Origin of the sequence: Nocardia sp. 852002-20019_SCH5090214 (assembly GCF_001665865.1) — a bacterium.
GTDB lineage: Bacteria > Actinomycetota > Actinomycetes > Mycobacteriales > Mycobacteriaceae > Nocardia > Nocardia nova.
In genome coordinates this window covers 1-42,738 of sequence record NZ_LZMK01000059.1, presented here as the reverse complement: position 1 = coordinate 42,738, position 42,738 = coordinate 1, and the positions used below count along the sequence as shown (strand labels likewise).

The window sequence follows — 42,738 nt, the reverse complement described above, 5'->3', positions numbered from 1 at the left end:
GATGCGCCGAGCGCCCGAGGCCCAGATCCAGCCGTCCCGGATACAGCGCGTCGATGGTGCCGAACGCCTCGACCACCGCCGCGGAGGTGTATTGACCGGCCTGCACGGCGGCCGAGCCGACGCGGATGCTGTCGGTGGCGGCCGCGATCAACGCGATGAGGGTGGTCGAGGCGTTCGGCACCATCGACGCGCTGTATCCGGGACGGCTGGATCTGGGCCTCGGGCGCTCGGCGCATCGGATCGCGGAGGTGCGCTCGGCGGGGGTGAAACCCGTACCCGCGCCCGACCGCCCTACCCGGGTGCGCGATGGTGTGGTGATCCCGCCGCCGTTCAGCCCCGGGCGGCTGCTGGATACGACCCGGCTGGCGGCGAGTTTCGAGGCGCTGCAACTGCCCGGGACGAAGCCACTGGACTACGGCCGTCAGGTCCGCGAGATCCGCGACCTGCTCTCCGGGAACTACCGCAGCTCCGAAGGTGTTGCCCTGCATGCCGTTCCGGGCGAGGGCGCCGAGGTTCAGCTGTGGCTGTTCGGAAGTTCCGGCGGTGAGAGCGCCCAGCTCGCGGGCCGGCTCGGACTGCCGTTCGCGGCGAACTACCACGTCTCCCCCGGCACGATCGCGGAGACGGTGGAGGCGTATCGCGCCGCCTTCCGGCCCTCGGCGGTTCTCGACCGGCCGTATCTGGTGGTGTCGGCGGACGTGGTGGTCGCCGACGACGACGCGACCGCCACCCATCTGGCCTCGACCTACGGCCATTGGGTCTACAGCATCCGCAGCGGCGCCGGCGCAGCCGAATACCTCGATCCCGATACCGCTCCCCCGCTGACCGAACAGCAGCAGCGCCTGGTGCACGATCGCGTCACCACTCAGTTCGTCGGCGCGCCGAATGTGGTGGCCGAACGACTCTCGGCGCTGCAGCAGCTGACCGGCGCCGACGAACTCGTGGTCACCAGCGTCACCTACCGGCACGAGGACAGGCTGCGCTCGCACGAACTGCTCGCCTCCGAATGGGGTCTACCGCAGCTCCGCGCGGCCTAGGGCGGCGCCGCCGCTGGTGAACCGACTCCCGGACCGATGAGTTTCGGCCGCGGGACGAGTCTCCTCAACAGACGCAACCGCAGAGGAGTCGCCATGTCGCGTCATGGTCAACGCTCGTCCGAGCATCTGGTCGCCGTCGGTGACATCGACCTGTGTGTGTCCACCTTCGGAGACCGGCGACGGCCCGCGGCGGTGCTGCCGTCCACGTCGGGGCTCTTCTGGGAGGACGAGTTCTGCGACCGGCTGGCCGCCGCCGGCCGCTATGTCCTGCGCTACGACATCCGTGACACCGGCCGGTCGACCGCCTACCCGACCGGCTCTCCCGGCTACACCCTGCGTGATTTGGCTTCCGACCTGGTGGGGCTGATGGATCTTTTCGAACTTCGGCGAGCCCATCTGGTGGGGTTCTCGGTGGCCGGATGGATCTGTCAGCTCGCCGCGCTCGATCACCACGACCGGGTGTCGGCCCTGACGTTGATCAACACCAGGCCGACGTCTCCCGGCCCCGCGGACCCCGATCTGCCCGACCACTCCGACCGGATCATGGGCTTCTTCGCCGCGACACCGCCTCCGGACTGGTCCGACCGGGCCGCGGTGATCGACTACCGCGTCGAACAAGCCCGGATGCTCTCGGGCGCATACGGTTTCGACGAACAGCAAGCGCGACGGCAGGCGCGGCGCACGGTCGATCGCACCACCGATATGGGCTCCAGCGTGCTCAACCTGGCCTTCGTCGATGCGGGCGAGCGCTGGCGGGAGCGGCTGGGCGAGCTCACCGTGCCGACCCTCGTCGTGCACGGCACCGACGACCCGTTCTTCCCGTACGGCAACGGCCAGGCCATGGCCCGGGAGATCCCGGGCGCCGATCTGCTCCCCCTGCCCGGCATCGGGCACGAGCTGCCGGCGTCCACATGGGATCAACTGCTCATCGCCATGCTGGCACTCGAGGACACATAGAATGGACTCGTGAGTCCATTGACGGCCAAGGGGGCGGCCACCCGGCAACGCATCATCGAGGGCGCCGCCGCCGAAATCCGTGACCGCGGAGTCACCGTCGCCACCCTCGACGACATCCGGGCCCGCACCCGTACATCGAAAAGCCAGCTCTTCCACTACTTTCCCGCCGGCAAAGAGGAATTGCTGCTGGCGGTCGCGCAGCACGAGGCCGATGTGGTGCTCGCCGACCAGCAGCCCTATCTCGGCGCGCTGGACTCCTGGGCGGCGTGGCAGCGCTGGCGCGACGTGGTGGTCGAACGGTACCGGGAGCAGGGCCGGTTCTGTCCCCTGTCGGTGCTGATGTCGGAGCTGGGTCGCACCTCTCCCGGCGCCCAGCAGGTGAGCGCCGCCCTGCTGCGCCGATGGCACGGCGACATCGAGCGCGGCATCCGCGGCATGCAGAGCCAGGGCGAGATCGCGGTGCGACTCGACGCGGGCCGCGCCGCGGCCGCCCTGCTGGCCGGAATCCAGGGTGGTGTCGGCATCCTGCTGGCGACCGGTGACATCGGTTTCCTGGAGGCCGCCCTCGACACCGGAATCGACGCCCTGCGAACCGCCGACGAAACCTGCTGAACTGCAAGGTTTTCGGGCTGCCTCCCGGAGGTTCCGAGACATTCGCCGGCCCGGTTCGCGCTGCGCCGGGCGGGTAGCCTGCCGTAAGCTTGGCGGCGCCCGCGAAGGGTGGCGAAACGAGGGGGCCATGAGTTGTTCGCAGTATCGAGGGCGACGACCCGATCGGCATGCTGTGCCCGATTGCCACGATCGTGCTGAGGTCGGTGTCCGCCATCGCTCGTCGGCTGCACGCCGAGCACGAAACGCACGCACGTATGCGGCCGTCGAATGCCCGCCGAGACCTCCCGTGGGGTACGGCGCCGCGCCGACCCCGGCCGGGCGGCACGGGCAGACTTCCGTGCCGGCCGTCGACGATCGCCGGGTGAATGCTCTCGGGCAGGTGGCGTATCCGCCGCTCGACTCGGGCGAGCTGTCCACTGTTCGGTCGAATCCGTCGGGAGCCGGGGTGCATGAGGGGTTGCGATCCGAATCCGTTGTGGCACTTCGTCTTGTCGTCACCCGGGATCGACCCGATATCGCAAACCGAATGCCCGGATTGCGGTACTCGCGTTAAACTGCTTGGGAGATAGGCGGTTTCGATGCATGTAACTGAGTTCTTCATGCCGTTCGATTCGGAGGGGGCCAATCCCGCCGAATCGGAGGCCGAGCAGGCCATGTGGGCCTGGCTCGAACGTTGTGATCTGGTTCCCTCGGAGCCGACCCGCCGGCGCATGCGCCGGACCCGGCCGGCTCGCATGTACGCGCTGTGGTGCCCGTATGCCGAGGCGGACGCGCTGGGATTGCTGAGCAGATTCACCGCATGGGCATTCATCGTCGACGATCAGTTCGACATCGAAATTCCCGACCCGGCACGGACATTGGCGACCATCACCGCACTGGAGGAGGTGTTCGAACCCGGCGCCCGACCGACAGGGGTCCTCGCGGTGGCCTTCGCCGAACTGTGGCGCGAACTGTGTGCGGGACGCTCGAGTCGGTGGCGTCACGCGGTGCGCACCGAACTCTCGGCATGGCTGTGGACCTACTACACGGAGAGCATCGGGCGGCTCACCGATCGCTATCCCGATCTGGACGACTACCGCGCCCACCGGCGGGACTCGGTGGCGCTGTACGTCTTTCTCGATATCAGCGAGATCGCCGAGGGCGTCGACCTGTGCGCGGGCGCGCGGGCGCTGCCGGCATTGCGCGCGATCCGGGAGGCATCCGTCGAACATATGGGCCTGTTCAACGACATTCTGTCCATCGATTCCGACGAGGCGTCGGATTATCTGTACAACTCGGTGCTGCTGGCCGAACGTCAGCTCGGTCTCGACCGGGATCGTGCGGTCGATGTGGTCGACCGCATGCTCACCGCATGCGTGCGCCGCATGCTCGCGGGCATCGACGCGCTGCCGGCCGAACTCGACGCGGCGGGACTGTCCGGCCGCGACCGCACCGATATCCTCACCATCGCGACCTGCTACACCCGATACGTCCGAGCCAACTTCGACTACCACTATCAGGCCGCGCGCTACACCAGCGCGCCGCGCGAGGCACTCGAGCACGGCGCTCCCCTGGCCTGACGACGAATCCGCGGGCGCAGGCGTTGCGCAAACGCAACCCGGGCCATCGCCCGGCCCGCGGGTTCCGGTGCGACGATGAATACTTCACGCACCGCCGACCGCGACGCGGAGCGGGCGCGGCGGCTGTGCCCTAGCGAGCGGGGCCGGTAATGCGAGCATCCAAACCCACCACTTACTCTCCGGCGCAACATCTTCCCACAGCGGACCGCAAGGACTGCGCGGTCGCCCGTGAACCCGGGCGCCGTCCACGCGCCACCACCGATGCCGCCCCGGGCGCGCGCACCGCGGCGACCCTGCTCGCCGATGCCCGCACGGCGATCGCGCCGGTCCTGCGGGCCGCCGTCGCCACCCTCGGCCACCCCCTCGACCGGATGGCCGGTTACCACTTCGGCTGGTGCGACGCCGAGGGCAACCTGCGCGCCGGCTCCCACGGCAAGGGGCTGCGCCCGGCACTGACTCTGGCCGCCGCGGCCGCCTGCGGCGCACCGGCCGCCGATGCCGTACACGCGGGCGCCGCGGTCGAACTGCTGCACAACTTCTCCCTCGTCCACGACGACGTGATGGACGCCGATCCACTGCGCCACGGCCGGCCCACGGTCTGGCGGGTGTGGGGCACCACCAATGCCACCTTGCTCGGTGACGCGTTGCAGGCCTTGGCATTCGCGGTGCTCTCCGACGGCGGAGTGCCGGAGGAGGCCGGCGCCGCCGCGGTGATCCGGCTGGCCCGCACCGCCGCGACCCTGTGCCACGGCCAATATCAAGACTGCGATTTCGAAACCCGCCCGGATGTGAGCGTCGAGGACTACCTGGCCATGGCGGCCGGCAAAACCGCTGTGCTGCTCGGCTGTTCCTGCGCCCTGGGCGCGTTGTGCGCGGGTGCGGATTCGCGAACGGTGGCCGCGTTCAACACCTTCGGCCGCAATCTCGGCCTGGCGTTCCAACTGGTCGACGACGCCATCGACATCTGGGGCGATCCGGCGGTGACCGGTAAACCTGCGCTCAGCGATCTGGCCGGCCGGAAGCGGTCGTTTCCGGTGGTGTGCGCGTTGGCCTCCGACACCGATGCGGGCCGCGAATTGGCCCGGCTGTACCGCGAGCCACGTCCGATGACCACGGCCGACGTTGCGCGCGCCGCCGAACTGGTCGCCGCCGCCGGTGGGCGTGAACTCACCCGCGAATACGCCGACCGGGCATTGCGTTCCGCGCTCGCCGGGCTGCCGTCAGGCGTCGCCCGGGGCGATCTCGAAACCCTGGCTCACGTGGTGGTCCGGCGGAACAGGTGAGCCGGTCCGTCATCACTCGCAAGCGATCACGGACCGGCCCTCGATTTCCGCCGGCTCCTCGGTAGCGGTGCCCTAGGGACGGGTGTCCTTGCGGCGGCTTCGTATCACCACCAGCGCGCCGAGCAGCAGTCCGAGGAGGACCACGCCGGCGATGACGGCCGCGACGACCGTCGGCGACACCCCGTCGCCGGATTCCGAGGCGGCCGACGCCCGCGATTGCCCGCCGTTGTTCGACGAGGACGAAGCCTCCGGTGTCTGCGTGGCATGCTCACCGAATATGCCGGCCGGCGTGGCGGATTCGTACCGCGGTCCGGGCTCGGCAGCCCCGCCGACGGTCACATCCAGGCGAATCGGGACGGGCGCACCGAGTCCTTCGACATTCGAGGCGCTGACCGAGACGGCGATGTAGTACCAACCGGCCAGGCTCTGTTCGGCGCTCTTGGCGTCCCCGGCCGTGCGATTGCTGTAGCGCACCGGCAACGTCGCCAGCGGACCACCGGCCGGCATCGTCGCCGATTCTCCGTTGTAGCTGCCGAAGTCGTGGTCGATCTCGGTGCGAATCGGCGAGTACAGCGTGGTCGTGACCCGCGACAGACCGTCGAGTCCGCGCTTGTCGGAATCGAGGAAATTCACCCGGTATGCGAGGCCCTGGCCCCATCCGAGCGCGACCCGATAGAAGACGAACTCGCCGCGCTGCAAGGTGTCGGAATAGCTACCGGAACCTTCCAATGTCGTTGCGGCATTGAACGATCCACTTCCCGAGACCGCGACGGCACTACCGGCCGGTGGCGTAAAGGCCGTCGGTGTGGCCGAGGCGGGCGGACCGGGGTCGCCGGCCGCGGGCTCGATTCCGAACAGCAACTCCATCGGCATCTGCTGCGGGCTGGTGTCGGCGACGCCGTGCCACTCGGGTGCGAAGTAGTAGCGACCGCCGCCGCGGCACGCGTTCGCGGCGCTGTCGGATCCGGAGTCGGTCTTCGTCGCGCCGTCCCACGCCTTCGTGACGGTCAGTGCCACGCCGTCACTGGTGTTCACCACCTGCTCGAACTCGAATACGTTGCAGTCCTTGCCATCCTCGCCGTAGACGCGCAGGTACAGAACGCTGTTGTCGTTGCCGGGCGGTTTCTGCCGGACGTGCGGGAAGGCCAGCGTCGCACTGAAGTAGGCCATCGCGCCCTGCGGCACGTCCAGTGCGTAGTACTTCGTCTCGTGCTGGGCGATCGTGTCCAGATATCGGCCCGGCCCGGCGACCGGCGCGTCCCGATAGGTCGTGGTGCCGGAAATCGGCGCGCCGACCGGCGTGTACGTGCGCAACGCCGCCTGACTCACCCGGGGCAGGACACGTTCGAGGGATGCGCCGTCGGCGGCGTCGGTGTACGTACCGCCGGTCTGCTGTGCGATGCACGTGAGCTGTTTGCGCGCGGGCCCGTCCACACCGAATCCGATGGCATGCACCACGATCGTGGCGCCCTGACGCTCGAGTTCCCGGGCGACTTCACACGGATCCGGTGGCGCGCAGGTGTCTTCGCCGTCGGAGACGAGGACGACCGACCGCGGGCCCTGCTTCGGAAGCGCGTCGGCGGCCGTGCGCAGCGCGGCGCCGATCGGCGTATATCCACTGGCCTCGACACCGTCGACGGCGGTATTCAGAGCCGCTCTGTCGATGATGTCGGCGCCGTGCAGCGTGCGCACGTCCGCACATCCGGCGGTCTTTTCCGCATCCGAGGATCCCGTTCCGGTCCCGTACACGGTCAGCCCCACCTTCGACCGGGCCGGGGCCGCGGCGACGAAACTGTGCACGGCGGCCTTGGCCGCATCCAGTTTCGTGCCGCCGGCGGGATCCGGAGCCCGCATGGATCCCGAGGCGTCCAGCACCAGCATGGTGGGGGCGTACTCGGGTTGCTGTTGCGCGTGCGCCGGAACCGCGGTGAGCGCAACCGCCGCTGCTGCCGCCCCGAGCGTCAACAGCTTCCTCAATATCGACATACTCTCCACTCCGATGACTTCCAAGATCAACAGACCCTACGTGCCGCCATCGGCCTCGTCGGCTATAACTGCTGCATGGGAAAGTTCGGCGAGGATGGTCGCAGCACGGACGCGGCGCCGTCGATGGCCCGGACTTCCCTGCTGCGGGAATTGCCGACCACCGAGCGCGGATTGCGTACCCGCTCGACGCTGATCGCCGCCGCGCGCCGCGTCTTCGAGACCAGCGGCTATCTCGACACCCGGCTGGTCGACATCACGACCGAGGCGCACTGCTCCTCCGGCACCTTCTACACCTACTTCTCCAGCAAGGAGGAGATTTTCGCGGCGGTCCTGGAGGTCGCCCAGGAGGACATGATGCACCCGGGGATGCCGCATGTTCCCGAGGCCGACGATCCGGCCGCCGTGGTGGCCGCGAGCAACCGCGCCTACTTCGAGGCCTATCAGCGCAACGCCAAACTGATGGGCCTGCTGGAACAGGTGGCCAATATCGACCCCGAATTCCGGGTGCTGCGCCAGCGCCGCGCCGAGGCATTCATCGATCGCAACGCTCGCAGTATCGAATCGCTGCAACGTCGCGGGCTGGCCGATCCCGAGCTGGATCCACTCCTCGCCTCGCGGGCGCTCTCCGGGATGGTCAGCCGCCTGGCCTTCGGGCATTTCGTGGCCGGTGACGACACCGATCGCCCGGTCGACCTGGACGAGCTCACCTATACCGCGACCCGCTTGTGGGTCAACGCGCTGCGTATTCCGGCCAAGTCCTGACTCGCCATTTCGCCCTCCGGCGCGGCGCAGACCTGCTACAACAGCGGAGTGCGGCGCCCGCGCACACCCGAAATTGAACTTGACGTCAACCTCAACTACGGTGGGGTGACATCACGGACACGGACAGGGGTACGGCAGTGCAGGTTGCGCAGAAGGTGGCCATCGTGACCGGCGGCGGAGGGGGCATCGGCGGCGCTCTCGCCGCCCGCCTCGCCGAAGCGGGCGCGCGAGTCGTCGTCGCCGATCTCGACGAGGCCGCCGCGAAGAGCGTCGCCGACGCCGTGGCCGCCGACCATCCCGGTGCCTGCGTGAGCGCGGGGGCCGACGTCAGCGATCCCGAGGCGATCGCCGGTCTGATCACGCTGGCGGAGAACACGTTCGGCCCGGTGGACCTGTACTTCGCGAACGCCGGCATCGCCGGTGCGGCCGGGCTCGACGTCGCCGAGGCCGACTGGGACCGGTCCTTCGACGTGAACGTGCGCGCGCACATCCGCGCCGCCACCCAGCTCGTACCCCGATGGCTCGAGCGCGGCGAAGGATATTTCGTCAGCACCGCGTCCGCGGCCGGACTTCTCACCCAGATCGGGTCGGCCACCTACTCGGTCACCAAGCACGCCGCTGTCGGCTTCGCCGAATGGTTGTCGGTCACCTACGGCGACCAGGGGATTCGGGTCAGCTGCCTGTGCCCCATGGGGGTCGACACGCCCCTGCTGTATGCCGGGCGCGACTCCGGCGACCGGCTCGGCGCGGCCTCCACCCGGGCGGTGACCGCCGCCGGGGAGGTGCTCGAACCCGCGCAGGTCGCCGACGCCGTGCTCGCCGCGATCGACGCCGAGCAGTTCTTGATCCTGCCGCATGCGAGTGTGCTCGAGATGTATCGGCGCAAGGGGGCCGACTACGACCGCTGGCTGGCCGGCATGCGCCGGTACCAGCGCAGCTTGCTCGACGAGAACTGAAGCGTCACAACAGATTGCACAACGATCAGGAGATCACATGTCGATGTTCGACATCTCCGAGCGGGCCGAGAAGTATCGGGCCCAGCTGCTGGAGTTCATGGATTCGCACGTCTACCCCGCCGAGGCCGTCTACGACGAGCAGATGCGCGCCGCCGGCGATCCGCATTTCCAGCCGCCGATCCTGGAAGAGCTCAAGGCCGAGGCGCAGCGGCGGGGCCTGTGGAATCTGTTCCACCCCTACCCGGAATGGGGTCCCGGTCTGACCAACCTCGAGTACGCGCCGCTGGCTGAGATCATGGGCCGCAGCCACCTGGCGCCGGAGGCGTGCAACTGCAATGCCCCGGATACGGGAAATATGGAAGTCTTCACGCTCTTCGGCACCGACGAGCACAAGGAGAAGTACCTGAAGCCGTTGCTGGCGGGCACGATCCGCTCGGCGTTCGCGATGACCGAGCCCGCGGTCGCCAGTTCCGACGCCACCAATGTGGAACTGTCGATGGTGCGTGACGGCGACGAGTACGTGCTCAACGGCCGTAAGTGGTTCGCCTCCAACGCCTTGCATCCGAACTGCACCGTGCTGATCGTGATGGGCAAGACCGATCCCGACGCCGCGCCGCACCGCCAGCAGTCGATGATGGTGGTCCCCATCGACGCACCGGGCGTGACCGTCATGCGCGGCCTGCCGGTCTTCGGCTATCAGGACCGCGAGGGGCATGCCGAGATCGATTTCGAGAATGTGCGCGTACCGCTGAAAGATGTGCTGAAGGGCGAGGGCGAGGGCTTCGCGATCAGCCAGGCCCGGCTCGGCCCCGGCCGCATTCACCACTGCATGCGGGCCATCGGAATGGCCGAACGCGCCCTGGAGCTGATGTGCCGGCGCGCGAGTACGCGCATCACCTTCGGCAAGCCGATCGCCGCCAACGCCAATATCCAGGACTGGATCGCCGAGGCGCGCATCGATATCGAGATGATCCGGCTGCTGACCCTGAAGGCCGCCTATCTGATGGACACCGTCGGCAACAAGGAGGCGCGCACCGAGATCGCCGCGATCAAGGTGGCCGCGCCGAATATCGCCCTGAAGATCGTCGACCGGGCCATTCAGGTCCACGGTGGCGCCGGTGTCACCGACGACTTCCCGCTCGCCATGGCGTGGGCGCATCTGCGCACGCTGCGGCTGGCCGACGGCCCCGACGAGGTGCACAAGCGCACACTGGCCCGGCAGGAACTGCGCAAGTATCGAGATGTGAAGGCGGACAACTGATATGCCGAACGCGGATCTGACCGGCCGCACCGCGATCGTCACCGGCGCCTCGCGCGGCATCGGCCTCGCGACCGCGCAGGCCCTCGCCGCGGCCGGGGCCAACGTGGTGCTGACCTCACGGGATCAGGAATCGGCAGACGCGGCGGCCGCACAGGTGGAGGGCAACGCGCTCGGCATCGCCGCGCACGCCGTCGACGAGGAGGCCGCGCGCAGCTGCATCGACCGCACCCTCGAGCGGTTCGGCAGCGTCGACATCCTGGTCAACAACGCGGGCACCAATCCGGCGTTCGGCCCGGTGATCGATCAGGACCACGGCCGGTTCGCCAAGATCTTCGACGTCAACCTGTGGGCGCCGATCCTGTGGACGTCGCTGGCGACCAAGGCCTGGATGGGTGAACACGGCGGCGCGGTCGTGAACACCGCCTCGATCGGCGGTATGGGTTTCGAGGCGAACCTCGGTCTCTACAACGCCTCCAAGGCGGCGCTCATCCACCTCACCAAGCAGATGGCGCTGGAACTGTCGCCGCGGGTCCGGGTCAACGCCGTCGCGCCCGGCGTGGTGCGGACCAAGCTCGCCGAGGCTCTGTGGCGCGAGCACGAGAATCTGGTGGCCGACGCAACCGCACTGGACCGGATCGGCGAACCCGACGATATCGGGTCGGCGATCGCGTTCCTGGTATCCGACGCCGCGCGCTGGATCACCGGTGAGGTGATGGTCGTCGACGGTGGGCAGCGACTCGGCCACCCGGCGGCATTCCGGGCGGCACCGTGACCGCCACGCCGGAGCAGGCCGGGGGCATCGACACCGCCGCCGTCACCCGGTGGATCGACGGTCTGGGGTTCGGGCTGACCGGCGCCCCGACCTTCACCCGGATCGGTCTCGGCCAGTCCAATCTCACCTATCTGGTGCGCGACGACGCCGGACACCGCTGGGTGCTGCGGCGGCCACCCCTCGGCCGGCTGCTGGCCTCCGCGCACGATGTGGTGCGCGAGTCGCGGATCATGTCCGCGCTGGCCGGAACCGATGTTCCGGTGCCGGAAATCCTTTCCGTCACAACGGATTCCGAGGTCTGCGACGCGCCGGTGGTGCTGATGGAATACGTCGACGGACAAGTCGTGGACACCATGGAGGTCGCGGAGTCGCTGACTCCGCAACGGCGCCTGGCCATCGCCCGGTCCCTGACCCACACGCTGGCGCGTATTCACGCGGTCGATCTCGAGGCGGTGGGGCTGGCGGATCTGGCCAGTCACAAACCGTATGCGCAGCGGCAGCTGAATCGATGGTCGCGGCAGTGGGAGCAGTCGCGCACCCGCGAGGTGCCCGAACTCGACGATCTCACCCGCCGGCTAGCCGGATCGATTCCGCCGCAACGGGAAACGACATTGGTGCACGGTGACTTCCACCTGCGCAACGTGATCACCTCGCGGGAGACCGGCGCGGTGGTGGCCGCGCTGGACTGGGAATTGTCCACCCTCGGCGATCCCCTCGCGGATATGGGGAGTCTGCTCGCCTACTGGGTCCAGCCCGGCGAGGACCTCGGCGGTGACTTCCCGGCGTCGGCACTGCCGGGTTTCCCGAACCGAGCCGAGATGGCGCGCGCCTACCTCGACGAAACCGGCCGTGACCGCGACGCCCTCACCTTCTGGCATGTGCTGGGCTTGTGGAAGCTCGCGATCATCGCCGAGGGCGTGATGCGGCGCGCAGCCGATACGCCGAGCAACAAGGCCGCCGCGGGGACGCCGACCGTCGAACGCATCGACGCGATCGTCGCCCACGCCCGCGAGATCGCGGCGGCCGCGGGGCTCTAGCCGCGGATCGCTCAGATCGCCACAGGGGTCGCGAGTACCTCGGTGACGGGTCGCCGCGGCGTCTGCGGCAGCGACGCCGCGCCGGCGGGCAACCAGCCCAGTCGCACTATCGTCTGCGGGTAGGCGCACTCCAACAGCACGCTTCGGCGAATGTGGGAGCGCAGGTCGGGCATGGCCAGCGGTTCGGACTGCAGACTGGATGACAGGCCCAGCGTGGTCGCCGACAACAGCAGCGCGCTGAGCGCTTCCCCCGCCCGCAGCCGAGAGAGCGGGTCATCGCCGGCCGTGCACATCACCAGCCATTCGGCGGCCTCGGGTTCGGTGGCCGGATCGGCCAGTTCCGGTGACTCGAACCGGCGCCTGGCGATCTCGTCATCGGCACGCGGGGCCGGCGTATTCGCGGCCGGGACACCGTCCGAGGTCCCGTGCCGACCGCTCCAGACCGCCAGCTCGTGCAGATATGCGGGATCGGCGGCGTGGCGCAGCGAGGCGACCCGGGCGGCTTCGGCCAATTCCGGGCGCAGCTCCCGCGGCACCTGCCGGGCGGCGGCGCCGTAGGACCGGGCGGCGGCGGACACCTCCCGCACGAACGCCTGCGGCACCGGTCGCGCGCTGTAGCGGCGGCGATCCGACTGCCGGTGGCCGATCGCCGCGGCGAGTTCGATATCGCGCGGCGACGGCCGGTACGGGCGCACGGTGATGGCCGCGAGGTGATCGGGATCGGCGTCGTCGGGAAGGTAGGTGACCCGCGCGGACCAGCCGCGCACGGCCAGCGCCACCCGCATGTGATGCAGTGCCGCCCCGCAGCTCAGGAGCAGTGCGCGCTGGGCCGGATCGGTCACGACCAACTGCCGCGACCGGTCGGCGTACAGGTGGGCGGCGTCCTCGCGCAGCGACCACCGCCACGGTTGGGTGTTGTGCACCGAGGGTGCGCGCACGGCCATATCGACAGCGTCGGCGAATACCGCGGTGACCGGATCGGCGAATGTCATGGTGCCGGTCCTTTCCTTTCGAGCGTCGCACGGACATCTGGGCGCGGTGCCCGGATCTCGGGCCCGCGTCGTTCCCATGTATCGATCAACCGCCGGCCCGGGCGCGGAGTTTCGTAATAGTTGACAAAATGTGGACGATTCTCCTTATTAATCGACGCACGAGCCCGGGTGACCGGAACACAGTTCCCGATAGCGCAATGCCCACCACACCTGCTGCATCACGTGCGGATCCTTCAGTGACGCACCCGTGAGCTCCTCGAACCGGGACAGCCGATAGCGGACCGTGTTGTGATGCAGATACAGCCGATGACCGGTCTCGCTGGCATTGCAGCCGGCCGCCAGATAGGCATCGACGGTCTCGAGGATCGCGTCGGCGTCGACGTCGACGAGCGGGTCGATGTAGCGGCGGACCATCGCGGCCCCGACATCGCTGTCGCCGACGACGGCCGGTAGGAGGCCGAGGTCGGTGAGCGTGTGGCGCCCCGGACGCCCGAACAGGCGCGCGGTCTCGGCGACCCGGCCGGCGATATGCAGCGAATGGGGAACCCGCTCGAGCGGACAGGCCGGGCCCACCCCGAGGAACACTCCGGCCGAGGGTGCGGAATCGTCGCGCGGATCGCAGATGCCGACCACATCGCGTTCCAGGATCGCCACCACCCCACCCGGCGGCCGGAATCCCGGCCGTTGCCGCAGCTCCCACTCAGTCTGTTCCGGCTCCGCGGTGATCGCGCGGAAGGCCGAATACGTCGCGTCCAGGCGGAGTCCTATGTGTTGGGCACGGCGGCGCAGCTCACCGGCGGGCAAAACGCCCTCGGTCAGCGCCCGCACCATATCGTCGCGCCGGGTATCGAGGCGGCGGGTGATCTGCGCTTCGGCTTCGCGGTGGGCGGAGGTGAATGCGACGGTGGCCGCGTCCGAGGCACGCAGCAGGGAACCGAGGACCGACAGCAGCGCCGAGCCGCGCCGGGTCGCCCAGTGTTCGGAGGTACTGATGCGTTCGATCACCTCTCCCACCACGATCTGCCATCCGCGCAGCATCGCGTCGAGCGGCACACCGAGTTCGGCCCGCAACGCGCCGTAGGCTCGGAATTCCGCGAGCTCCTGCTCGTCCAGTGGCCGATCGGCCGCGGTGGCGGTGATCAGACGATCGATTACGGAGGCGATCGACGGCGTCAGGCTGGCGGCGGCAATCCCCCGGTACGCCGGAATCTCCCGCTGCAGCCGGGTACAGATGTGGTCGGCCAGCTCGACGGAATCGCCGATCGCGGAGGGGGGCAATCGCAGGGGCGTCGAACCGTCGTCGTCGCTCACATCGATCGACAATACGGCGCGCGGGTGCGGGACCGAAGGTGTTCGCGGTCGGGCCGCCGAGTCGGAAGGAATCCGTTGTCGCAGTACCCCGGCCTTCGCGGCATCGAATCGGTGGCGCCGAGTCGATCCGGTATGGGTGTGGGCGTGGCGCGGATTCCGGAGCGGTCGGGTACGCCGCGGGAGCCGGGAGCATCGCCGGAATGCGCGGTTCGGACCGGCCACGGCGTTCGCCCGGCTGCGCTTCCGGCGGCCGTCTGCTTCCAGGCCGGTCGCGACGATTCACATTCCTCGCGAACAACAGGCAAACCCACTGTGCGCGAAGCGATTTCGGGAACCGCGAATCGGAAACCGAACACCGGCGCGCTATCTGGGTAAGAATGAGAACGGCCGAGATCCGGCCACAGGGGACATGTCGGCCCGGCCGGGCCGACGGAATGTGGGGAAAGATCATGAGAGCCAAGAAATTCGCCGCTACCGCGCTACTGGCCGTCGGTGCCACCACCGCGGCCGCCGGCGTCGCGCAGGCCGCACCGGCCACGGCCTCCGAGATCGCTGTGCGCGGGGTCGAACAGGGCGTCGGCTTCGTCACCGCGCCGACGGCCGACCACACCGGTCTGACGACCACCGTGGACGCCGGATCCTTCACCGTCACCGGTGATGCGGTCACTCTCACCGATGCCGCCGGCCGTGCCGTCGCGTCGGTGCCGCTCGGTCTGCGCACGGCGTCCGGAACGGTCGGCCTCACACCGCGCATCGACAATGCCGGCCGGACCCTCACACTGACGCCGCAGTCGGCCACCGATCGGACCGCACAGGCCATCGACGAGGCCTCCGACACGCTCGCTCGCAAGCAGTACAACGCGGGCGTCGGCGCCCTGGTCGGCGCCGGAATCGGTGCGGTGCTGGGCTTCTTCCTCGGTGGTGTCGGCGCCCTGGTCACCATTCCGATCGGCGCCGGGATCGGAGCCCTGATCGGCTACTCCACGCCGTAGCCTGCACCTCGCGCGGCCGTGCGGTCCCTCGCCCGGCGAACCCGCACGGCCCGCGACGGGCCGCCCGATCACCATATGCGGCGGCCACACTGGGACATGTCATGATCGTGTCGCCGCCGGGCCGGTGAACCCACCGGCATTCACGAATCCTGTTGGGAGCCGCCATGATCGGCGCGCCTGCGCGGCGCGCGCGGCAGTAGCCTCGTCGCATGGTGAAATCGTCGGCTCTCTCGCGGCGCAGGGCATTGGCGCTGGCGGCCGTCGGCGCGGGGGCGTTCGCCGTGGTCCGGTCGTCACCGGCTCACGCCGACGGGCCCGACAACGTCCGCTACGGCGGGTATTCCGCGCAGGACCGCGCCCAGCCCTATGCCCACTTCATGACCGAGCACACCGCCCCACCGCAACCGGCGGTCGCCGCCGCGTACGCGGGGCCACCCACCCCGGCGGAACGTATTCCGCCCTTCGCCGCGCTGACCGCGGAGCTGGGCCCGTCCGGCTACGCGCCGATCGAAACCGGATACGGGCACACCGATTCCGGAATTGTCTGGGTGGCGGTACGCACGGAGATGCCGCGCGTGACCGCCGCCATGTGGGATTGGTGGTTCGGGTGGCATCTGGTCGAATCCGCCCGGTACAAGCTGTGGCATCCGGATGCGCACATGTACGCGGAGGTCGCGGCCGACCGGACGGGCGGGGCGATGCCGGACCGGCAGCGGTATGTCGGCAACATCTCCTACGTCGATGAATACATCGGCCCGAAGTTGCAGCAGCTCGCCATCGCCTTCCACGATCCGGTCGCCTACGGGTTCACCGTCCCCGAGGACCACACCGTGGTGCTCGGACGGGTCGGCAGCAGCGTCGCGCCCGTCGACCTGGGCTGGCTGGCCCACCAGGTCCGCCCGGTCGCCGGTGGATGCGAGATGCGCAGCCGCTTCTATCTGCGCATCTACGGAGTCCACACCCTGGATCCGGTGCACACCGCGCGTGCGGTGCAGCGCGGTGCCGCCGCCGACGTCGACGACCTCGTACCGGGACTCGGCCTCGCTCGTGATCTGCTGTTGCACTGCGGGCAGGAGATGAACCATCTGGCTCGCTTCCTGCCCGAGCTGTACCACGAATTCGCCTGACGGATTCGGCAGTCACAATGGTGGAGTGCCGGATTCGCAGATCTCCCCCGCCGTCGCCGCGCTGATCCGCTGGCAGGACAGCGGTGGCATCTGGCGCGTGCTGGGCAGGCGCGGCACGCACGTGACCATCGGATTGTTCGAATGCACCGGCGGAGACGAGGTGGACCGCATCGTCTCCGCGGACCCGGCCCTGCGGGCGTTCATCGGGCAGCGCGGCAGCAGCGAGGACTGAACCCGCCGGTTCGGCGCCATTTTCCGGCCGCAGGGACTACGGTGTGCGCGGCAGCGCATCGATTCCCCCTACAGCTGCGGCGAAAGGCGGCGCGATGGCCGGTACCGGTGAGGCGAATCGCCCCCTGGCCGAGCGATATCCGGGCACCGAGCCGGTCGATTGGCGCGGTCTCACGGTCCATCCGATGTACTCGCAGCGCCTGGGAGCGGAACCGACGGTGGTGCGGTTGTCGCTGCGCGCCGCGGCGCCCCCGTCGGGATTGCTGGGCCTGGGCATCGGGTTGTCGGTGATCGACGGCTCTGTGATGGTGCGCGGAAGCAGGCTGGCGGGCGTCGATGTGTGGAGCGATGCCCTCGCCGAGGGGATCGATCTACGCCTGTCGGGAACCGGCCCGGCGGCCGCCTACACCCTCACCCCGGTGTGGATGACGGCCGCGGGCGCGGTCGAATCATGGACGGGCAACTACGGACTCGTCATCGAACGCGGCTCGGGTGCGACCATGGTGCTGCGCTGCAGTACCGGCGTCGGCGAACCCGATTTCGGCGAATTGGTGGTGGCGGTGACCGCCACCGTCGACGCCGCCGGCGATCAGGACCGGTTCCGGTCCGCGCTCTACCACCTCGGCGTGGAGGCGCACACTCGCGGCGACCTCGACCAGGCCCGGCGGCTGTGGCGGCAGGCGGCCGATCTCGGGCATACCGGAGCGGCCTACGATCTCGGCGTACTCGGTTATCGCACACGCGAATTCGACGAGGCGCAACGCTGGTGGCGTGTCGCGGCCGAGCAGGGCGACCCGCGCGCGATGGCCGGTCTCGCGGAAGTGCTCGAACGCCGGGGTGATTCGGATGCGGCCCGCCGGTGGCGTGCACAGGCTCAGGACGGCTGAATCCCCAGTAGCTGCCCCCCACCCAGCACCAGCGCCGCGAAAGTCAGCAGGCCGAACACGAGGACCCACAGCCGCGCGGGAATGCGGGTGAGCCAGGCCAGCTGATCGGCATCGGATCCGTCGCCGCGCACCGACACCTGCCACAGTTCGATCACCGCGCGCACGCCGCCGAACAGCAGGAACCACGTGACCACATAACCGAAGACACCCTGCCACACCGCGGTTCCGTACCAGGACACCGCGAAGGCGGCCCCGCCCACGCAGATCACGGCGAGGAAGCCGAACAGGTTGCGGATCACCACGATCAGCACCACCAGCGCCGCGATGAGGATCCACAGCATCATCGTCTGGCGTCCGGTGCCGAGCAGGATCGCGAATCCCAGCCCCACCGCCGAAGGGGCCGGATAACCGGCCAGAGTGGTCAGCACCATCCCGAAACCTCGTGGCTTGCCGCGAGATACGGTCACCCCCGAGGTGTCCGAATGCAGCCGGATACCGCTGAGGGTGCGGCCCGTGCAGATCGCCACCACCGCGTGGCCGATCTCGTGGGCGATCGTCACACAGGTCCGCAGCACTCGCCACACCGGCCGGTAGAGCACAACCACCAGCGCCGCCGCTGCCGTCGCCAGCACCACCCATACCGGCGGCTGCGGAGAGATCGTCGTCAATTTATCGGTTACCGACGACACCGCATCGGCCGTTCGAGACAGCTGCACCGCCGTAGGGTAGCGGTCCGTCCGATTCGGCCGGATACGACGGGGTATTCGGCCGGTGAACGCTTAGGCTTGCGGTCGAATTGCCGGGATCGGCCCGGCACGCGGCCTCGACGAGGAGACCAGATGACACCCAGGGCCCATCGCAGCATCGCCGCGCTGTTCGGCACCATCGCAGCGGCCGCGGTGACCGCGGGCCTGCTGAGTGGATGCTCGGACGTGCAGCGCGCGATCAACAAGGGTGGCGACACCCCGTGCAGCGACTACGTCAAACAGGACGCCGACACCAAGCGGGTCACGATCACCAAATTCGTGAAACAGCAGACGAACAACGATCACGAGCCCGCCGGCACCCAGGTCGACGCCACCATGGCGGCGGTGGACTTCCTGTGCGCCAACCAGCGCAACGCCGACACACCGATCAAGAACGCGAATCTGACCGGAATCTTCTTCAACCAGTAGGTGCGCGCCGGGTCGGCCACCGGGGGCTCCGGTGACCGACCCGGTGTCGCTCAGCGTCCCGGCAGGTAGCGGAAGCTGCGCGCGAGCGTCATCAGCAACGCCTGCCACTTCGACTGCGGAATCCCCAGCGGCGCATCCAGATTCATTCCGCGGGTGACGACCACCGTCTGCGGTTCGGTGAACTTCAGCAGGCCGTCGGGGCCGTGGCGCCGACCGACACCGGAGATGCCCATACCTCCCATCGGTGCGCCGGTGCTCCCCCACGCCGGTGCGTAACCTTCGTCGACACAGACGGTTCCGGTGCGCAGCCGGGCCGCGATGGCCTGCCCCTCGGACGCGCTGCTCGCCCATACGCTGGCGTTGAGCCCGTATTCGGTGTCGTTGGCGCGGGCGATCGCCTCCTCGACATCGGCGACCGGATAGATCGAGACCAGCGGGCCGAAGGTCTCGTTGCGGCCGCATTCCATCTCGTCGGTGACCTTGCTCAGGACGGTCGGCTCGAAGAACAGCGGCCCCAGATCGGGGCGCGCGTTGCCGCCGGCGAGAATTTCGGCGCCCTTGGACGTGGCATCGGCGACATGCTTGGTGACGGTCTCGAGCTGCGCCGGTGAGATCAGGCTGCCGATATCGGTCGAGAAGTCGTAGGCCGCACCGAGTTTCGCGGCGCCGACCGCCTTGACGAACTTCTCGCTGAACTGCGCCGCGATCGACTCCTCGACGTAGATCCGCTCGATCGAGATGCACAGCTGGCCGGCGTTGGAGAAGCAGGCACGCACGGCCGCCTTGGCGACCTTGTCCAGATTCGCGCCGCGGGCCACGATCATCGGGTTCTTACCGCCGAGCTCGGCGGAGAATCCGATCAGCCGCTTGCCGCACTGCTGGGCCAGTTCGCGCCCGGTGGCCGAGGAGCCGGTGAACATCAGGTAGTCGCACCGGTCGACGATCGCGGTGCCGACCACGCCGCCCGGGCCCGGAATCACCTGCAGCACATCGCGGGGCAGACCCGCGCGCAGCAGCAACTCCACGCTGGCCAGCGACGAGTACGGTGTCTGGCTGTCGGGTTTGACCACGACCGCGTTGCCGGCCAGTAGCGCCGGGATCGAATCGCCGATCGACAGCACCATCGGATAGTTCCACGGCGCGATGACGCCGACCACACCCTTGGGCTGGGTGCGTACCTGCGCGCGGTTGAGCACCGGGAACGCACCGGGCACCGAATGCGGTGCCAGCAATTTCGGCGCGACGCGCGAGAAGTAGCGGGCCGCGAACATCATGCCCAGAATTTCTTCCTGCGCCGCCCACCGGGCCTTGCCGGTTTCGGCCTGGATCACGTCCATCAGGTATTCGCGCTCGCTGATGATCAGTTCGCGGAAGCGTTCCAGCACCGCCGCCCGTTCCTTGGGCGTGCGTTTCGCCCATTCCGCCTGCGCGGCGCGGGCGCGGGTGAACGCGGCGCTCACATCATCGGCGGTACCCACCGGCACCTCGCCCAGCGGCTGCCCGGTGAACGTCTCGGCGATGGTCTTGTTCGCGTGTTCACGGGAACCGTCGACGGACGCGAACGCCCGCAGACGCTCGAACACCGCAGCTTCCGGCACGGGCATCGTCGCCTCCTACTTGTGAGTAATGTAACCCTCCGATACACATAATCTACCGCGCGCTGCGCGGGCATATCTCCGCCCTGGGACGGATATTGTCCCGGACTTTCGGCGGGGTGGGCCACCGCGCGGCACATGCGTCACACCGGGGCGCTCCGGCGGGGCGTTTTCCCTGCCCCGGCCGCATACCGATGCGATCATGGATCCGATCGGGGCGGCGGGCGGATCGGCGACGACCGGAGGCGGATCATGGCGGCTCGGCGAGCCGATGCGCGGCCCAGGCGGGACCCGGCCCCGCCGCTGGGGGCCTGGGGTTTCGTGGTCCGGTTCGGAATTGTCAGCTTGCTGGCGGATTTCGTGTACGAAGGGGCGCGGTCGATCACCGGGCCGCTCCTGGGCTCGTTGGGTGCCTCCGGATTCGTCGTGGGCATGGTGACCGGAGTGGGTGAGGCGGCCGCGCTGGTGCTGCGCCTGGTCTCGGGCCCGCTGACCGACCGGACGCGGCGGTTCTGGGCGTGGACCATCTCCGGCTATGTGCTCACCGTGGTCAGCGTCCCGCTCCTGGGCCTCGCGGGGGTGCTGTGGGTGGCGGCCGCGTTGGTGATCGCCGAACGGGTCGGCAAGGCGGTGCGAAGTCCGGCCAAGGACACGTTGCTCTCGCATGCCACCACGGTCACCGGCCGCGGTCGCGGCTTCGCGGTGCACGAGGCGCTCGATCAGGTCGGCGCGGTCGCGGGGCCGCTGACCGTCGCGGCGGTTCTGGCTGCGACCGGCGACGATTTCACTCCCGCCCTCACCATGCTGGCGATCCCGGGTGCGGCGACGCTGCTGTTGTTGGTACGCATCCGAATCCGTGTTCCCGATCCGGCACGATTCGAACCCGCCGCCGCGGCACCTCGGCCCGGAAGCTCGAGAGTTCCGCTGCCGCGCCGGTTCTGGCTGTATTGCCTGTTCACCGCCGTCTCGATGCTCGGCGCCACCACCTACGGCGTGCTGTCACTGCACATGGTGGCGGCCGGGGTGTTCACGGCGGCCACGGTGCCGGTGGTCTATGCCGCGGCCATGGGAGCCGACGCCGTGGCCGCGCTGGCCTCCGGCTGGCTGTACGACCGCGTGGGCGCGAAAACACTACTCGTCCTGCCGGTTTCGACGGCGCTGGTGCCGGTCTTCGGTTTCGCGGGTGACATGGGCGCTGTGCTGGCGGGTGCACTGCTGTGGGGTGCGACGGTCGGTGTACAGGAATCCACGCTGCGCGCCGTGGTGGCCGATCTGGTTCCGGCCGATCGCCGCGCCACCGCCTACGGCATCTACGCCGCCGTCCTCGGCGCCGCCACCGCCGCCGGCGGCGCGATCACCGGATTCCTCTCCGACACATCGTATTCGGCATTGATCGCCACCGTCGTCGTGGTCGAGTGCGCGGCCGTGGTCGTCCTGTCCGCTCTCGCCGCCCGCCGCCGCCCAGCGGCGGGCCGGTGACAGAACACGCTGACTCACCGCGGTATTCGAGCGCAGATATACCTAACACTGTTCAAACGTGTGACTTGCCACAATGTCTCGACGGCGGTCATCTTCGCCACACTTGATAATCCGCCCCTGAACTGCAAACTCATACCGGGCCGCAAAAGTCAATATAGGTCTCGCTCAGTGGCATCCGCCCTGAAGTTTGAAACATCGCCCGTTATGTTGTGCCGATGTTGAGAGCGAGGCTCGGTATCCGAACCCGCATCCTGGCCATCGCCGTGATTCCGAGCTTGACATTGCTCGGAATCGGTGTGGGCACAGCGGGTTATCTGGTACGGGAGGGGCAGCACGCCAAGGACTGGGCATCGATCCTGGGCAATGCCAATGTGCACACTCGCGAGATGATCGCCGCGGTCGAACAGGAACGGATGCTGTCGCTGTGGCATCTGGCCGGTGAGCACGGCGACCCCGCCGCTCTCGGCGCGGCGCGCACGCGAGTGGACAACGCCCTACAGGCCCTGGCCGCCACCGAGAACAAACTGATGACCAGCGGTTCGAATCCGATGGGTGACGACACCGGCGGATTCGAAACCCTCAAGAAGCAACTTCCGGCCATTCGCGGCGGGGTCGACGCGGGCGCGCTGCCGATTCCCGAAACCTACGCCATCTACAACCGCATTCTGGATGCCGTCGTCGTCGGCACCAATCTCACCATCCCGACCGCGCCCGACGCCGCGGTCGCCCAGCAGCTCGCCGGCGGTCTGCGCACGCTGCACGCGATGGAGGGCATGTCGCGCAGCGCCGCCCTGACCGCGGCCGAACTCAACGGCCAGATCCTGGCCGGGCAGATGCGCGACGACTACCGCAACCTGGTCGGCTACTACCGCACCGAACTCCCCCAGCTCGCCGCGGATCTCACCGGGCCCCCGGCGGACAAGATCAAGACCGTCATCGCCTCCCCGGCCTGGCAGCAGCTGGCCGCGATGGAGGACTACCTCATCCATCCGCCGGCGCCCAGCAAGAACGGCGAATTACCGCCGCCGCCGATGAGTTTCGCCGATTGGCGCACCTCGGCCGAACAACTCGGCGACCAGCTGCTCGCCGCCTGGCAGTATCAGAACGACCACGCCAACCAGACCGCCGTCGACGACGGCGACCGCACCGCGACCAACTCGCTGTGGGCCGGCGCCGGCGTGCTGGCGATCGCGATCATCGCCTTCCTGCTCTCGCTGTGGCTGGCCAACCGGTTGATCGGGCGGCTCAAGCGGCTGCGCACCGAAACCCTCGCGCTGGCAGAGGTCCGCCTGCCCGAAACGATGCGCCGCCTGAGCGAGGGCGAGAACGTCGATCCCGAGATCGAGGCGGCCCGGCTGGACTTCGGTCACGACGAGATCGGTTCGGTGGCCAACGCGTTCAACCGCGCCCACACCGCGGCCGTCGCCGCCGCGGTCACCGAGGCGCGCACTCGTGAGGGCGTGCGCGCGGTATTCCTCAACATCGCGCACCGCAGCCAGATCGTGGTGCACCGCCAGCTCGAGATTCTCGACGAAGCCGAACAGCGCCAGGAGGATCCGGCGCTGCTCGAGACCTTCTTCCGGCTCGACCACCTGGCCACTCGCGAACGCCGCAACGCCGAGAATCTGATCATCCTCGGCGGCGGCGAACCCGGCAGGCAGTGGCGGCGCCCGGTGCCGCTGGTCGAGCTGGTACGCAGTGCGATCGGTGAAACCCTCGACTACGCGCGGGTTCGCGCGCATCGGATGCCGCAGGTGTTCATCGTCGGCAACGTGGTCGCCGACCTCATCCACCTGCTCGCCGAGCTGGTCGACAACGCCACCTCCTTCTCCCCGCCGCAATCGCGGGTCGAGGTGAGCAGCAACGTGGTCGGCAAGGGCGTGGCGATCGAGATCAGCGATCAGGGCATGGGCATGCCCGCCGACGAACTCGAACGCGCCAACGAGATGCTGCGCAACCCACCGGATTTCGGTGTGGCCACACTGTCGGCCAATTCGCGCCTGGGCCTGTTCGTGGTCGCCCAGCTGGGTGCTCGCCACGGCATCACGGTGCGGCTGTCGGAATCCGACTACGGCGGCATCCGCGCCATCGTGCTGGTGCCGACCGCCGTCGTCGCCGCCGATGCGCCGCTGGCCGACCATCTGCCCGAACGCTTCGCCGGCCGCCGTCCCGAGCCCGCGATGACCGGTGAGATGCCGGCCATCCCCGCGGCCGAAACGACCTCGGCCGCAACGTCGCTGGCGACCCTGTCGCCGCCGCAACCGCAGGCCTGGTCCGATTACCCGCGCACCGACAGCGCGCCACGCACCGACGACCGGAGCTGGGCCGACACCCCGGCCCGGCGCGAGGCTCCGCCGCGCCACGAGCTGCCCGCGACGCCCACCGACCAACCGGCCCGTCGCAGTCCGCAGCGCCCGTCCTACACTGGCAGCGATGCTCGCCCACCGTTGCCCCGCCGTCGCCGACAGGCCAGTCTGGCACCGGAATTGGCGCACGACCCCCAACCCGATGCTGCGTCCCCGCAGCGGCCGCGCTCGGCGGAACAGGCACGAGACCTGATGTCCGCCATCGAGAACGGAACCAGGCAGGGGCGGCGATCGCAGCCCGGCCCCACCCCGGACGAACAGGAAGGCGAAGGTGACTTCTTCCAACGCAGGTGATCTGAACTGGCTGCTCGACGATCTGGTCGATCGCCTGGCCGGGGTGCGCTACGCGGTGGTGCATTCCACCGACGGGCTGCTGCTGGGCCGATCCACGTCGATGAGCCGCGAGGACGCCGAACACTTCGGCGCCATGTCGGCCACGCTGTACGGGCTGGCGCGCAGCGCCGGAAACCGGTTCGACGGGGGCGGCGTACGCCAGGCCGTCATCGAACTCGACCGTGCGGTACTGTTCGTCACCGCGGCCGGTGACAACGCATGTATCGCATTGCAGGCCAACGAGAACGCGAATCTGGGTATGGTGGCCTACGAAATGAATCTGACCGTGCAGCGAGTCGGTGGTTACCTGTCCACCGATCCGCGTAACGGTCTGGCCGAGCACGTGGAGCATAGATTGTCATGACGCGCTTCGGTCAACCGTGGTTCGACGATGCGGCCGGCCCTCTGGTCCGACCGTACGCCGTGACGCGGGGCCGCACCATGGGGGCGGGACACGATCTGGACATGCTCACCCTGGTGGTGACCGTGTCACCGGGTCCGCCGCTGCGGCGCGTCGAACCCGAATACGCGGAAATCGTTCGGCTGTGCCGGACTCCGCAATCGGTGGCCGAAGTCTCGGCGAGACTCAAGCTACCGTTGGCGGTGACCAAGATCCTCGTCGGTGATCTCATCGGCGAGGGTTTGCTGAATTTCCGGGCCCCCGCCCGGACCGACACCGATACCGGCGGGACCGGCGAACTGAACATTTTGCGAGCAGTACTCGATGGAATCCGAAAGCTGTAGAACACCGTGCCTGATATTTCGTCCTCGGCCGACCTGGCTGCCTCGGTCAAAATCCTCGTAGCCGGCGGTTTCGGCGTCGGGAAGACCACCATGGTGTCCTCGATCAGCGAGATCACTCCGCTGCGCACCGAGGAATTGATCACCGAATTGTCCACCGGCATCGACGATCTGTCGGGCGTGGAGGGCAAGACCACCACCACCGTGGCGCTGGACTTCGGTCGCATCACCATCGACCAGAACCTGGTGCTGTACCTGTTCGGTACGCCCGGCCAGGACAGATTCTGGTTCCTGTGGGACGAATTGGCGCGCGGCGCTCTCGGCGCGGTGGTCATCGCCGATACCCGCCGGCTCGAGAACTCCTTCGCCGCCATCGATTTCTTCGAACGGCGCGGACTCTCGTTCGCGGTCGCGGTGAACTGCTTCGACAACGCCCCGGTCTACACCACCGAGGAGGTGCGCGACGCGCTCGATCTCGACGCCCACATTCCCGTGGTGCTCTGCGATGCGCGCGACCGCAGCTCCTGCAAGACGGTGCTGATGACGCTGGTCGAACATCTCATCGCGCGAGCCACCAGCTCGGTGGCCTGAGCGTTCCGAGCGTCGGATCGGCGCGGCCGCTCAGCGGGCGGCCGCGACCGGATCCAGCTCGGCGAAGCTGCCGATCCACCGATGCGGCGGCCGCGGCGCATTCGGCTCCCCGGCACGGGTGACGCCGACCGCTTGCCAGCCCGCGGCCACCGCGGCATCCAACTCGTCGGGATGGTCGGACAGGAACAGGATCTCCCCCGCCGGCACGCCTATCGCCGCCGCGATGCGGCGATAGGACTGCTCCTCGCGCTTCGGCCCGGCATTGGCCAGGTCGAACCAGCCGCTGATCAGCGACGCCAGCTCGCCCCCGCGCGCATACGCGAACCAATCCTGTTGATTGCGTACCGAACCCGACGAATACACCCACAGGGTGAGTCCGGCGCCGTGCCAGGCACGCAGCGCCACGGGTGCGTCGGGGAAGAACTCGCCGAACAGGGCGCCCTCCCGGAATCCCCATGCGCAGATCACCCCCTGCGCGGTCTTCAGCGGCGCCGCCTTGACGTCGGAATCGAGCCAGCCGCACAAGATGCCGGCGATCTCGTCGAGACCGGCGTCGGGCCGCCCGGCCAGGTCACGGGTCTGCTCGATCACGGTCTTCGCGGTGCCGTCGGAGTCCTCCGCCAGCCACTGCGGCAGTCGGCGGCGGGTGTAGCCGTACAGATCTTCGCGGACCGAGCTGGTGGGGCTGGTGGTGCCCTCGATATCCACGACGACCGCCCGGATCGGCCGTGCCCGGTTGTCGTCTCGATGTTCGTCGCTCATGCGGCGACGAGCTCGTCCAGCGTCGGAAAGCCCTGTGCGATGAGATCGCCGGTGAAATCGCCGATCCAGCCGTCGACCTCTTCGAAGAACCGGATCGCCACGAAGTCCGGCCGGGTTCCCATATCGAACCAGTGTCGCGTCCCCGCGGGCACCGACACCAGATCACCGCCCTCGCACACGACCGCGACTACCTCCGGTTCCAGGTGCAGGTAGAAGCAGCCGCGACCGGAGACGAAGAAGCGCACCTCGTCCTCGGCGTGGCGATGCTCGGACAGGAACTTCTGCCGCGCCGCGCGGGCCTGCTCGGGCCACTGCGGATCGCTGTCGTCGGGATGCAACCGGGCCAGATCGATGTGGCGGTAGCGGCCGTCGGCGTTGAGATCGTCGATCCGATCCCGGTAGTGGCCGAGGATCTCCTCGGACGCGATGTCGGCGGTCACGGCCTGAGCGGGCCAGCGGTCGAAAACGATTCCGCGCGTGGCGAGCTCGGCCGCGATGCGGTCCGGGTCGGTGGTGTGCAGGCGCACGTCGGCCGGATCGGTATCGGCCGCGATATGCAACAGGGTCATTGCGGTTGCTCCTCGAGAATGCGGTCGGTGGAGATGTCGCGGCGCCCGGTGAGCGACACCAGTTCGCACAGGGCTTCCAGGCATTCCGCGCGGTCGCGGGCCTGCGCGAGATCGGCGCCCCAAGCGGTGATGCCGTGCCCGGCGATGAACAGCACCGGCGGGGCCGCCGGATGTGCGCGCAGATACCGGTCGATCTCCGCGCCGATCAGCGACACGTCGGCGTGGTTGGGAAATACCGGAATGTCGATGGTGTCGCCGGAGCGCAGACCCTTGATCAGTTCGAAACCGGTGAACCGCATCGGGTTCGGGGCGCCGACGGAGGCCGCGGTCGCCCGCGGTGAATGTACGTGCACCACCGCCGCGGCCTCGGTCGTGCGGTAGATCGCGGTGTGGATCGCGGTCTCCGCGGAGGGACGGCGGTCTCCGGCGATCGGTTCGGAGTTCTCGATCCGCACCCGGACCATATCCGCGGCGGTCAACTCGCCTTTGGACAGGCCGCTGCCGGTGACGACCGCGGTGGAATCCGGGGCCGTATTCGATGCCACCCCGGAAGCGCCGTCACGGACGGAGATGTTGCCGGCGGTGCCCGGCATCCAGCCGCGGGCGTAGAGGTCGCGCGCCAGGGTCGCGATCGCGGCGGCGCTCGGCGAATCGGCGGGGTCCTGGGCACCGGAATCGTCGGCGCGGGAATCGTGGGCCACGATCGCCTGCGCCGCAAGCGGATTCGCCTCGTCGATCAGGCCGTGCTCGGTGACCACGGCCGTCACCAGTTCGGGCGGTGTGACGTCGAAAGCAGGGTTGAAGACCGCGGTGCCCTCGGGGGCGGCCGCGTAGTCACCGACGTGGGTGATCTCGGCCGACCCGCGCTGTTCGACGACGATGCCGGCGCCGGTCGCGGTCGCCGCGTCGCGCGTGGATTCGGGGGCCACCACGATGAACGGGATGCCGTGATGGCGAGCGGCCAGTGCCAGTCCGTATGTGCCGATCTTGTTGGCCACCGAGCCGTCGGCGGTGATGCGGTCCGCTCCGACGATCACGCAGTCCACCTGCCCGGTCGCCATCGCCCAAGCGGCGGCGGAGTCGACCGTGAGCCGATGCGGAATGCCGGCCTCGGCCAGTTCCCAGGTGGTCAGGCGCGCGCCCTGCAGCAGCGGGCGGGTTTCGTCGACCAGGACGCTGTCGATCACGCCGCGCGCGTGCAGCACCCGCAGCGCCCCGATCGCCGTGCCGAACGCGGTGGTGGCCAGGCGGCCGGTGTTGCAGTGGGTGAGCATCCGCAGGGGACGGTCCGGGCACAGCCGTTGCACCAGGTCGGCGGCGTGTTCGGCGGCGGCCCGGTTGACCCGGCCGTCTTCGGCGAGCAGAGCCTCCGCCTCCGCGAGCACCCCCGCCGCGCCGCCGTCGTCGAATTTCGCCAGGGCTCGTCGCACGCCCCAGGACAGATTCACCGCGGTGGGCCGGGCGGCCTCGATCCGGACGGCCTCGGCTCGGACCTGTTCGGGATCGCCGGGATGGGCGAGCGCGGCGAGGGCGACTCCGAAGGCGCCGGTCACGCCGATCGCGGGGGCGCCGCGCACGGCCAGGGTCGCGATCGCGTCGATCACCTGGTCGACCGTCGTCAGCCGCAGCGTGCGCACCTCGTGCGGCAGCGCGCGCTGATCGATCGTCACCACGGCACCGTCGACCCACGTGATCGAACTTTCACCCATTCCGCGCACAACCCTCACCACTCGACCCTGCTACCCCTCAAACGGTAGCGAATCAGAGGCCATCGGCCCGCACCAGGTTTACCCTCGCCCGGATCCGATCCCCTGGCTGCCGGCGGCGGTCGTGAGCACTCCCGACAACGGCAGTGTGTGCAAACGTGCACCGCGTGCACGGCGGCAGGAGGTCCGACTCCGCTGTGGCGCTCGTCGCGAACCGTCGCGATCCGGCATGTGCGTGCAGCGAGTGGCCGTCTGTACCCGTCGGTGCGCACCGCGGTGACGGCGTCGGCAACCGCCCGGCGCGGACTGCAGTGACAACGTCTGCGGGACACCTCGGCGGTACGCGCCGGCGGCGCGACCCAGTGCTGCCGGCACGCCGATCTCGCCGGGCGCACTCGTCGGCCCAGGGTGATGCAGTCGGCGGCATCACGGTCGACCGGCCCCGAACCTCCCGTCCGCCGAACTCGCTCGAAGATGCTGCCGGTCAGGGTTTTCCGTCGCTGTATGGGCGAAATGTCGTGCCGTTACCGCAGTTCCGGAGCAGTTTTCCACAGTCGGCGTGCCATCCACAACAATCGGTGGACAAGCGTGAACAGCGGTTGTTCCACATCGCCGGAGCTGCCGCGGTTCCAAGACCTCAAGCGCGTCCGAATGCGAGTGTGACGTTGTGTCCTCCGAAGCCGAAGGAATTGCTCAACGCCTGTGAGATTCGCTGTGGACGAGCGATCCCGTGCACGATGTCGAGTTCCACGCCGGGGTCCGGATTGTCGAAATTCAGTGTGGGAGGCACGGTCTGGTCGCGCAGTGTGCACAGGGTGAGGATGGCCTCGAGCGCACCCACCGCACCGATGGAATGGCCGAGCGCGGATTTCGGCGCGTACACCGAGGCGTGCTCGGCCACGGCCGCAATGGCATTGGCCTCCGAGGCATCACCGATCGGTGTCGAGGTGGCGTGCGCGTCGATGTGGTCGATATCGGCAGCGGTCAGTTCCGCGGTGGCGATGGCCTTGCGCATCGCCCGGGCCGCGCCGGCGCCGTCGGGGTCGGTGCCGGTGATGTGGTAGCCGTCGGAAGTGATTCCCGCGCCGAGAATTCGGCCGTGCACGGTGGCCCCGCGGGCCCGGGCGAACTCCTCCGATTCCAGAACCAGCAGCGCCCCCGCCTCTCCGAAGACGAACCCGTCGCGATCGCGGTCGAACGGCCGTGAGGCCAGGCCGGGTTCGTCGTTGCGGGTACTCATCGCCCGCATCATGGCGAAGCTGGCGATCGGGATCGCTTCGATATATCCCTCCACGCCACCGGCGATCACCACGTCGGCCTCCCCCGTGCGAATCAGCCGCCACGCGTGCGCGATCGCTTCGGCACCCGACGAACACGCCGAGGTCGGCGCGTAAACGCCTGCCTTCGCGCCGAATTCGAGCCCCACCCGGGCGGCCGGCCCGTTCGGCATCACCATCGGAACCGTCAGCGGCGGCACCTTGCGATATCCGCCCTCGCGCATCGCGTCGACCGCCGTGAGAAAGGCATCGCCGCCGCCGAGTCCGGTGCCGACGGACACCGCCAGGCGTTCGGCGTCGACCTCCGGTGTCCCCGCCTCCGACCAGACCTGGCGGCCCAGTACCAGCGCCAGCTGCTGCACATAGGAGTGCCGGCGCTGTTCGATGCGGGTCAGGTGAGCGCCCGGATGTTCGGTCAGCCGCCCGCCGATCCGCACGGGCAGGTCGTACCGCGTCACGAATTCGTCGGTGAGCGGGCCGATCCCGCTCTTGCCTGCCAGCAGTGCCGACCAGGTGCTGTCGAGGTCGGGGCCGAGGCAGGTGGTGGCGGCCATGGCGGTGACGACGACGTTCCGCGACGTTTGTGTAGCAGTCGTTACACTCATGCGGATATGAATACCCGTAGCGACCGCTACAGTCAACATGTGCCTCGACCACTCGACCAGGCCCGGCGCGCGGAGCTGCTCGCCGGGGTGATCGCCTATATCGGCGAATACGGGTTGACCGAACTGTCGCTGCGTCCGCTGGCGGAATATCTCGGAACCAGCTCGCGCATGTTGATCCACTATTTCGGGACCAAAGAACAGATGCTGATCGCGGCGCTCGAGACCCAGCGCCCCGATATCGCGGGCATGTTCGCCGACGTTCCCGATCTGCCGGCCCTGCGCCGCCGCCTCATCGAATCGTTCAGCGTCAACATCACGACCGAATGGGTGTCCAGCACGCGGGTGCTGTTGCAGGTGATGGGGGTGGCCGCGGTGCCCGGCAGCCCCTTCCGTTCCTACGGTGAGGACGCCGTGCACGTGCTGGTCACCGCGCTCACCGATGTGCTGAGAAGCTTCGACCCCACCGTCGCCGATCCGGAATCGACCGCCACTCTGCTCGTTTCGGGCGTGCGCGGGTTGCTGCAGGATCGGTTCGTCACCGGCGACACCGCCCGCGTGTCACGCGCGGCGCGGTTGCTGATCACCCAATCGCTCACATTGCCCGAACCCGGTGCCGGTCGATGAGCGGGCCCGCGGTATCGCTGATGGAACAAGTTTCAGTATTGTTGCCGCCATGGCTTTCGTGATCGATGACACCGTGGAGATCGACGCACCCGCCGAGGTGGTGTGGAAGGTGCTGACCGACCTGGGCAGCTACGGTGAATGGAATCCGTTCGTCGCCGAATGCCGCAGCACGCTCGAACCCGGCGACCCGATCGAGATGCATGTGCGGCTGGGTTCGCCGAAGCCGCGCAAGCAGGTCGAATACGTCCGGACCCACACCCCCGGAACCGAATTCAGCTACAGCATGAAGCCGGTACCGCTGGGCATCCTGCACAGCCTGCGCTCGCACACCGTGACGCCGCTCGACAACGGGCGTACCCGGTACCGGTCGCATTTCGAACTGGGCGGCTTGCTGGGGCCGGTTGTGACGCTGGCGCTCGGCAAGGCGCTGCATTCCGGATTCGGCGGCATGACCGCGGCGGTCAAGCAGCGCGCGGAATCGCTGCGCTGAGCATCGATGCGCGCAGCGTCGCGGACGGTCGACTTCTGGGGCCGGGCGCTCAGGCCTCGAACGGGATCGTGTTGCCCGCGGCGTCACGGTTGCCGCGACCGGCGTCGATCGCGCTGACGAGTTCGGCGACGTCGGTCCAGGTGCGGGCGGGTTCGCCATCGAGATTGCCGATGTGATACCAGGTTTCGGTATCCCGATAGCGAACCAGTCCCCTGCCCTGCTCGTCGACGGTGACATCGAGTTCGCCGGACACCGTCCCTTCCTCGTCGGTCATGACGGCGGCCTTCCCGGTGATTTCGATGATGTCGCCTATGTGAACTCTCCTCGGTGGAGGCAGTCGTCGACCGCGGTGCGCAATGCGGTCTGTTCCGCCGTGTCGATGGTCAAACCGTATTTTACCTTGATGCGAATGTAGCGCTGAACGTACTCGCACCGGAACACGCCGGGTGGCAGATAATTCGCCGCATCCTGGTCACCCTTGGACCGGTTGGCCGACGGGTCGGAGGCGACCAGATTGATCGCGTCGTTGGCGATATTGCGGCGCGTATCGGTATCGGCGGATTGCGCGCCGGAACGCCAGGCCTCGGCCAGCGGGACGATATGTTCGGCGTCGACTCCGGCGGGGTCGGTGATCCATTTGTAGGGCTTGAGTTTTCCGGTCTTGGCGTCGAGTACGCCGTAGCGGTCGCGCCAGCCGCCGTCCTTGCCGAGAGTCAGTTTGCAGGTCGCGGCGTCGAGGGTCACCGATCCGGTGGCATCGCGCAGCATCATCACATCGCGGGTGGTGCATTTGGCGTACTGGGCGTATTTGTCGCCGAATCCGTGTTCGGGAGTGTTCTGATCCCAATGCGGGAATTGTTCGCGGCTGTACCCGGTCATCGGCGCTTCCGGTGCGACCACGAGTTTGCCCAGCAGGGCGTTGACTTCTTTACCGGAAAAGGTCGCGGCGGCAGCGGAATCGGGTTTCGGATCGTTCTTCTTGCCGGTGTCGTCGATGAAGCTGTACACCACGGCCAGCACGACGGCGAGGAGGACGGGCGCCACGATCGCGGCCAACCGGCGCATACCGGGAGAGGATATCTTCACCACCGCGCCCCGATCGTGTCGCCGGTCGCGCACCGGGGGCCGCGGAATGCCCGGGGCCGGAAAGCGGTGCCTTCGAGCGCAATCCGAGCAAACTTCCGGACGGTGGGGTTCTGATCAACTTGCCGGCCGCATTCGTGCCGTTCACCATATGTACTTCTCATCGCGCATACAGAGTGTCAACCGGCACCGGCAAACCGCAAGTGCACCAGTTGCTTCCGTAGCCGCTTCGATATGGAGTCCAGGCCGGAGAGAACTGTCCGGCAGGGCGCGGCGGGCCCTGCCGGACAGGCTTGTTCAGCTGTTGAGCTTGTTCAGCCGCTCGCAGGCCTCGAGGTATTCCTCCATCAGGCGCTGCATGACGTCGGAGGTCCGCTCGACCTTGTTCATCATGCCGACGACCTGGCCGACGGGGTTGAAGTTGACGTCCTTGGCCGCCTCGGGATAGCGGTGGCCGCGCTTGACGCCGTCGAGGGCGACCATCATCTGCAGCGGCATGCCCAGCGGATCCGGGGTGTCCGACCGCTCCCACGCCTCGGTCCAGTCGTTGCGCAGCATGCGGGCCGGCTTACCCGTCCACGCCCGCGACCGCACGGTGTCGTGGCTGGTGGCATCGATGTAGGTCTGCATCTGCGCGGGCGGCACATTGGCCTCCTCGACGGTCAGCCAGATCGAACCGGTCCACGCACCCGCGGCGCCCATCGCCATGGCGGCGGCGACCTGGCGGCCGTTGCCGATACCACCGGCGGCGAGCACCGGCAGATCGCCGACGGCGTCGATCACCTGCGGCCACAGCACGAGAGAGGAGATCTCACCGCAGTGGCCGCCGCCCTCGGTGCCCTGGCAGACCACGAAGTCCAGGCCGGCGCGCTTGTGGTTGAGCGCATGCTTGACCGAGCCGCACAGTGCGCCGATCAAACGGCCGGAGTCCTGGACCTTCTTGATGATGTCGTCGGGCGGGGTGCCTAGCGCGTTGGCGACCAGCTTCGCCTTGGGGTGTTTCAGGATGACGTCGACCTGCGGACCGGCCGTGGTGGCGGTCCAGCCCAGCAGCTGCTCGTGATGTTCGTCCTCGGGCAGCTTCGGGACGCCGTGGTCGGCGAGGATCTTCTCGGCGAAATCCCGGTGGCCCTGCGGAACCAGTTTGGCCAGTTCGGCTTCCAGCTGCGCGGGGCTCAGCCCGTCGATGCCCTTGCCCTCGTACTTGGACGGGATGACGAGGTCGACGCCGTACACGCCGTGCACATGTTCATCGAGCCAGGCCAGTTCGACCTCCAGCTCCTCGGCGGTGAAACCGACCGCCCCCAGGACGCCGAGCCCGCCGGCGTTGCTCACCGCGGCGGCCACGTCGCGGCAATGGGTGAAAGCGAAGATGGGGACATCGATGCCCAGTCGTTCGCAGATCTCGGTATGCATGGCGGGGTGACTCCTCTGGTCTTCCGGCGCTGGAACTTCGCCACAACACTAGAACACGTTTCATATTCAGACTAGTGACTCATCGGTCAGGAATCGAGAGCTGAGCCGAAAATGCCGGTCGACGGCGGTTACACGCCGTTGTCGAGGAGGGGGTCATCGACCCGTTTTCGTCATTCAGTGTGGGCAACATGTTCTAGTTGGTGGTTGATCGACCGCTATTCGAGTCTGCGCCATCCGGACGCGCGGCAACCTTTGCCGACCGGCCGGTTCCGCCTGCGCCGCCCGGAGACGTGGAATGCTCGTGCCATGGATGTGATCGGGCCGGGGGTCTGCCGGTGACCTACGAATCGGAATTGGATCCGGCCGCGGTGGAGATCGGCGGGTTCTTCCCGCACCCTCCGGCACTGCTGTGGCGGGCGCTGACCGAACCGGATCTGGTCGAACGCTGGCTGATGCGGTCGATCGGGCTCGAACCGGTGGTGGGCACACATTTCATCTTCGCCGTCCCGACCGAGCCGAGCGCGGAGATCGCGTGTGAGGTGCTGGCGGCCCGCGCGGGTGAGCAACTGACCTACACCTGGATCGACCTGCGGGCGAAGTTTCCCGCCCGGTGGGTGGTCGACTGGGTGCTCGAGGCGCAGGGGCGCGGGACGCGAGTGTTGTTGACGCAGACCGGTTTCGACATCGGCGATCGGCGGCAGAAGATGGCCCGCAACGCGATGGAGCGGGGATGGCGGGGCACCTTGAACCGGCTGCACGAGGTGCTCGACGAGGTCGAATCCTGACCCGGTCGAATTGTGTGCTCTGCCGGGTGAACGCTCAGCGCCGCGGCGGCGCGGGCTCCATGTGCACCACCTTGGTGGTGGTCATCTCGTCGAGAAGTTCGGGGCCGTAACCGAATCCGGTGCCGGATGTGCCGCGCGGTTGTGCCGCGCCGCCGGGTGCGCCACCGAAGACCGAGTTGATCTTCACCGTGCCCACCGGCAGTGTGCGCCAGGCCTGTTGCATATGTTCCATCGAGTCGGTCAGGACCGTCGCCGCCAAGCCGTAGTCGTCGCGGCATGCCGCATCGAGGCCTGTCGCGAAATCCGCGACCACCTGGACGGGTGCGATCGGCCCGAAGGTCTCCTCGCGGACGACGCGCATTCCGGGGCGGCAGTCGGTGAGCACCGTCGCCGGATAGGCCGTGCCGGGCCCCTCGGGAATGTGCCCGCCGACCAGCGCTTTCGCGCCCGCTGAGAGCGCTTCCCGCACGTGCGCGTGCACCTGCGTACGCAACCGCTCGTCGACCAGCGGTTGCGGATCGAGATTCCACCGCCGCGCCTGTTCGCACAGCGCCGAAACGAACTGCTCGGCGACATCGCGATGCACGTAGATCCGCTCCACGGAGACGCAGATCTGCCCGGCGTTGGCGAAGGCGCCCAGTGCGGCCTGCTCGGCGGCCCATACCGGGTCCACATCGGCGTCGACGATCAGCGGATCGTTTCCACCGTTCTCCAACAGCACTTTCGCCCCCGTGCGCGCGCCGGCCGTGGCGATGGTGCGCCCGGTGGCGGTGCCGCCGACGTGGGCCACCACATCCACGCCGGGCAGCCCGGACAGTGCCGCGCCCACCCGGCCGTCACCGCGCACGGTCTGCAATACGCCGTCGGGGCAGTGCGTCTCGAGCAGTCGCCCGAACAGCTCACCGGTTCGAGGGCACCGTTCACTGGGCTTGTGCACCACCGCGTTTCCGGTGGCGAGCGCGGCACCGACCAGCCCCGCCGCGATGGCGACCGGATCGTTCCACGGTGTCAGGGCGACCACCACGCCGCGCGGCTGCGCGATCATGAAATCCGTTGCGTCCCAACTGCCCTGCAGAGTGTGGCCGCGATGGACGGGCCCCAGCTCGGCGTACTGGTCGAGCGTGCCGGCGCCGGCCAGCGCCCCCTCCCGGCCCGAGGCCGCCGGGCGGCCGGTCTCGGCTTCGAGGGTGGCGGCGAGCTCGTCCGCGTGCTCGCGCAACGCGGCAGCCCCGGCGCGCAGCGCCTCGGCTCGGCTCGCCGCGGGCGTGCGGGCCCAGCTCGACTGTGCGGTGTGCGCGGCGTCCACGATGGTCATCAGGTCCAGGTTTCCCGTCACCGACTCGGCCTCGATGCGGGTCGCGTTGTCGATCTCGGTCATGGGCGTGGAGTACCCCGGCGTTCTCCGGCAAACTTCTCGGCACCGGGGTGTTGCCCAATGCCTCGGCCACCTCGGTCATCACCTGCCGCACGGCGCTGTTGCGACGACGCTGCGAATTCGGGCAATCGGTGGCCGCCAAGCCGGCGGCGGATTCCGCCTTTGGCCACATAGTCGAATCGCATCTCCTTCCCCGAGACCCGGACCTGTTCGTGCAACAGCGTGGCCACGCCGCGGGTGCCGTTCTCCTCGGCGTATTCCTCACTGCCAATGCGGAAGACGCCGCGGTCGAGCAGGCCGATCACGACGGCCTCCACGCGGCGCCGATCCAAGCCGGGACGCCGCAGATCGGCGCCGACCTGCTCGCGCAGGCTCGGTAGCTGTGCCGCCACCTCGAGCATGCGGTCGAACTTCTCCTCGTCGCATCCTCGCCGCCACTGTTCGTGATACAGGTACTGCTGCCGCCCCGCCGCGTCCACCCCGACCGCTTGAATGTGCCCGTGGGCGTGCGGGCAGATCCACACCTTCCGCCAGGCCGGCGGGATCACCAGGTCGTCGATGCGTTGCGTCGCTTCGGGATCGGTTACCGCGAAGCCGTTCTCGTCGACATAAGCGAAGCCCTTGCCCCGCCGGACCCGGCCTATTCCGGCACCGTAGGGCGTGCTGCGCCGCAACCGCATCACGACACTCCTCTCGTCCCGCGCATCGCGCGATACCCCGCGCGGGACGCGATCATGCGAGTTCGGTGGAACCGCGGTCGCCGCCGCGGGGCGCCGGTGGCTCTTGTTCGAGCGTGCGGACGAGAGCCGCGGCGAGCAGAGCGACCGTCCGATCGTCGTCGTTCATCAAGGGCCGCAACGTATTCAGTGCGAGGGAGCCGGGCAGCTCGGCCAGCGCCTGGGTGAGCCGGAGCCGCACCGGTGAACCCGGCGGGTGCGCGGCCAGCTCGCCGGCCAGCGCATTCAGAATGTGATCGGCCCATTTCGCGTCCCGGGCCAGCGATCCCAGGAGTTCGGCGGCCTCGACATCGTTCGGGCCCTCGATCACGGTGGCGACGAGTTCCGGAACCGCTCGGGTCTCCCCGCGCGCGCCGAGGGCGAGGGCGGAGATCCTGCGGACGGTCGGGTCCGCGCCGGTGAGCGCGTCCAGTAGCACCGCGCCGGCCTCCTCCCCGGGTATCTCGGCCAGTGCCGAGGCCGCCCGCCGCCGGACCTCGACATCGGCGGAGTCCAGGCCGGAGGCCACGTGCAGCACACCTTCCGCTCCGGCCCGGGCGAGCGCCCACCGCAGCGCTCCGGCGACATAGGGATCGGATTCGGTGAGCACCGCCTCGGCGAGCAGTTCGGCCGGCATCTCCTCGGCCGGGGCGAGGACGGCCTGCTGCCGCCGGGCGGCATCGGACGACCCCAGTCCACGCAGGAGCTCGACGATGCGCAGCGCGTCCTGCCAGCCGGAGGGTTCGGCCGCCTCGACCGCACGCAGCCGTTCGAGCAGCTCCCGGTCCCGGCTCAGCCGTTCTTCGGTCGCCCGCACGAGGTCGCCGACCAGTGCGGACGGTGTGAAGCCGGGGTCGTCGAGGGCCCGCCCGATCTGAGTCAGGGACAAGCCCAGCGACCGCAGACCCTCGACATGGAAGATCCGACGGATGTCCTCGACGGAATATTCGCGATAGCCGCCGACGGTGCGGCCGGTCGGCCGCACCAGCCCCAGGGAGTCGTAGTGCCGGAGCATGCGGGCACTCACTCCCGAGTAACGGGCCACCTCGCCGATCAGCACGCGGTCGACTCCTCCCGGTCCGGTCCGAGCGCACGGACCCGTCTGGCCTGGTCGATCGCGAGGTCGAAACCGGCGTCCGGATCGTGCAGCAGGACTTCGGTGGCGCGCGCGTGTGCCCGCACCACCGGATCCGGGTTCGTCATCGCCGACCGCAGGACCGGCTCGACAAGCTCGCCCAAGGCGACCAGGGCGCGGCTCAGACTCAGCCGCACCTCGCGGTCACCGCGGCCGAACTGGGTCGCCAACGTCTGCGCCAGCACGTCCTTGTCGGCGTCGGGCACCAGGACGACGGCGGCCCGCCACGCACTGCGCGCGACGTCGTCGTCGGCGTCCTGCAACAACGACCGCGTGATCGCGGGCCAGGCGCTGCGATCCCCGATCTTGGACAGGGTGTGCAGCGCCTGGCTGCGCGCCTGGGGACGGTCCGAACCCAGTTGCGCACGCAGCTTCGGAACCGTCACCGCAGCCGGAAACCGGGTGAGCGCCCAGGTGAGCATGTCGCGCACGAAGAAGTCCGGCTCGATCGCGCACCGCTCGACCAGCGCATCGACGGCGTCGGCCGCGGGACGGGTGCCGAGCGCGAGCGCCGCCTCGAGCCGTGTCGACGAGTTGTCCGCCGCCAGCGCGTCGAGTAGTCGCATGTTCTGTGGGTTCCTGTGTGTCGAAGTCATCGGGACCACCTCCGGCAGTCAAGTGAAGACCTTGTCACGATGGCAAGGTCAAGTACACGCACCGGACCGAGAGAAGAAGAGGCAACAGACCATGAGCGGACGCACGCCCAGCCAGTGGGAAGAGATCACTGCGGCCGATCCGGCACATTCGACGTGGTACGTGGAGCGCTTCCGGGCGATGGCGGCCGAGGGCGCGGACATCGTGGGCGAAGCGCGCCTGATCGATGCGATGGTCGGGCGCGGTAGCCGGATTCTGGACGCCGGATGCGGGCCGGGGCGGCTGGGCGGCTACCTGTATCGCGCCGGACATGTCGTGGTCGGCGTCGACGTCGACCCGGTGTTGATCGCCGCGGCGGAACAGGACCATCCCGGTCCGACCTGGCTGGTCGGTGACCTCGCCGAACTGGATCTGCCCCGTCGCGGGATCGAAGCCGGCTTCGATGTGATCGTGTGCGCGGGCAACGTGATGACGTTCCTGGCGCCCTCCACCCGAGGCGCGGTGCTGTCCGGTTTCGCTCGCCATCTGGCGCCGGCCGGGCGAGTGGTGGTCGGATTCGGCGCCGACCGCGGTTACGATTTCCCGCAATTCCTGGCCGACGCCGAAGACGCCGGACTGCGAGTGGATCTGCGGCTTTCGACATGGGATCTGCGCCCGTTCACCGACGACTCCGGCTTTCTGGTGGCGGTGTTCTCGCGCGCGGAGTGAGACCGCGCCTGCCCGGTTCGCGACGCGCGACGCTGTAGAGTTCGACCGACACACTCGCGGAGGAGTTCGCCATGACCTACACAGTGGACTTCACGACGGTATCGACCGAAGGCCTCGAATCGTCCCCGGTCGCGGACGCATTGGCCGGCCTGCGCGCCAACGAGGCCCGATACTTCAAGAACAAGTACGACCACGTCTTCACCGTGGAGCCGGCCAAGGAGGCCCAGTCGACCGTCGACTGGGTCAGCCGGATCCTCGAGGACGAACGCGGCATCGTCATCGCCTCCCGTCCGCTCGAGGCCACGGCCTTCGAAGCGGACGGCATCCGCTTCGCCTACGTCTTCTACGAAAGCGGCCTGTCGATCAACGTCATGTATTCGATCGACGATTCCGGTAAGCGAGCGGTGGGTTTCAAGCTGTCCGACGGGATGGAAATCCCCACGGAACTCTCGTCTTTCAAGTTCGCGAGGCAGAAGTCGAAGCTGGCGGGCACGATCCGCGGCTCCTACTTCGTCATCAAGAACCAGTACTGATTCGCGGTCAGGCCAGGCGGACATCCGCCGTGGCAAGGCCGAAAACCTTGCGGCCCGCCGACTTCGCGACGATGACGACGACCGCCGTCCTGGTCTCGGGATCGATCGACTTGATGCGACCCGTGAACTCCACCGTGCCGGCGGCGTCGGCCTCGATAACGGTGTAATTCGACAGCCGGACACCGTATCTGATCACCGCGCCCGGGTCACCGAGCCATCCGGTGACGAAGCCGGCCCCCAAACCCATCGTGAGCATGCCGTGCGCGATCACGTCGGGAAGTCCCGCGAGCGCGGCGATCTCGGCATGCCAATGGATGGGATTCGCATCCCCGGAGACCCCGGCGTAATTCACCAGATCACCGCGCGTCAGGTTCACCGACCGCGCGGGAAGTTCGGCACCGACGGCGATGTCCTCGAATCGAAGCGCGGTATGCGGGGTGCGCGTGCGTGAGACAGGCGAAAGGCGCACCGCGGCACCGGAATCCGAGTCTGCCGGCGGCACGTTCACCTCCGCGGTAGCGGTCGTGATCCGGGGAATGGTGTCGAGACCGCTCATGACGACGCGTTCGATCGTCTCGCTGATCTCGGCGCCGACGTCCGCACCGGTGAGGCCGAGGACGGTCGTGTGCATGATCTGCGCGATGTCACCGGATCCGTCGGTGAAGGTGTTGGTGATGGTGAGCAGATCCCTGCCCCCGATACGACGCACCGAGGACAATTCCACATCGCTGACCAAGCGGTCGCCGGTGAGCACCGGCTTGTACATCTCGAATACCTGGTCCGTCTGCACGACCACGTCGTAGCCGTTCATGACGTCCTCCAGCAGCCGGCGATTGGCCAGCATCGCGACGGTGGAGATGAAGGTGGTCGGCGCGATGAGCCCGGCGTATCCGAGCTCACGGGCGGCGTCCTCGCTCCAGTGTGCCGGGTGGAAGTCCTGTACCGCTCGCGCGTACTCGCGGATCTTCTCCCTTCCCACCTCGTAGAAGTCGTCCGTGCGATAGCGATGCCCCACCAGCCCGGTCACATCGAACGTCGCCTCCACCAAGGCCTCTCCTCCATTCGGATCACGTCGACACTGGCACCGGCAGCACCGGATTCACGAGTGAGACATCACCTTCTCACACGACACCGGCTTCGGCGCGCGGCGCGAAGCTCACTCGGTAGATGTCGTCGGGCGGTCGGTCGACGGCGCAGCAAGGTCCGCACCCGTGCGGCCTCGCGGGTGAGGTGGTCACGCTCCGGCACGCTGGTGGCGGCGGCCGATGCCGCGGCGTACAGGTCGGCTGCCCGCCCGCACCGGGCGCCGCGGACAACTCACCGGCCAGTTCGAGCGCCCACTCGATGATCGACGTACTCGCCGGGGTCTGCACTCGTGCGGCGAAGTCTTCCATGTATTGCACGTGGGCGGTGATCTCCTCCGGGGCCCACTGATCCATCGGTACGTCGTTGACCGCCGCGGGCGCACCCCGATAGTGCTCGAGCAGTAGGTATTCGGGCATCATCGTCTCCTCGGTGGGCACGGCACGGAACCGGCCGTGATGATCAGGCCCGCTGACGTTCGGCCCGCTGCCGGACCAGTTCCTCGACCGCACTGGGCAGAGTGTTGTCGAAGTCGATGAGCTTCACCCAGGTCGGGGTGATGACGATCCGGACCATGCCGTCGTAGAGCGAGCGGACTTCCGCCTCCCACTCCACGCGCTGTTCGGGGGTCATCTCGTAGCTGCCGTTCATCTGCAGGTATTCCTCGGGGATGCCGTCGACGACGTCGAGTTCGGCATGTCCGCGCAGAAGAAGGATCTTCGGCGGATGAACCTCGGTGTCGATCGTCAGCGCGACCTGAGGATTGTGCCGCAGCGAGTGCAGTTTCGGGGCGTTCTTCGTCGTGCAGAGCACGATCTGCGAGCCGTTCCAGGTGAACGCGATCGGGACGTTGCGCGGGGTGCCGTCCTTGGCGACGTACGCCAGACGCAGCAGGTCGCGGGCCAGCAACTCCCGGCTGATCGGGCGGTCGAGGATTTCGGTGATCTCGTGCTGTTCCATGACTGTCGCTCCTGTGTCGGTGGTCGAGCGGGCCGTTCTCGGTTGCTCGTATCTCTGGGACGGAGCCGGTTCGGCGTTCTCGACATCGGTGGCGAATGTTTGACGAAATATTTTCGAGGCGTCCGTTCCATCCGAGTCGGTCGATCCCGTGCGTTCCGATGCTCGCACCCCTGGGACGGAGCCGCCCGAGACCGTAGGCGGCGCCACGAGAGTGGTCTAGTATCGAACATGTGTTCGAATCGGATGAGGGGGCGGAGGAAGGGGGCCGTCAGGGG

Annotated in this window: 43 protein-coding genes and 2 pseudogenes; 25 read left to right on the top strand and 20 right to left on the bottom strand. The window is 68.4% G+C overall.

Going from position 1 to position 42,738, the window contains the following annotated elements:
- Positions 1–184 (bottom strand): LLM class flavin-dependent oxidoreductase (locus A5780_RS38910; protein ID WP_156769391.1); only part of this gene is annotated, 184 nt, incomplete at its 3' end.
- On the opposite strand from A5780_RS38910, the pseudogene A5780_RS06715 reads away from it, so the two are divergent.
- The 5 genes and pseudogenes from A5780_RS06715 to A5780_RS06690 form a co-directional block, all read left to right on the top strand.
- Positions 153–1,037 (top strand): annotated as a pseudogene (locus A5780_RS06715) (LLM class flavin-dependent oxidoreductase); the annotation flags it as partial. The gene A5780_RS38910 and the pseudogene A5780_RS06715 sit on opposite strands and share 32 nt — an antisense overlap.
- Positions 1,038–1,130: 93 nt before the next feature.
- Positions 1,131–1,994 (top strand): alpha/beta fold hydrolase, encoded by an 864-nt coding sequence (locus tag A5780_RS06710; protein ID WP_064903525.1) that lies wholly within the window; start codon positions 1,131–1,133, stop codon positions 1,992–1,994.
- A gap of 9 nt (positions 1,995–2,003) precedes the next feature.
- Positions 2,004–2,606, top strand: a complete 603-nt coding sequence (locus tag A5780_RS06705) for a TetR/AcrR family transcriptional regulator (protein WP_064908022.1) — start codon at positions 2,004–2,006, stop codon at positions 2,604–2,606.
- 578 nt (positions 2,607–3,184) lie between these two features.
- Positions 3,185–4,165 carry a terpene synthase family protein gene (locus A5780_RS06695; RefSeq protein WP_146098559.1) on the top strand — a complete coding sequence of 327 codons (981 nt, stop codon included), beginning with the start codon at positions 3,185–3,187 and terminating at the stop codon, positions 4,163–4,165.
- A gap of 149 nt (positions 4,166–4,314) precedes the next feature.
- Complete coding sequence (locus A5780_RS06690; protein WP_082857041.1) at positions 4,315–5,448, top strand: polyprenyl synthetase family protein; 1,134 nt, start codon at positions 4,315–4,317, stop codon at positions 5,446–5,448.
- Positions 5,449–5,520: 72 nt separating this feature from the next.
- On the opposite strand, the gene A5780_RS06685 is transcribed toward A5780_RS06690, so the two are convergent.
- A complete protein-coding gene (locus A5780_RS06685) occupies positions 5,521–7,434 on the bottom strand; it encodes a VWA domain-containing protein (RefSeq protein WP_104363860.1) in 1,914 nt (637 codons plus the stop codon).
- Positions 7,435–7,509: 75 nt separating this feature from the next.
- On the opposite strand from A5780_RS06685, the gene A5780_RS06680 reads away from it, so the two are divergent.
- The 5 genes from A5780_RS06680 (at position 7,510) to A5780_RS06660 (ending at position 12,222) form a co-directional block, all read left to right on the top strand.
- The gene (locus A5780_RS06680) at positions 7,510–8,196 is read left to right on the top strand and encodes a TetR/AcrR family transcriptional regulator (RefSeq protein ID WP_051755614.1); all 687 of its coding nucleotides are present in this window, start codon (positions 7,510–7,512) and stop codon (positions 8,194–8,196) included.
- Between the two features lie 137 nt (positions 8,197–8,333).
- Complete coding sequence (locus A5780_RS06675) at positions 8,334–9,152, top strand: SDR family oxidoreductase (RefSeq protein WP_064903521.1); 819 nt, start codon at positions 8,334–8,336, stop codon at positions 9,150–9,152.
- A gap of 37 nt (positions 9,153–9,189) precedes the next feature.
- Positions 9,190–10,413 carry an acyl-CoA dehydrogenase family protein gene (locus tag A5780_RS06670; protein ID WP_063014823.1) on the top strand — a complete coding sequence of 408 codons (1,224 nt, stop codon included), beginning with the start codon at positions 9,190–9,192 and terminating at the stop codon, positions 10,411–10,413.
- Position 10,414: 1 nt separating this feature from the next.
- Complete coding sequence (locus tag A5780_RS06665) at positions 10,415–11,185, top strand: SDR family oxidoreductase (protein ID WP_063014820.1); 771 nt, start codon at positions 10,415–10,417, stop codon at positions 11,183–11,185.
- Entirely contained in the window at positions 11,182–12,222 is a 1,041-nt protein-coding gene (locus A5780_RS06660) for a phosphotransferase family protein (RefSeq protein WP_064903517.1), read from the top strand. The genes A5780_RS06665 and A5780_RS06660 overlap by 4 nt, the downstream gene beginning before the upstream one ends.
- An 11-nt stretch (positions 12,223–12,233) precedes the next feature.
- Here A5780_RS06660 and A5780_RS06655 read toward each other — a convergent pair whose 3' ends face one another.
- Both A5780_RS06655 and A5780_RS06650 read right to left on the bottom strand, forming a co-directional pair.
- Positions 12,234–13,214 (bottom strand): hypothetical protein, encoded by a 981-nt coding sequence (locus tag A5780_RS06655; protein WP_064903516.1) that lies wholly within the window; start codon positions 13,212–13,214, stop codon positions 12,234–12,236.
- 147 nt (positions 13,215–13,361) lie between these two features.
- Positions 13,362–14,525 carry a CdaR family transcriptional regulator gene (locus A5780_RS06650; protein WP_146098558.1) on the bottom strand — a complete coding sequence of 388 codons (1,164 nt, stop codon included), beginning with the start codon at positions 14,523–14,525 and terminating at the stop codon, positions 13,362–13,364.
- A gap of 449 nt (positions 14,526–14,974) precedes the next feature.
- Between A5780_RS06650 and A5780_RS06645 the strand changes: the two genes are divergently transcribed.
- The 4 genes from A5780_RS06645 to A5780_RS06630 all read left to right on the top strand — a co-directional run bounded on the left by A5780_RS06645 (position 14,975) and on the right by A5780_RS06630 (position 17,762).
- Positions 14,975–15,517: a hypothetical protein gene (locus A5780_RS06645; protein WP_063014862.1), complete on the top strand. Its 543-nt coding sequence runs from the start codon at positions 14,975–14,977 to the stop codon at positions 15,515–15,517.
- 209 nt (positions 15,518–15,726) lie between these two features.
- Positions 15,727–16,644 (top strand): DAPG hydrolase family protein, encoded by a 918-nt coding sequence (locus A5780_RS06640; RefSeq protein WP_231982868.1) that lies wholly within the window; start codon positions 15,727–15,729, stop codon positions 16,642–16,644.
- A 25-nt stretch (positions 16,645–16,669) separates the two neighbouring features.
- Positions 16,670–16,876, top strand: coding sequence for a hypothetical protein (locus A5780_RS06635; protein WP_231982867.1), 207 nt, complete (start codon positions 16,670–16,672; stop codon positions 16,874–16,876).
- Positions 16,877–16,970: 94 nt separating this feature from the next.
- A complete protein-coding gene (locus tag A5780_RS06630; RefSeq protein WP_064903512.1) occupies positions 16,971–17,762 on the top strand; it encodes a tetratricopeptide repeat protein in 792 nt (263 codons plus the stop codon).
- On the opposite strand, the gene A5780_RS06625 is transcribed toward A5780_RS06630, so the two are convergent.
- On the bottom strand, positions 17,750–18,478 hold the full coding sequence (locus A5780_RS06625; RefSeq protein WP_197521677.1) for a M50 family metallopeptidase: 729 nt from the start codon (positions 18,476–18,478) through the stop codon (positions 17,750–17,752). The genes A5780_RS06630 and A5780_RS06625 overlap by 13 nt on opposite strands.
- A gap of 123 nt (positions 18,479–18,601) precedes the next feature.
- Here A5780_RS06625 and A5780_RS06620 point away from each other — a divergent pair, with 123 nt between their 5' ends.
- Positions 18,602–18,937: a hypothetical protein gene (locus A5780_RS06620; protein ID WP_051755615.1), complete on the top strand. Its 336-nt coding sequence runs from the start codon at positions 18,602–18,604 to the stop codon at positions 18,935–18,937.
- Between the two features lie 50 nt (positions 18,938–18,987).
- On the opposite strand, the gene A5780_RS06615 is transcribed toward A5780_RS06620, so the two are convergent.
- Positions 18,988–20,541 carry a succinic semialdehyde dehydrogenase gene (locus A5780_RS06615; protein WP_063014808.1) on the bottom strand — a complete coding sequence of 518 codons (1,554 nt, stop codon included), beginning with the start codon at positions 20,539–20,541 and terminating at the stop codon, positions 18,988–18,990.
- A gap of 243 nt (positions 20,542–20,784) precedes the next feature.
- Between A5780_RS06615 and A5780_RS06610 the strand changes: the two genes are divergently transcribed.
- The 5 genes from A5780_RS06610 (at position 20,785) to A5780_RS06590 (ending at position 26,042) form a co-directional block, all read left to right on the top strand.
- A complete protein-coding gene (locus A5780_RS06610; RefSeq protein WP_064908021.1) occupies positions 20,785–22,011 on the top strand; it encodes an MFS transporter in 1,227 nt (408 codons plus the stop codon).
- A 215-nt stretch (positions 22,012–22,226) separates the two neighbouring features.
- Positions 22,227–24,671, top strand: coding sequence for a sensor histidine kinase (locus A5780_RS06605; protein WP_064908020.1), 2,445 nt, complete (start codon positions 22,227–22,229; stop codon positions 24,669–24,671).
- The gene (locus A5780_RS06600; protein ID WP_030514365.1) at positions 24,649–25,074 is read left to right on the top strand and encodes a roadblock/LC7 domain-containing protein; all 426 of its coding nucleotides are present in this window, start codon (positions 24,649–24,651) and stop codon (positions 25,072–25,074) included. Before A5780_RS06605 ends, A5780_RS06600 begins: the two co-directional genes overlap by 23 nt.
- The gene (locus A5780_RS06595) at positions 25,071–25,454 is read left to right on the top strand and encodes a DUF742 domain-containing protein (protein ID WP_030514366.1); all 384 of its coding nucleotides are present in this window, start codon (positions 25,071–25,073) and stop codon (positions 25,452–25,454) included. Before A5780_RS06600 ends, A5780_RS06595 begins: the two co-directional genes overlap by 4 nt.
- 6 nt (positions 25,455–25,460) lie before the next feature.
- Entirely contained in the window at positions 25,461–26,042 is a 582-nt protein-coding gene (locus tag A5780_RS06590) for an ATP/GTP-binding protein (RefSeq protein WP_030514367.1), read from the top strand.
- A 30-nt stretch (positions 26,043–26,072) separates the two neighbouring features.
- Here the strand turns inward: A5780_RS06590 and mtnC are convergent, their stop codons facing one another.
- The 4 genes from mtnC to A5780_RS06570 form a co-directional block, all read right to left on the bottom strand.
- Complete coding sequence (mtnC, locus tag A5780_RS06585) at positions 26,073–26,804, bottom strand: acireductone synthase (protein ID WP_064908019.1); 732 nt, start codon at positions 26,802–26,804, stop codon at positions 26,073–26,075.
- The gene (locus A5780_RS06580; RefSeq protein ID WP_064908018.1) at positions 26,801–27,373 is read right to left on the bottom strand and encodes an acireductone dioxygenase; all 573 of its coding nucleotides are present in this window, start codon (positions 27,371–27,373) and stop codon (positions 26,801–26,803) included. Before A5780_RS06580 ends, mtnC begins: the two co-directional genes overlap by 4 nt.
- Complete coding sequence (locus A5780_RS06575; protein ID WP_064908017.1) at positions 27,370–29,082, bottom strand: bifunctional S-methyl-5-thioribose-1-phosphate isomerase/methylthioribulose 1-phosphate dehydratase; 1,713 nt, start codon at positions 29,080–29,082, stop codon at positions 27,370–27,372. Before A5780_RS06575 ends, A5780_RS06580 begins: the two co-directional genes overlap by 4 nt.
- 634 nt (positions 29,083–29,716) lie before the next feature.
- Positions 29,717–30,961: a KasA/KasB family beta-ketoacyl-ACP synthase gene (locus A5780_RS06570; RefSeq protein ID WP_064903502.1), complete on the bottom strand. Its 1,245-nt coding sequence runs from the start codon at positions 30,959–30,961 to the stop codon at positions 29,717–29,719.
- A gap of 39 nt (positions 30,962–31,000) precedes the next feature.
- Here A5780_RS06570 and A5780_RS06565 point away from each other — a divergent pair, with 39 nt between their 5' ends.
- A complete protein-coding gene (locus A5780_RS06565; RefSeq protein ID WP_063014853.1) occupies positions 31,001–31,585 on the top strand; it encodes a TetR/AcrR family transcriptional regulator in 585 nt (194 codons plus the stop codon).
- Positions 31,586–31,634: 49 nt separating this feature from the next.
- A complete protein-coding gene (locus A5780_RS06560; protein ID WP_030514373.1) occupies positions 31,635–32,075 on the top strand; it encodes an SRPBCC domain-containing protein in 441 nt (146 codons plus the stop codon).
- A gap of 49 nt (positions 32,076–32,124) precedes the next feature.
- Here the strand turns inward: A5780_RS06560 and A5780_RS06555 are convergent, their stop codons facing one another.
- The 3 genes from A5780_RS06555 to A5780_RS06545 all read right to left on the bottom strand — a co-directional run bounded on the left by A5780_RS06555 (position 32,125) and on the right by A5780_RS06545 (position 34,574).
- Positions 32,125–32,349 (bottom strand): hypothetical protein, encoded by a 225-nt coding sequence (locus A5780_RS06555; protein WP_082857040.1) that lies wholly within the window; start codon positions 32,347–32,349, stop codon positions 32,125–32,127.
- 35 nt (positions 32,350–32,384) lie between these two features.
- Positions 32,385–33,140 (bottom strand): HNH endonuclease family protein, encoded by a 756-nt coding sequence (locus A5780_RS06550; RefSeq protein WP_064903500.1) that lies wholly within the window; start codon positions 33,138–33,140, stop codon positions 32,385–32,387.
- A gap of 315 nt (positions 33,141–33,455) precedes the next feature.
- Positions 33,456–34,574 carry a nitronate monooxygenase family protein gene (locus A5780_RS06545; RefSeq protein WP_030514376.1) on the bottom strand — a complete coding sequence of 373 codons (1,119 nt, stop codon included), beginning with the start codon at positions 34,572–34,574 and terminating at the stop codon, positions 33,456–33,458.
- 335 nt (positions 34,575–34,909) lie between these two features.
- On the opposite strand from A5780_RS06545, the gene A5780_RS06540 reads away from it, so the two are divergent.
- Positions 34,910–35,359 (top strand): SRPBCC domain-containing protein, encoded by a 450-nt coding sequence (locus A5780_RS06540; RefSeq protein ID WP_036523855.1) that lies wholly within the window; start codon positions 34,910–34,912, stop codon positions 35,357–35,359.
- Between the two features lie 34 nt (positions 35,360–35,393).
- Here A5780_RS06540 and A5780_RS06535 read toward each other — a convergent pair whose 3' ends face one another.
- From A5780_RS06535 to A5780_RS06520, 4 genes are read right to left on the bottom strand one after another with little or no spacing between them, the layout of a single operon-like run.
- Positions 35,394–36,737, bottom strand: a complete 1,344-nt coding sequence (locus A5780_RS06535) for an aldehyde dehydrogenase (RefSeq protein WP_064908016.1) — start codon at positions 36,735–36,737, stop codon at positions 35,394–35,396.
- Entirely contained in the window at positions 36,734–37,414 is a 681-nt protein-coding gene (locus A5780_RS06530) for a DNA topoisomerase IB (protein ID WP_082976314.1), read from the bottom strand. Before A5780_RS06530 ends, A5780_RS06535 begins: the two co-directional genes overlap by 4 nt.
- A 52-nt stretch (positions 37,415–37,466) precedes the next feature.
- A complete protein-coding gene (locus tag A5780_RS06525; RefSeq protein ID WP_064908015.1) occupies positions 37,467–38,510 on the bottom strand; it encodes a MerR family transcriptional regulator in 1,044 nt (347 codons plus the stop codon).
- Positions 38,504–39,181, bottom strand: coding sequence for a HEAT repeat domain-containing protein (locus A5780_RS06520; protein WP_156769390.1), 678 nt, complete (start codon positions 39,179–39,181; stop codon positions 38,504–38,506). The genes A5780_RS06525 and A5780_RS06520 overlap by 7 nt, the downstream gene beginning before the upstream one ends.
- Before the next feature lie 91 nt (positions 39,182–39,272).
- Between A5780_RS06520 and A5780_RS06515 the strand changes: the two genes are divergently transcribed.
- Both A5780_RS06515 and A5780_RS06510 read left to right on the top strand, forming a co-directional pair.
- Entirely contained in the window at positions 39,273–39,887 is a 615-nt protein-coding gene (locus tag A5780_RS06515; protein ID WP_063014786.1) for a bifunctional 2-polyprenyl-6-hydroxyphenol methylase/3-demethylubiquinol 3-O-methyltransferase UbiG, read from the top strand.
- 71 nt (positions 39,888–39,958) lie between these two features.
- A complete protein-coding gene (locus A5780_RS06510; protein WP_030514381.1) occupies positions 39,959–40,420 on the top strand; it encodes a hypothetical protein in 462 nt (153 codons plus the stop codon).
- A gap of 7 nt (positions 40,421–40,427) precedes the next feature.
- Here A5780_RS06510 and A5780_RS06505 read toward each other — a convergent pair whose 3' ends face one another.
- The 3 genes and pseudogenes from A5780_RS06505 to A5780_RS06495 all read right to left on the bottom strand — a co-directional run bounded on the left by A5780_RS06505 (position 40,428) and on the right by A5780_RS06495 (position 42,463).
- The gene (locus A5780_RS06505; RefSeq protein WP_064908013.1) at positions 40,428–41,468 is read right to left on the bottom strand and encodes a fused (3R)-hydroxyacyl-ACP dehydratase subunits HadA/HadB; all 1,041 of its coding nucleotides are present in this window, start codon (positions 41,466–41,468) and stop codon (positions 40,428–40,430) included.
- 235 nt (positions 41,469–41,703) lie between these two features.
- Positions 41,704–41,922, bottom strand: a pseudogene (locus A5780_RS38905) (hypothetical protein); the annotation flags it as partial.
- A 43-nt stretch (positions 41,923–41,965) separates the two neighbouring features.
- Positions 41,966–42,463 carry a pyridoxamine 5'-phosphate oxidase family protein gene (locus A5780_RS06495; protein WP_063014779.1) on the bottom strand — a complete coding sequence of 166 codons (498 nt, stop codon included), beginning with the start codon at positions 42,461–42,463 and terminating at the stop codon, positions 41,966–41,968.
- Positions 42,464–42,738: the final 275 nt, after the last annotated feature.

What these genes read in the sequence shown, in the direction of transcription:
- A5780_RS06710 (WP_064903525.1), top strand. Translation starts at nt 1,131, where the DNA reads ATGTCGCGTCATGGTCAACGCTCGTCCGAGCATCTGGTCGCCGTCGGT.
- A5780_RS06695 (WP_146098559.1), top strand. Translation starts at nt 3,185, where the DNA reads ATGCATGTAACTGAGTTCTTCATGCCGTTCGATTCGGAGGGGGCCAAT.
- A5780_RS06690 (WP_082857041.1), top strand. Translation starts at nt 4,315, where the DNA reads ATGCGAGCATCCAAACCCACCACTTACTCTCCGGCGCAACATCTTCCC.
- A5780_RS06685 (WP_104363860.1), bottom strand. Translation starts at nt 7,434, where the DNA reads ATGTCGATATTGAGGAAGCTGTTGACGCTCGGGGCGGCAGCAGCGGCG.
- A5780_RS06680 (WP_051755614.1), top strand. Translation starts at nt 7,510, where the DNA reads ATGGGAAAGTTCGGCGAGGATGGTCGCAGCACGGACGCGGCGCCGTCG.
- A5780_RS06670 (WP_063014823.1), top strand. Translation starts at nt 9,190, where the DNA reads ATGTCGATGTTCGACATCTCCGAGCGGGCCGAGAAGTATCGGGCCCAG.
- A5780_RS06665 (WP_063014820.1), top strand. Translation starts at nt 10,415, where the DNA reads ATGCCGAACGCGGATCTGACCGGCCGCACCGCGATCGTCACCGGCGCC.
- A5780_RS06655 (WP_064903516.1), bottom strand. Translation starts at nt 13,214, where the DNA reads ATGACATTCGCCGATCCGGTCACCGCGGTATTCGCCGACGCTGTCGAT.
- A5780_RS06645 (WP_063014862.1), top strand. Translation starts at nt 14,975, where the DNA reads ATGAGAGCCAAGAAATTCGCCGCTACCGCGCTACTGGCCGTCGGTGCC.
- A5780_RS06640 (WP_231982868.1), top strand. Translation starts at nt 15,727, where the DNA reads ATGGTGAAATCGTCGGCTCTCTCGCGGCGCAGGGCATTGGCGCTGGCG.
- A5780_RS06630 (WP_064903512.1), top strand. Translation starts at nt 16,971, where the DNA reads ATGGCCGGTACCGGTGAGGCGAATCGCCCCCTGGCCGAGCGATATCCG.
- A5780_RS06620 (WP_051755615.1), top strand. Translation starts at nt 18,602, where the DNA reads ATGACACCCAGGGCCCATCGCAGCATCGCCGCGCTGTTCGGCACCATC.
- A5780_RS06615 (WP_063014808.1), bottom strand. Translation starts at nt 20,541, where the DNA reads ATGCCCGTGCCGGAAGCTGCGGTGTTCGAGCGTCTGCGGGCGTTCGCG.
- A5780_RS06610 (WP_064908021.1), top strand. Translation starts at nt 20,785, where the DNA reads ATGGCGGCTCGGCGAGCCGATGCGCGGCCCAGGCGGGACCCGGCCCCG.
- A5780_RS06605 (WP_064908020.1), top strand. Translation starts at nt 22,227, where the DNA reads ATGTTGAGAGCGAGGCTCGGTATCCGAACCCGCATCCTGGCCATCGCC.
- A5780_RS06595 (WP_030514366.1), top strand. Translation starts at nt 25,071, where the DNA reads ATGACGCGCTTCGGTCAACCGTGGTTCGACGATGCGGCCGGCCCTCTG.
- mtnC (WP_064908019.1), bottom strand. Translation starts at nt 26,804, where the DNA reads ATGAGCGACGAACATCGAGACGACAACCGGGCACGGCCGATCCGGGCG.
- A5780_RS06580 (WP_064908018.1), bottom strand. Translation starts at nt 27,373, where the DNA reads ATGACCCTGTTGCATATCGCGGCCGATACCGATCCGGCCGACGTGCGC.
- A5780_RS06575 (WP_064908017.1), bottom strand. Translation starts at nt 29,082, where the DNA reads ATGGGTGAAAGTTCGATCACGTGGGTCGACGGTGCCGTGGTGACGATC.
- A5780_RS06570 (WP_064903502.1), bottom strand. Translation starts at nt 30,961, where the DNA reads ATGAGTGTAACGACTGCTACACAAACGTCGCGGAACGTCGTCGTCACC.
- A5780_RS06560 (WP_030514373.1), top strand. Translation starts at nt 31,635, where the DNA reads ATGGCTTTCGTGATCGATGACACCGTGGAGATCGACGCACCCGCCGAG.
- A5780_RS06555 (WP_082857040.1), bottom strand. Translation starts at nt 32,349, where the DNA reads ATGACCGACGAGGAAGGGACGGTGTCCGGCGAACTCGATGTCACCGTC.
- A5780_RS06550 (WP_064903500.1), bottom strand. Translation starts at nt 33,140, where the DNA reads ATGCGCCGGTTGGCCGCGATCGTGGCGCCCGTCCTCCTCGCCGTCGTG.
- A5780_RS06545 (WP_030514376.1), bottom strand. Translation starts at nt 34,574, where the DNA reads ATGCATACCGAGATCTGCGAACGACTGGGCATCGATGTCCCCATCTTC.
- A5780_RS06535 (WP_064908016.1), bottom strand. Translation starts at nt 36,737, where the DNA reads ATGACCGAGATCGACAACGCGACCCGCATCGAGGCCGAGTCGGTGACG.
- A5780_RS06530 (WP_082976314.1), bottom strand. Translation starts at nt 37,414, where the DNA reads ATGCGGTTGCGGCGCAGCACGCCCTACGGTGCCGGAATAGGCCGGGTC.
- A5780_RS06520 (WP_156769390.1), bottom strand. Translation starts at nt 39,181, where the DNA reads ATGACTTCGACACACAGGAACCCACAGAACATGCGACTACTCGACGCG.
- A5780_RS06515 (WP_063014786.1), top strand. Translation starts at nt 39,273, where the DNA reads ATGAGCGGACGCACGCCCAGCCAGTGGGAAGAGATCACTGCGGCCGAT.
- A5780_RS06510 (WP_030514381.1), top strand. Translation starts at nt 39,959, where the DNA reads ATGACCTACACAGTGGACTTCACGACGGTATCGACCGAAGGCCTCGAA.
- A5780_RS06495 (WP_063014779.1), bottom strand. Translation starts at nt 42,463, where the DNA reads ATGGAACAGCACGAGATCACCGAAATCCTCGACCGCCCGATCAGCCGG.